Annotated in this window: 39 protein-coding genes; 16 read left to right on the top strand and 23 right to left on the bottom strand. The window is 38.6% G+C overall.

What is annotated here, in order from left to right; translation table 11 throughout:
• Positions 1-156: 156 nt before the first annotated feature.
• Positions 157-327: a helix-turn-helix domain-containing protein gene (locus tag ACVWYN_RS17800; RefSeq protein WP_457290241.1), complete on the top strand. Its 171-nt coding sequence runs from the start codon at positions 157-159 to the stop codon at positions 325-327.
• 347 nt (positions 328-674) lie between these two features.
• On the top strand, positions 675-2,366 hold the full coding sequence (locus tag ACVWYN_RS17795; RefSeq protein WP_457290240.1) for a hypothetical protein: 1,692 nt from the start codon (positions 675-677) through the stop codon (positions 2,364-2,366).
• Positions 2,367-2,442: 76 nt separating this feature from the next.
• Here ACVWYN_RS17795 and ACVWYN_RS17790 read toward each other — a convergent pair whose 3' ends face one another.
• The 10 genes from ACVWYN_RS17790 to ACVWYN_RS17745 all read right to left on the bottom strand — a co-directional run bounded on the left by ACVWYN_RS17790 (position 2,443) and on the right by ACVWYN_RS17745 (position 14,071).
• Positions 2,443-3,993, bottom strand: coding sequence for a glycoside hydrolase family 76 protein (locus tag ACVWYN_RS17790; RefSeq protein ID WP_457290239.1), 1,551 nt, complete (start codon positions 3,991-3,993; stop codon positions 2,443-2,445).
• Between the two features lie 42 nt (positions 3,994-4,035).
• Positions 4,036-5,622 carry a LamG-like jellyroll fold domain-containing protein gene (locus tag ACVWYN_RS17785; protein ID WP_457290238.1) on the bottom strand — a complete coding sequence of 529 codons (1,587 nt, stop codon included), beginning with the start codon at positions 5,620-5,622 and terminating at the stop codon, positions 4,036-4,038.
• 244 nt (positions 5,623-5,866) lie between these two features.
• Positions 5,867-6,631 carry a tetratricopeptide repeat protein gene (locus ACVWYN_RS17780; RefSeq protein WP_457290237.1) on the bottom strand — a complete coding sequence of 255 codons (765 nt, stop codon included), beginning with the start codon at positions 6,629-6,631 and terminating at the stop codon, positions 5,867-5,869.
• On the bottom strand, positions 6,618-8,417 hold the full coding sequence (locus ACVWYN_RS17775; protein ID WP_457290236.1) for a BatD family protein: 1,800 nt from the start codon (positions 8,415-8,417) through the stop codon (positions 6,618-6,620). The genes ACVWYN_RS17780 and ACVWYN_RS17775 overlap by 14 nt, the downstream gene beginning before the upstream one ends.
• An 18-nt stretch (positions 8,418-8,435) precedes the next feature.
• Positions 8,436-9,167 (bottom strand): tetratricopeptide repeat protein, encoded by a 732-nt coding sequence (locus ACVWYN_RS17770; RefSeq protein ID WP_457290235.1) that lies wholly within the window; start codon positions 9,165-9,167, stop codon positions 8,436-8,438.
• A complete protein-coding gene (locus tag ACVWYN_RS17765; RefSeq protein ID WP_457290234.1) occupies positions 9,164-10,207 on the bottom strand; it encodes a vWA domain-containing protein in 1,044 nt (347 codons plus the stop codon). Before ACVWYN_RS17765 ends, ACVWYN_RS17770 begins: the two co-directional genes overlap by 4 nt.
• A gap of 1 nt (position 10,208) precedes the next feature.
• The gene (locus tag ACVWYN_RS17760; protein WP_457290233.1) at positions 10,209-11,210 is read right to left on the bottom strand and encodes a vWA domain-containing protein; all 1,002 of its coding nucleotides are present in this window, start codon (positions 11,208-11,210) and stop codon (positions 10,209-10,211) included.
• Positions 11,197-12,147, bottom strand: a complete 951-nt coding sequence (locus tag ACVWYN_RS17755) for a BatD family protein (RefSeq protein WP_457290232.1) — start codon at positions 12,145-12,147, stop codon at positions 11,197-11,199. The genes ACVWYN_RS17760 and ACVWYN_RS17755 overlap by 14 nt, the downstream gene beginning before the upstream one ends.
• A 16-nt stretch (positions 12,148-12,163) precedes the next feature.
• Positions 12,164-13,039, bottom strand: a complete 876-nt coding sequence (locus tag ACVWYN_RS17750) for a DUF58 domain-containing protein (RefSeq protein ID WP_457290231.1) — start codon at positions 13,037-13,039, stop codon at positions 12,164-12,166.
• Positions 13,040-13,042: 3 nt separating this feature from the next.
• Positions 13,043-14,071 (bottom strand): AAA family ATPase, encoded by a 1,029-nt coding sequence (locus ACVWYN_RS17745; RefSeq protein ID WP_457290230.1) that lies wholly within the window; start codon positions 14,069-14,071, stop codon positions 13,043-13,045.
• 160 nt (positions 14,072-14,231) lie between these two features.
• On the opposite strand from ACVWYN_RS17745, the gene ACVWYN_RS17740 reads away from it, so the two are divergent.
• Positions 14,232-14,627, top strand: coding sequence for a hypothetical protein (locus tag ACVWYN_RS17740; RefSeq protein WP_457290229.1), 396 nt, complete (start codon positions 14,232-14,234; stop codon positions 14,625-14,627).
• 114 nt (positions 14,628-14,741) lie between these two features.
• A complete protein-coding gene (locus tag ACVWYN_RS17735) occupies positions 14,742-15,038 on the top strand; it encodes a Dabb family protein (RefSeq protein WP_457290228.1) in 297 nt (98 codons plus the stop codon).
• Between the two features lie 5 nt (positions 15,039-15,043).
• Here the strand turns inward: ACVWYN_RS17735 and ACVWYN_RS17730 are convergent, their stop codons facing one another.
• Together ACVWYN_RS17730 and ACVWYN_RS17725 are read right to left on the bottom strand one after the other, a co-directional pair.
• The gene (locus ACVWYN_RS17730) at positions 15,044-16,756 is read right to left on the bottom strand and encodes a glycosyltransferase family 39 protein (protein WP_457290227.1); all 1,713 of its coding nucleotides are present in this window, start codon (positions 16,754-16,756) and stop codon (positions 15,044-15,046) included.
• Positions 16,757-17,167, bottom strand: coding sequence for a GtrA family protein (locus ACVWYN_RS17725; protein ID WP_457290226.1), 411 nt, complete (start codon positions 17,165-17,167; stop codon positions 16,757-16,759). It abuts the gene before it with no gap.
• 318 nt (positions 17,168-17,485) lie between these two features.
• On the opposite strand from ACVWYN_RS17725, the gene ACVWYN_RS17720 reads away from it, so the two are divergent.
• On the top strand, positions 17,486-18,568 hold the full coding sequence (locus ACVWYN_RS17720; protein ID WP_457290225.1) for a sensor histidine kinase: 1,083 nt from the start codon (positions 17,486-17,488) through the stop codon (positions 18,566-18,568).
• Here the strand turns inward: ACVWYN_RS17720 and ACVWYN_RS17715 are convergent.
• Positions 18,565-20,004 (bottom strand): ATP-dependent DNA helicase, encoded by a 1,440-nt coding sequence (locus ACVWYN_RS17715; protein WP_457290224.1) that lies wholly within the window; start codon positions 20,002-20,004, stop codon positions 18,565-18,567. The genes ACVWYN_RS17720 and ACVWYN_RS17715 overlap by 4 nt on opposite strands.
• Before the next feature lie 52 nt (positions 20,005-20,056).
• On the opposite strand from ACVWYN_RS17715, the gene ACVWYN_RS17710 reads away from it, so the two are divergent.
• From ACVWYN_RS17710 to coaD, 3 genes are read left to right on the top strand one after another with little or no spacing between them, the layout of a single operon-like run.
• A complete protein-coding gene (locus ACVWYN_RS17710; protein ID WP_457290223.1) occupies positions 20,057-20,887 on the top strand; it encodes a DUF3822 family protein in 831 nt (276 codons plus the stop codon).
• A complete protein-coding gene (locus ACVWYN_RS17705) occupies positions 20,878-21,420 on the top strand; it encodes an RsmD family RNA methyltransferase (RefSeq protein ID WP_457290222.1) in 543 nt (180 codons plus the stop codon). The genes ACVWYN_RS17710 and ACVWYN_RS17705 overlap by 10 nt, the downstream gene beginning before the upstream one ends.
• Positions 21,421-21,476: 56 nt before the next feature.
• Positions 21,477-21,938, top strand: coding sequence for a pantetheine-phosphate adenylyltransferase (coaD, locus tag ACVWYN_RS17700; protein ID WP_457290221.1), 462 nt, complete (start codon positions 21,477-21,479; stop codon positions 21,936-21,938).
• On the opposite strand, the gene ACVWYN_RS17695 is transcribed toward coaD, so the two are convergent.
• Positions 21,933-22,541, bottom strand: coding sequence for an NUDIX hydrolase (locus ACVWYN_RS17695; protein WP_457290220.1), 609 nt, complete (start codon positions 22,539-22,541; stop codon positions 21,933-21,935). The two genes, coaD and ACVWYN_RS17695, sit on opposite strands and share 6 nt — an antisense overlap.
• A 384-nt stretch (positions 22,542-22,925) precedes the next feature.
• Between ACVWYN_RS17695 and pyrE the strand changes: the two genes are divergently transcribed.
• Positions 22,926-23,585, top strand: coding sequence for an orotate phosphoribosyltransferase (gene pyrE, locus ACVWYN_RS17690; protein WP_457290219.1), 660 nt, complete (start codon positions 22,926-22,928; stop codon positions 23,583-23,585).
• A 7-nt stretch (positions 23,586-23,592) separates the two neighbouring features.
• Complete coding sequence (locus ACVWYN_RS17685; protein ID WP_457290218.1) at positions 23,593-23,991, top strand: SRPBCC family protein; 399 nt, start codon at positions 23,593-23,595, stop codon at positions 23,989-23,991.
• Positions 23,992-24,004: 13 nt separating this feature from the next.
• Here ACVWYN_RS17685 and ACVWYN_RS17680 read toward each other — a convergent pair whose 3' ends face one another.
• Positions 24,005-25,219, bottom strand: a complete 1,215-nt coding sequence (locus tag ACVWYN_RS17680; protein ID WP_457290217.1) for an MFS transporter — start codon at positions 25,217-25,219, stop codon at positions 24,005-24,007.
• A 190-nt stretch (positions 25,220-25,409) separates the two neighbouring features.
• On the opposite strand from ACVWYN_RS17680, the gene clpB reads away from it, so the two are divergent.
• Positions 25,410-28,004, top strand: coding sequence for an ATP-dependent chaperone ClpB (gene clpB, locus ACVWYN_RS17675; RefSeq protein ID WP_457290216.1), 2,595 nt, complete (start codon positions 25,410-25,412; stop codon positions 28,002-28,004).
• 46 nt (positions 28,005-28,050) lie between these two features.
• On the opposite strand, the gene ACVWYN_RS17670 is transcribed toward clpB, so the two are convergent.
• Positions 28,051-29,259 carry an MFS transporter gene (locus ACVWYN_RS17670; protein ID WP_457290215.1) on the bottom strand — a complete coding sequence of 403 codons (1,209 nt, stop codon included), beginning with the start codon at positions 29,257-29,259 and terminating at the stop codon, positions 28,051-28,053.
• A 182-nt stretch (positions 29,260-29,441) separates the two neighbouring features.
• Between ACVWYN_RS17670 and ACVWYN_RS17665 the strand changes: the two genes are divergently transcribed.
• Together ACVWYN_RS17665 and ACVWYN_RS17660 are read left to right on the top strand one after the other, a co-directional pair.
• On the top strand, positions 29,442-31,724 hold the full coding sequence (locus ACVWYN_RS17665) for a glycosyltransferase (RefSeq protein WP_457290214.1): 2,283 nt from the start codon (positions 29,442-29,444) through the stop codon (positions 31,722-31,724).
• Positions 31,725-31,730: 6 nt separating this feature from the next.
• Positions 31,731-32,732, top strand: coding sequence for a glycosyltransferase family 4 protein (locus tag ACVWYN_RS17660; RefSeq protein ID WP_457290213.1), 1,002 nt, complete (start codon positions 31,731-31,733; stop codon positions 32,730-32,732).
• Between the two features lie 10 nt (positions 32,733-32,742).
• Here the strand turns inward: ACVWYN_RS17660 and ACVWYN_RS17655 are convergent, their stop codons facing one another.
• Both ACVWYN_RS17655 and ACVWYN_RS17650 read right to left on the bottom strand, forming a co-directional pair.
• Positions 32,743-34,215 (bottom strand): glycoside hydrolase family 130 protein, encoded by a 1,473-nt coding sequence (locus ACVWYN_RS17655; protein WP_457290212.1) that lies wholly within the window; start codon positions 34,213-34,215, stop codon positions 32,743-32,745.
• Positions 34,216-34,262: 47 nt separating this feature from the next.
• Positions 34,263-36,767 (bottom strand): DPP IV N-terminal domain-containing protein, encoded by a 2,505-nt coding sequence (locus ACVWYN_RS17650; RefSeq protein WP_457290211.1) that lies wholly within the window; start codon positions 36,765-36,767, stop codon positions 34,263-34,265.
• Between the two features lie 132 nt (positions 36,768-36,899).
• Here ACVWYN_RS17650 and ACVWYN_RS17645 point away from each other — a divergent pair, with 132 nt between their 5' ends.
• Complete coding sequence (locus ACVWYN_RS17645; RefSeq protein ID WP_457290210.1) at positions 36,900-37,805, top strand: polysaccharide deacetylase family protein; 906 nt, start codon at positions 36,900-36,902, stop codon at positions 37,803-37,805.
• Between the two features lie 9 nt (positions 37,806-37,814).
• Here the strand turns inward: ACVWYN_RS17645 and ACVWYN_RS17640 are convergent, their stop codons facing one another.
• From ACVWYN_RS17640 to ACVWYN_RS17630, 3 genes are all read right to left on the bottom strand, one after another.
• Positions 37,815-38,267: a 3-oxoacyl-ACP synthase gene (locus tag ACVWYN_RS17640; protein ID WP_457290209.1), complete on the bottom strand. Its 453-nt coding sequence runs from the start codon at positions 38,265-38,267 to the stop codon at positions 37,815-37,817.
• 3 nt (positions 38,268-38,270) lie between these two features.
• Positions 38,271-38,849: a nitroreductase family protein gene (locus ACVWYN_RS17635; protein WP_457290208.1), complete on the bottom strand. Its 579-nt coding sequence runs from the start codon at positions 38,847-38,849 to the stop codon at positions 38,271-38,273.
• Positions 38,850-39,053: 204 nt separating this feature from the next.
• Positions 39,054-39,953, bottom strand: coding sequence for an IS982 family transposase (locus tag ACVWYN_RS17630; protein ID WP_457290207.1), 900 nt, complete (start codon positions 39,951-39,953; stop codon positions 39,054-39,056).
• A 286-nt stretch (positions 39,954-40,239) separates the two neighbouring features.
• Here ACVWYN_RS17630 and ACVWYN_RS17625 point away from each other — a divergent pair, with 286 nt between their 5' ends.
• On the top strand, positions 40,240-40,989 hold the full coding sequence (locus tag ACVWYN_RS17625; RefSeq protein ID WP_457290206.1) for an LEM-3-like GIY-YIG domain-containing protein: 750 nt from the start codon (positions 40,240-40,242) through the stop codon (positions 40,987-40,989).
• Between the two features lie 477 nt (positions 40,990-41,466).
• Positions 41,467-43,083 (top strand): ABC-F family ATP-binding cassette domain-containing protein, encoded by a 1,617-nt coding sequence (locus tag ACVWYN_RS17620; RefSeq protein WP_457290205.1) that lies wholly within the window; start codon positions 41,467-41,469, stop codon positions 43,081-43,083.
• Between the two features lie 108 nt (positions 43,084-43,191).
• On the opposite strand, the gene ACVWYN_RS17615 is transcribed toward ACVWYN_RS17620, so the two are convergent.
• Positions 43,192-43,692 carry an FKBP-type peptidyl-prolyl cis-trans isomerase gene (locus tag ACVWYN_RS17615; protein ID WP_457290204.1) on the bottom strand — a complete coding sequence of 167 codons (501 nt, stop codon included), beginning with the start codon at positions 43,690-43,692 and terminating at the stop codon, positions 43,192-43,194.
• A 127-nt stretch (positions 43,693-43,819) separates the two neighbouring features.
• Entirely contained in the window at positions 43,820-46,057 is a 2,238-nt protein-coding gene (locus ACVWYN_RS17610; RefSeq protein WP_457290203.1) for a glycoside hydrolase family 2 protein, read from the bottom strand.
• Positions 46,058-46,392: the final 335 nt, after the last annotated feature.

Here is a 46,392-nt window from a genome sequence, read left to right as displayed (position 1 = left end):
ATAAAATTCTACTGAATATTACCAATTTATCTACTATTTCTTTATCGATATTTACCGTTTTGTTCCGATTTTATTAATCGAACTCAGGTTATTAGTGAAACATTCAAACTGTTTTTTCTACGTATTAAGGCAGAAGAGCTGATCTGCAGGCTATTAATGGAATTAGAGAAGCGAGATGAAAAGCGACTATCAGTTTCAGATGTCGGCTACCGGCTCGGCTTTACCAATCTTAGTCATTTCACAAAAGTATTTGAAAATCATATAGGGATGAAGCCTAAACAGTATAGTGTTAAAAAATATTTAGCCAATGTGACCCAGCCTGATTAATAATTTCCTAGTGGCTTCAAAAGCTTTTTGGTAGCTTTCTACTTTCACCCCCTGTCCACCATGACCCTCTGCCTTCGGCCTGGCTAGTACCTGGCTTCGGCACGGCTTCGTACGTCGGTTATCCATTCTGTATCCGTCGGCTATCGGTTCTGCATCATTGGTATATCCAAAAGGCGAATAAATAATCTTTGATGTGCCTGTAACGAATACAAAATATACGAAGCCAGGCACCACATACACAAAATTCAGCCGATAAAGCCATCTAATAATCACTAGGATAATGGTATATTTGGGCAACAACGACACCAATTTAGTGACCAGGTATCTCCAATAGACATTATATTGCAATGAATTTGACAATTAAAAATTATAAATCAGTTCTCTCTCCAGAATTAATAAAACAATCACAAAAATGCGCAGTAAGGGAATGCGATGAGATTAGTCCTGGTCATTTCGAATCCTATATAGATGTGCTCAATAAAAGCTTCGATGTGAATATTACCTTGGAGAAATCTGCAGTAATTTTCCATAAATGCGACTGTGAAGACCCCAGCCCTTTCTGCCAGCATAAAACAGCACTGTTCTTATTTATAGTGAAAGGCGACAAAAAACAACCTGCAAAAATCACTAAGGCAAAGAAAATAGATCCATTGCAGGAAGCAATTGAATTAGCAGATCCACGATTGCTAACTGAATGGGTATTAAAAATTGCAAAAAAGCATAAAGACATTGGCATCTCCTTCATGAATGAATTTGCCAATAAGTCTTCAGATTATACCCCACAAGAAATCATTGATCAAACTCAAAATTGCTTGAAGGCTGTCATCAACAAAAAGACTAAAGCAGATGCTCTGGAGGTTAAAAAAATTATTGAACTTTGGTCAGATCTTCACCGGAGCATATTAGAAAATTATCGTGCCCAGCCAACTAATGAAGCTTATTTCTTACAGTTTAATGCAATAATAGATGTTTGTAGCTTTTATGAGGATCGCCTTAGTACCACCAGCAAAAGAATTAGTAGCTACATTAAACAGATCATCGAAGAGGTTAGCGCAGTAGTCACAAACATCCGAGAAAACGATTCCTGGAAAAAGAGCTTAACCTATTTTACCAAAGCGTTATTTTTAAATGATTACGGATTCCGCCGACCATATCTGGAGCTTATTGCAACACTTTTTACTTCCAGCGACAAAGAAAGAAAAAGTATAATAGTGGAATTAATGGTACTGATTTACGAGGAAAAAGTATCTGCATCGCAACACGATAGGGATCACTTTCTGCAGCATGTGTTTAGATTAGTGATCCTGAACGATCAGTTTAAAACTTACAAGCACTTATTTCCACCTATAAGGCATGCGTTAAGTTATAATCTTAAGCTCATTGATACATTGATAGAAGAGGAAGATTTTAAATCTGCTGAAGCTTATTGTCTGCTACAAATAAAGGAAAATACGAATAATGACTACGATTTCGAATACTACGAAAGACTTATAGAAATATATAAGATGAGTGGAGATGAAATGAAGCTTTCTGCAGTTCTTAAGCGTCAATTACTCAAAAACCCAGATTTCCTGGATTATCAATTTGTTTCTCTCCATCGTTCTTCTGATAACGATTTTAACCATTGGAAAAATAGAGTTTTAGCAAATGCAAGACAAATGGCCCATTATGATAGCCATGCGGCAGAATTTTCTTTAGCGCTAGTGGAAAGTGAAGGTAATTACCAAAGGATGATTGATTATATCGACGAAAAGATTGACTATGAGGTTATCTTGCAATATGCTCCGGGTTTAATTCTAAATGCACCTCAAAGTTTCTTAAACAAACTGATAAACAGAATAGATTATCAAGGAGATAGGGATTGGAATGAGTATGAACCTGAAACGTTAGATGAATGCCTTGAAAACCTATATTCGCTATTGGCAAAGAATTATTCCGTAGAAGCGTTGGTCCTGAGCGTTAAAAAAGGAAAGAATACTTTTAGAATTTGGTCAAATCTCCTTGTAAAATATCTAGATAAAAAACTACCCGCACTCTAATTCGCGAGTTTATCAAACAAAAAAAAGAGGCTGCATCTTTAACCACGATACAGCCTCTTTTCTTTTTAAGAAATTATTAGAATCCTTCCTGCTCCAACAGAGCCAATCTGGAAATCATTTCCAAACACGCTCCCTGATGGAGTATATCAAAATTTGCTTGTGTAGTGCCTCCTCTAAAGTCCTCATTAATTAAACCTGTAGATTTATTTCGCGCACTGGAAAGCCATGCATTTAACATCGTCTTCTGATAAGCTTTTACATAGGTTTTATTTCCATCAATCTTATACAGTTCAATAAATCCCCTAAACATAATTGCCTGAAACCAAACATGTCCTGGTTCTAGAATCCTAAATGATTCTCCAATGGTATAAGAATTGAATGGGATAAACCATTTCTTGTAGGCCGACTTAGCGATATTCTGAGCATCAGTCAGGTATTGACTGTCACCGGTTATCTTATAAAGCAATGCAGCAGCCTGCATTGGCTGACCAGAATTGTAAGGGTATTTTTCCTTAGCAATTATCAGCGCTGAATTTGGATCGTTACTATTAGAAAGCACTACGTTATCCCAATACAGGTAATCTGATGGGTCCTGAAGGGTCTTCTTGGTCCATGCGTAAAGATCTTTTGCGCTCTTTAAATATGTAGGATCATTAGTCGCAAGATATAACTTAGCTGCAAGAACCGTTGCAGGTGCAGATGAAGCCGTATTTTTGGAGTTCCCATATTCTTTCCAATATACCCCTCCGCCCATCTTATCATCTGTACCTGTTAAAATGAAATTCCAAACCATCTTAGACCTGGTTAAATAGCTTTGTTTTTTAGTTAGCGTAAATAAATCAATCATATCAAGCCCTACCCATATATTATCATCGTAATATCGCTCATCACCCTGACCAGGGTAAACTGCGTAAGCCTCTGCTTTATTGTTCGCAGTATTTCTAAATTGGTCTATTCCAGTAAGTAACCTGTCATCGTATAAGTTAGCAACCTTATTTTTATAGGCAGGAAAAGCTTCTGATGCTTCTTTCAAAGCCACGTATCCAGAAAATGCACCTCCATGTCCCCATATTACTGCAGCACCATCCCAAAACCCTGTTTTGAATGGATAGTTGGAAGTCCAGATATCCCTGGCTTTGCCATCAAGGTACAACTTTACCAATGACGACATTAACGTATCTGCTCGCTTGAGAAAAACAGGTGTTAAGTCCGGTATGCTAACTGAATATGGAGTTGCTTGAACCGAGGTTGCTGCCGACACTGCGCCTGCCCTATTGATCGCCACAACACTGATCACATATTTGGTGATTGTAGGCACCATAATCGATACTTTCTGGCTACTTCCTTTTGTTGCGTTAACAACAATTGGATTTGGTGTAGATTTTACTCCCGCATCTGTTGGTGAATAGGTAATGGACACTTTCATTAAAGCCTCATCATCCGGATTGGTCCAACTCAGCTCCAATTCATTCTCATCGGTTGTCGGCATTGCAACCAATTTGGTAACAGGTGCAATGGATTTGCTAATGGAATCTTCCGGCAAGGCTACTATCTCCGTCTTCTTACAGGATATAACAATTAAGAAGCAGATCAGGCAAAGTATATGTATTTTAGATATTATCTTCATTTCAAAATATATTAGGTATAGAAAATTAAGGATATAATGCTTTTAATTAGGACAGCCTTTGCTCACAAAAACAGTTTTAGGTGCTTTAACCTGTGTATAATCACCTCCAAGCTTTGCATTAGCAAGAATCAGATTGGTCTCATATTTACCACCATTACTATCTTGAATATAGCCTGTTTCAGCCCCTGCAGTGAAATTCCACCTACTCAGCAATCCAGCATTTGTTCCCGGAGCTAAGACGCACATATTGTCCTTAATTTGCTGGGCAGTACGTGCAACTGTCCAAACTCGGGCTTCAGATACAGTGCCCTTCATTGCTCTAAAATCCTGGCCAAAAGCACGACCAATCTCAAACCTATTTCCATCACTACTTGAAGCTAAATTAATAGAGGAATGTGTTTCATCCTGGCGGGCGACTACCAGAACATCTTGAACTCCGTTAATGTATAATTTGTATTTCTCAGTAACATTCTGTTGATCACAGTCCACAACCAAAGCAATGTTCATCCATTCATTTAAATTAAAACTCCTGGTACTTTCAAGAGTAATCTTATCTCCTAAACCAACTATCTGCAAGGGATGGGTTGGACGGTAGTCATCATTTTTGCCTCTTATCAACAACTGACCTTCTAATCCCATAAAAGTCTGAAGACCACGGTAGCCGTCAATTTTACAGGTCATTTCAAAGGTTACTTGCTTAAGTGTTTTTATAAATCCGTCAACAATTGCAATATCATTGAAGTTGGCATAGCCGAAATACTGGTCGCTTAAATTCATTGCGAAAGCTGGTCCGTCAACCTTAACATTAACAGCTGCTTTTTGTCCTTTTTTATCTTCAATAACAACAACAGTTGTTCCATTAATTTTTCCTTTTATGCTAATCACATCTCCCTTAACTAGCGCTTTAGCAACCAGGGGGTTTGCAACCGAAACCTTATAATCACCATTACCTTTAGTTACTGTAATGTCTTCAGTTCCTTGCACAGCGGTTAAAGTGATATCGCTTTTTGAAAGTAACAGCGTAGAAGGTGCAGTAATAGTAAGGGTAAGCAGGGCTTGTTTACCAAGTGCATCTGTCACTTTGATCTTTGCAATGCCTGCAGCAATGGCCTTTATTGTAAACTTGGCATGAGATTCCAGCTTTGTATTATTGATCTCAACAAATTGACTTGAGTTTTCAAGTAGCTCAGTCTTATAACCAGCGTTTCCTGTATTTATATTAATAGTAAGTTCGCCCTTACCTGGAACACCTATTTCCATTGCGGCCTCAGTAGTACTTAAGGTCATCTCAAAAAGTTTGGCAATAACTACATCAATACTTTGCCGCTTAAACATCTTATCTGTCACAACAATTACAGCATTCGCGCGCTCTTGCTTTGTAGTGGCGGTAATCGTAATCACATTGTCAGCGATTCTAGCGGTTGCCACATCATTATTGGATGAAACTGCAGTATAGTCACCATTTCCAGTAGAAATATTAACACTTATACTACCATTAGGTGTCAGGGAAACGGCAGACTTGTCCAGCGTCATCTCGACGACATTGAATGAGGCTTCCTTCTTGGCACAGCTTTGTAAAAGCTGCGAAAGCCCAAACATTAAAACTAAAAAGTAACTTTTTTTGAACATAATAGAGGGAATATTTGGTTAGAAAAATAATGAAAGTAAGAAATAATAGGCACAGTAATGCTAATTATCTAAAAGCACTGCAATAGGTATTAATAGAGAAACTGTAAAATGATTTTGTAAAGGATGTCGAAAATTTAGCGACATGCGGGGAGAGATCGTTCATTGATTTTATACTTGGTTGCTGCTAAATTATAAAAGATTTAAGAATAAGCAAACATAATTTATGGAATGGGACTTAAAATTACTAGATCAATTGCAATGCTCCTGCTTCAACCCAGCCTATATTTCCATTTGGCAACTCTATTTTAAACCAATTATCCTTAAGTTCAATAATTCTAACTTTCGTACCCTCATGAATTATAGTAAGGGTTTTCTGCTTTATGTCTGCTACACTTTTCACATTCACTATCCCATTGAAGATTATAGCTTCTTTGTGCGTCTGTAGATAGCTATCTTCTGAACTGGCAAAACCTATAAAGCAAATACCCAGAAATATCAACAAAAGACCGCTGAAAAATGAAATACGCTTCAATTGATATTCTTGTAAAAACAAATATATTATGACACCAGAGAATCCCGTAAGCAAAGAAAGTACTCCAAAAATCGACCAATTTTGAACAGTTACCAAAGAGAGAAAGGACTTCCACCACCTCATAAAGAACAGCTCTGGCACAACTTCTAATTTGTCTGCAATCTTGGAGTTAGCAAAAGCAAGATTAGCATTAATATCTTTATCATTAGGAGATATGCGATGTGCCCTTTCATAATTTAAAACTGCCGGTGCAAGGCTATTAAGCCTAAAATGTGCATTGCCCAGGTTATAATATACCGCTGCAGTTTTGGCACCAGCATTTAAAACTTGATTGTAGGTATTAACAGCAGCTTCATATTTCTTTTGCGCGTACGCCCTATTTGCTTTTGCAAAAAGGGAATCCGTAGTTCCGCCCGCAATGGTCCAAAACGGTAAAGTGAGCAGTGCAAATAGTAGGGTTAGCTTACGTCTGTGCATTTTCGATGTCTTTAATAATTCGTTTTGCTTTCTCCAGTACCTCTGGTTGAGAAACTCCCGCCATTGGAGCATAGCGCGCCATTTCACATAGGTCTATCGTTTCTTCAACCTCTTTAATAATTGCAGAATCGATTGATTTATTCAACAATGCTTCAACTATAATTTCCTTGCTTAGATCAGCTGCAGAAATATTTAATTTATCGGCAAGATAACCATACAGCCCCTTATAAACAGCCTCATAAAATATTTTTTTGTCCCCAGCATCCAATTGCTTCTGAGCATTGGCCATGTGCCTGGCTGCAATTCTACTTGCCTTACGACCTTTAACCGCTACAGCATCTTTATTATAGGTTCTATACCATGTTCGGTAAGCAAGTGCTAGTAAAAACAATAAAGGTCCTGCAATTATTAAAAAGAAAAATGCCAGTGATCCATAAAACCCATCAGATGGAACTTTTAATTCAGAAGAAGCGGTTTTAATGTCCCTAATATCTTTTTCAAGCTCAGGAATATCCTGCTGACCGCCATTCGCAAATGCAGTAACATTATTAGCTGGATCACCTTTTGCAACAATTAGATCATGCGGCTCCATATTTAGCTCCACATATTTCCTGGAAACAGGATTAAAATAAGAGAACTTGAATGGGGCTAACTTGTACTTCCCACTATGTCTTGGAATTAGTAAATAGGTGTATGATCTGCTTCCAGATACTCCATCCAAACTTTCTGTAAGTTTATCATCAATCTTAGCATCGTATTTTTCGATATCTGCAGCAACGGTGAGTTCCGGTGTTTTAAGTAACTTGAAGTTTCCAGTTCCCGAAATTATAAGATTGTAATTTATGGCTTCGTTAGCACGCACTGAAGATTTATCTATGCTGGAGCTGATTGAAAAATCACCTACCGCACTCTGATAATCAGCAGGCCTACCCGCTTCAGGTAATGGCTTTACGTTGATAGTTACAGATGCACTTTTAACCTGATACTTTACATCTTTAGTTGCACCACCAAAAAACTGTTCCATCGGGTCGTTTGAAGGTACACTTTGCCTTACTATAAATGTCATGGCCAAAGGGTCTAGTGCCAATTTCCCAAAGCGTTCAGGAAATAAAATAACTTTTTTCAGAACAGCTACATTATACCTTGCTCCCTTGTAAATCTCTGTAGCCCACTCCACATTTTGCGTGTTTACTTTTATCTCCTGACTCCAGAAACCATTAAAATCAGGCATTTTGTCCAACGCATTATCAACAATATCGATACTTGTATATAACTTATAAGTTACCGCCAGTTGCTCACCTTGGTATACATTTGTCTTATCTGTTACAGCACGAATGAATATCAATTTGGAAATATCTGTTGAATTTCCTGAAGCTGTAGCACCGCCGCCAGAAGTAGAATTCCCTCTTGTGGCTGCGCTTGCTTTCACTACCCTTATCCGGATTGGGTTAGACCTATATAGCTTACCATCTACCAAAACAGTAGCAGAACCAATAGTATATTCTCCTTCCTGAGCAGCTACTAGATCGTAGCTTAAAGCCATGCTTGTAGAACTGTTTCCATTGATGGAAGTCATGCTGGAAGATTGGTTCGGCCCACCGGCAACTTGCATTCCGCTAAAACTTGGCGGAGTAAAGCGCTGCATAGACCCGTTAACTGTAAAACTAACCTCAAATAGCTCGCCTACTTCAACCTCTGTTTTATTTACTGATGCCGTAAACTGAATATCTGCTGCCAGTAGCGTTCTGGAGCAAAATAGTAACATCAGCAATAGTATATTTCTCATTTTCATTATTAATCAAACCTACCAATCTTTTACAATACGTCCCTTAACGCCTTTGGCTTTTTTATTTTTTAGCTTGTCCTGGGTCTTCTTCTCTTCCTGGTTCAGTGCATCCAACATTCGTTCTGCATCGTCTTTAGAAAGTTTATCAGGCTGTGGTTGTTCCCCTTTGTTTTGATCTTTATTATCCTTGTCCTTCTTATCTTTATCCTGATCCTTCTTCTCTTTATTAGGATCCTGCTTATCCTTACTCGGGTCCTTCTTGTCGTTCTTTTTATCCTTATTCTTATCTTTTTTATCCTTATTATCCTTGTCCTTCTGCTGTTGCTTTTTCAACATCTCCTGGGCATAAGCAAGGTTATACCGGGTTTCATCATCCTTTGGATTGCTAATTAAAGATTTCTTATAGGCATTGATGCTTTCCTCCAATTTCTTAGATTCCAGCAAAGTATTTCCAAGATTATGATAGGCTTTTGCTTTTACCGATTTGTTATTGGAAGAGGTAGCTAACTCTGTAAATTTTTGTGCTGCAACATCAAACTTCTTTTGTTTATAAAGGGCATCACCAAGATTAAAATTTCCTTGTACAGACTGCTGAGATTTGTTAACCGAATTGCGATAACTCGCTTCCGCCTCTGCGTATTTCTTCTGCAAGTATAATTGATTCCCTTTGTGGATATCCCGCTTCTCCTTCTGTGCAAACAGTAAAGTACCCGGTAATACCATTAAAATAACTATTACTATCCTCCTCATATATCCCTTACTTCAAATAAATTTAACGCACTTAACTTCATATTCTTCCTGTTGGAAATAAAGAACTCCACCAATAGCAGTACCAGAGCAATAACTAAAAAGAACTGGAATCTATCTTCATAATTCTTAAAAACTTTACTGTCATAGGTCTTTTTTTGCATTTTATTTACCTGATCCAGCACGATACCTAGTCCGCTATTCGCATTTGATGCACGCACGTACACCCCTTCTCCCGCAGCAGCTATTTCCTTACACATGTCTTCATTCAGTTTACTAACAACCGTTTGTCCACTTTCATCTTTACGGAAACCCACCGGATTGCCATTTCTATAAATAGGCATAGGTGCTCCTTCCGGTGACCCAAGACCAATCACATGAATGGTTACATCTTTAGAGTTTGCTTCCTTTGCCGCTGCTACAGCATCATCTTCATGGTTCTCGCCATCAGTCATGATCACCATTGCTTTGGTAGTTCCATTAACCAGGCTGAACGACTTCATGCCCATCTCAATTGCAGCCCCTATTGCAGTTCCCTGTGTAGGTACAATCTCGGTGTTTATATTGTTCAGAAACAGCTTGGCTGCCGAGTAATCTGTTGTTATAGGCAGCTGCACATAAGCCTCTCCTGCAAATATGATAATACCTACCCTATCGTTGTGCAGGTTATCAATCATTTGAGATATTGCCCTTTTGGCATTTTCCAATCTATTGGGAGCCAAATCACCTGCCAACATACTGTTAGATACATCCAAAAGGATCATCAGGTCTGAGCCGTTTTTTTTACCTTCCTCTACTTTAGTGCCTATCTGTGGATTGGCCACGGCAAATATCATCGCTGCGAAGGCGATAATATACAAAATGAATTTTATACCCGGCCTGCTAAAAGACACCTCAGGAATAACCATTCTTACCGTCTTCTGATCTCCCAATGCTTTTAATGCTTTTCTTTTCCACCTTCTGATTATCAAAAAAACAATAATCATTAACGGAATTAAAGCCAATGCCCAGAGTAATTGTATGTTTTCAAAACGCAACATCATATTAAGTTAAGGCTCCTTTAAATAGTGTATTTCTCAACGCAAATTCCAATAGCAGCAATCCAAGCGCTATTAATGCCAATGGTAAAAAGCGTTCTGTTTTCTTATGGTATTGTGTTACCGCAATCTTCGCTTTTTCAAGCTTATCAATTTGCTGATAAATGTCTTTAAGCTTCTCGTTGTTGGTTGCTCTAAAGTATTTACCCCCTGTTATTTTTGCGATGTTGGCTAGCGTTGGCTCGTCAATGGTTACCGGTACCTGCTGATACTGAATTCCCTGAGGGGTCTTTACCGGATATGGCGCGTAACCCTTTGTTCCAACACCTACGGTATAGACGCGTACATTCATTTTTTTGGCGATCTCCGCAGCTGTTATTGGTGGTATGGAACCGGTAGTATTTGATCCGTCAGTAAGCAGAATCACTACTTTGCTTTTAGCCTCACTTTCCTTTAACCTGTTTACTGCTGTGGCAAGTCCCATTCCAATCGCTGTACCATCATCTATCATTCCATTGTTCACATCTTTGAACAGGTTAATGAGCACATCGTGATCAATGGTTAAAGGACACTGCGTAAAGCTTTCACCACTAAAAACCACTAAACCTATCCTGTCATCGGGACGATCTTTAATGAAATCCATAGCAATATTCTTCCCGGCTTCCAGCCTGTTGGGCTTCAAATCTTCAGAAAGCATACTTCCGGAAATATCTGTAGCAATTACAATATCTATTCCTTCTGTTGTGGTGTTCTCCCAGCTTAATGCCGATTGTGGTCGGGCCAATGCTGTAATAATAAAGATCAAAGCCAGCGACCGCAAAACGATGCCGTAATGCCGCAATATCGCATAACTCGATTTCACCCTGATGAAACCAGCAATGGTCGACATTCTCATCGTTCCCTGCAGCACCCTGTTTTTCCAGATATACCAGCCAATCGTAATCGGCAGTAACAATAACAACCAAAAAAAGCCAGGGTTAGCAAATTCTATTCCTTCAATTAAGTTCATCGTCCTGTTGTATTTTATTTTCAGGTGGATTTACAATTCTAGATGCACTAACAAATGCCAGGGCGTTCTCTATACTTTGCTCATTATCTTCTGCTTGTGGTTTTTGCTTGGCAAACTTTACCAAATCACTCAGCAATAGTATTTCCCTAAGTATTTCCTTATTCTGAGGTGTTATATCCCGATCTTTTATACTCCCAAATATTTCTTCAGATGTTTGTTCCATAGCAGGTATATTAAAGCGCTGCTCCAAGTATTCTCTCAGAATATCTGTAAGCTCACTATGGTATTGCTTTACTTCTTCCTGCTGCCATAATTTCTTATCCCTAAGTGCATGCAACTTATTTATTGCAGTCAGATCTGCCGGTATTGCCGGTTTAACTTCCACAATTACTGGTTTTACTTTTTTATGCTTTCTATAATACAGCCAGATGCCTATTAGAACAATTGGCAACAGTGTTTCAGCTAAAAGCAATCCCCAATTGTCCTTTAGCCAATCCATAAATCCGTATTTAACGGTCATGGGTTGCTTAATATCAAATACACCCTTTGTGGTATCCACTTTTACTTCCTGCACCTGCAATGGTATTGGATCAGTTAACAGCTGTCCATCCGGACCAATAAATTTAAACGCAGGTATGGTTTGTACTCCTGCATCAAATGCAGTAATGGTGTAGGCCCTGCTAATTACCCAGCGGCCTGATGCATCTTTTACAGTATCAAGTTTCCCAATATCCACAATCTGCACTTTAGCAGAAATGGTATCAGAAAGTATCGGAAATTCTATCTTACCATTGGCCGGCAAACTTACGCTTAACCGCAATGTAGTTTGATCACCAAGTAAGATACTTGATTTATCAAGCCTGGCACCAGCAGTTGTGTTTTGCGAATATCCATTTAAACTGAACACACATAGCATTCCGAAAAAACACCAATTCATTAATTGTCTCATAACGCTATCGCTTTGCTCCCCTTTTTTTAAACAATGTCATCAATGGCTTAATGTACGACTGGTGTGTACCAATCTTGGTAAAATCAACTCCTGAACGCTTAAATAAATCATCTAATCTGCCATTACGTTCCAGTGCCGCCTTTTTAAATTGAAAGCGTACTTCCTTATCACCTGTATTTACCCAAGCAAGCTGGCCTGTTTCTTCATCCTTAACAGGAATTAGCCCCAAATCAGGAAATTCCTCCTCATGAAGATCAAATATTCTCAATGCGACTAAATCATGCTTCCTATTGGCAATTTTAAGTTCATTCTCAAAAGAGCTGCTCATAAAATCTGAGATCAGGAAAGAGGTACACCTTTTTTTGATTGCACTGGTAAAATAACGGAGTGCTTCGGCAACATTGGTTCCTTTATGCTGGGGTTTAAAATCAATGAGCTCCCTAATAATCATTAGAATGTGGCTCCTGCCCTTCTTTGGAGGTATAAATTTCTCTACTTGATCACTAAAAAACAGCACACCCACTTTATCGTTATTCTGTATAGCAGAAAATGCGATAACTGCACAGATTTCTGTTGCAAGCTCCTGTTTTTGCTGAGTCTGCGTCCCGAAATTCTTTGAGCCACTTACATCTACCAATAGCATCACGGTCATTTCCCGCTCCTCATCAAATACTTTAACGTAAGGATGATTGAACCTGGCGGTAACGTTCCAGTCTATTGTTCTAATCTCATCGCCAACCTGGTACTCCCGCACTTCACTAAACGCCATACCACGACCTTTAAACGCCGATTGGTATTCGCCCGAAAAGATCTGGTTGCTTAAACCGCGACTCTTGATCTCGATCTTTCTAACCTTTTTTAAGAGATCCTTAGTATCCATAGCTTATGGTACTTCAACCGCGTTCAATATTCCGGTAATAATGTTTTCAGAAGTTATGTTTTCAGCCTCAGCCTCATAGGTAAGTCCAATACGATGTCTTAAAACATCATGACAAATTGCACGTACATCTTCTGGAATCACGTAACCTCTTCTCTTAATAAATGCATAAGCCTTAGCTGCCAAAGCTAGATTAATACTTGCGCGGGGCGAAGCACCAAAGCTGATCAGGTTTTTATAATCTGCCAGTTTGTATTGCTCAGGAAAACGTGTAGCAAATACTATGTCAATAATATACTGCTCAATTTTCTCATCCATATACACCTCTCTCACTACTTTTCTTGCCCTTATAATATCATCCGGATGAAGAATCTTTGTTGGCTTAGGCATACCCTGAGGAGCAATATTTGCCCGCATGATCATTTTCTCGTCCTCCTTTTTTGGATAGCCAATAACCACTTTTAACATAAAACGATCCACCTGTGCCTCTGGTAACGGATAAGTTCCTTCTTGCTCAATCGGGTTTTGTGTAGCCAATACTAAAAATGGTGTTGGTAAAGGAAACGTATTGTCTCCAATAGTCACCTGCCGCTCCTGCATGGCTTCCAACAGGGCACTTTGTACTTTAGCAGGTGCACGGTTAATCTCATCTGCAAGGATAAAATTAGAGAACAATGGGCCCTTCCTAACTATAAATTCTTCCTTTTTCTGGTTATAGATCATGGTTCCCAGTAAATCTGCCGGCAATAGATCTGGTGTAAACTGTATGCGACTGAAGCCAGCATCAATACATTTAGATAACGTATTAATAGCCAGTGTTTTTGCTAGCCCTGGAACTCCCTCCAGCAAGATATGTCCATCAGCAAGTAAACCAATCATTAAGCGCTCTACCATGTAACGCTGCCCAATAATAACCTTGTCCATCTCTATAAAAAGGAGATCAATAAACGCACTCTCCTTTTGTATCATTTCATTCAACGCACGGATATCAGTTCCGTAAGATGAACTCCCTGTATTTGTATTTAAATCTTCCATTTAGACCGAATTTTTTCGCTGCGAAAATTAGACAAACTCTACACTTCCTGCAAGTACTATCTGATATCATTTATGTTAAAAATTGTTAAATGACAGGAGGTAATATTAAACCTTTGAACCCTTTTACGCTCTATTCATTAAAAACGAACAAAAAACGATCATGAGAAAATTAATCTTAACAGCCGCAGTATTTATTGGAATGGGCACTATGGCATTTGCACAAAAAGCAGAAAAGCAACACAAAACTCCAGAAGAAAAAGCACAACATGCAACTGATGTGCTTGACAAGAAGTTATCGCTAACGGCAGATCAGAAATCTAAAGTTTACGCACTTAACCTGGCTGAGATAAAAAAAATTAAGGCAACGCATGTTAAAGGAGAGAAAAAAGATCCGGCTGTAATGAAAGCTGCTTTCGATGAGCGCGATAGCAAAATTAATTCGATCCTTAACGATAAACAACGTGTAACTTATAAAGCGTTTAGAGACAAGAAGCAACAAGAAAAAAAAGCACATAAAGGCAACCATAAAAAAGGCGAAATGCCAAGTAAGGCATAATTAAAAAGAATTAGTGAGGAAGATTGGTTTAGGGGGGCAGGTATTAACTTGTCGCCCTATTTTTTTACGTCTGATAGTAAAACACAATTGCTATATTTGCCCAAAACCCCTATTATGCTTGCACATCACGTTTTATTCTGGCTTAAAGCCGATACTACAGCTCAACAAAAAAATGATTTTAAAGGAGGATTAGAATCTTTACAAGGTATTGAGACTATCAAAACTTTTCATATTGGTACACCAGCGGCTATTGATCGTGCAGTAGTAGATACCACCTATACCTTTTCTTTAACTGTGTTTTTTGAAGATATGGCTGGTCATGACGTATACCAGGTTCACCCATTACACCTTGCTTTCCTTGATCAGTTTAAGGTTTTGTTTGAGAAAGTGGTGATCTACGATGCAGACTAACTGACTTAAGGAACTACAACAATTCCAATGTGGCTGCTATTCCTGCTTCCATAAAATGGCTCCGTGCGTATAGAGAAGATCATTTTATAGTTACCTGGAAGTTTAGGTGCCTTGATTACAAAATCAAGATTAACCGCTTCTTTTGCGGGTATCTTAATTTCTCCGGCAGGCAAAGAAACCGATTCAAGCGCCGCTATAAGTTTGCCTTGCTGTTTATATCCATATTCAATGTAGCATTTGTACTGTTGGCCGGTATTATTTAAGGAAATGGCTTCATCATATGGATTGCTAATCTTCACCTTAACTGTTTTAGTACTACCGGCAACCCATTTTGATTCCATGCTCAGCGGACTTATATCTACTTTTTGGTAGAGTCGTACATGGTCCAGCCAGCGACCATAAAACACACCTTTATCCGTATAGATAGTATCCTGATCATTATGGCCCTCACTGTGCTGAAGAACATAATAAACCTTTTTGTTTCTCAGGCTATCTTCTAAAGACCAGATGTCATATTGATTTTTACGGTAATTGCGAGAATCATAGCCAAAACCCTTGGTCGTGTTGTTATAAAAATTGTATTTAGAGGGCAATTGAAAGGAATCAACGAAAACCACAGGGGCATCTCCTGCTTTTGCATGGATTGCCATGGCCCAATTCTGTGTTCCAAAGTAATCGCCAATTAAATTAATCCTTTCTAAAAATGGAACAGGTATAATTAGCACTAGTCTAACCACTACAATCAGTATAATATTGGCAATAAATAACCTGTCCAGCCATTTGGGCATTGCTTTACCTGCTAAATTCAAGTAAGCCAAAGCAATCATACAAATCATTCCGGGCAATGGCCAGTGCGCTTCTACTCTACCTTTAAAAGTGGTGATAAAGAAGAATATGAAAATACCAAAGAAATTAAAGACCAATGCTCTGGTAAATAGATTATTTGATTTGTATGCTGCTGCAGCGCTATAAAGGTACCAGCCGACTAGCGGACCAGCCAATGCCAGCTGCGCCAATAGATATTGGTAGGTAAACTCAAACTGGTAAGCATCTGCAGAGCGGTCAATAATATGGTAATAAAAAGAAGGATAGTGATTTTGAACCTGCCACCAAACATGTGGTAAAAATGCAATAAAAGCAATTGCAATAACCAGCCAAAAAGAGGGTCTCCTGAACAACCTAAAATTAGAAATAACGGTAAAGAAGACAATCAGGATGGCATGGTACTTACTATAAAATAAGCAGGCTATAATCACAGCTAATATAACTGCCCATTTATAACTATCTAGTTCTGCATATTTTTTATACGCGTAAAAGAAAAGCACAGTAAATAAAAGCAGCGGCGCGTCTGGCGTGGTAATAAATCCATACATGTGGAATACCACCAGAGATGAAGTCAGCAAAATAAATAACCTGATATCCCTTATTTCTTCACTTAGCAATTTCCAAAGCACATATAAGGCTAAAGCCGTGGAAATTACCGTGGTAAAGCGCAAACTTAATGCATTATGCGCAAGGCTATCGCCAATTTTAATAAAGAGTGCCACCATAGGTGGATGGTCAAAGTAACCCCAATCTAAAAACCGGGAATACATCCAGTAATAAGCTTCATCAGCATGAAGATCCATAAAGGTGGCCTGCACCAAGTTCATCAATACCCAAATAGCCAAAAAAATGATCAGTATCCGATCCCTGTTATGCGTCTGTTGTTGCACCATCTATCCTGTAAATGTATACAGATAATTGGCAAAGAAGTTCCACAAAGACACCAGCACTATTGCACAAGCCTTTGCGACGTAGAAATTCCACTTTAACCTGTCATTAAGGATGTAAATTAACCCATTGCTTAATGCCAGTCCAAATAGTGACACTATAAAAAACTTGCCAAACTGAACCGCAGCATTGGGATCATGATTATTGAAAGTCCATAAACGGTTTAATGTATAATTTGTTGCGGTAGCCACCACAAAGCCAAAGGAACTGGAAACATACTTATGGATTTTCAACTTCTCCTTAAAAAAGTAAGTAATACCGAAATCAACAATTAAACCTGAAAAACCGACCAGTCCGAACTTTAAAAACTTAAGAAAGAACGTTTTATTAAACTCAATGGCGGCTAATTGAAGCATAGAATAACTTTTTAGCAAAAATAACACATTAATAACACAACTTCGTTTCCTTTCGCTATTTTTGCTTTTAAAATAACCAAATTGCTTAATCTTTTACGATATAAAACGCCCTCAAAATATATCTCTGATTTCAGGGTGTCCTATAGCTATGCTAATATTAAGCAGATAAAAATCTTAAGCACAGCATTTTTTATTTTTTCAGCCTCAATTCGAATTTTTGCTCATTTAAATTATCAAGAGATCCTAAAGATTCCAAACATCACAGAATATAATTTAAGTAATATATTCCAGTTAAGTGGTTCTGCGCTATTCATTATTTTGAGTTCCGTATTCTTAAATGGCAAATGGGCGAGGCCGGCTTCCAGAAACTTGCTTACCCTGGCATTTACTATCTTTCTTTTAAGCAGTACATTTTATGTAAGCTACATCTATTCCCTGCACAATGTTAAAAACACGCTAATGGTGTTCTTATTAGGGGTTTTTATAGTGAGTACCTTTTTTGCGCTTGAGCTGAAATACATTTTAATCTTAGTAGGATATGTTATTTTTCTTTTCTTTATAGGAATAATTGTACCTGTGCTTACACCTGCACAGCAGCTTTTTAATTTTATAGCTTCCGTAGTATTGTCGCTCGTATTATTCCTTTCAGCCAGATATAGTTACTTTTATAAATCGCAACACTTTGTGCGAATTAAGCAGCTCAAAGAAAAGAATGAAGAAGTGCAGGAACTCAACCGACAAAAAAGTGAAATACTTGGTTTTGTAGCGCACGACTTACGGAACCCTTTAAACAATATTGAAGCGCTAAGCAGAATCTTGTTGGAAGATAATGAAGGCAATGATAATACAGAGATCAAATTGATCTTAAGCTCTTCAAAGCAGGCCAAGGATATTATTAACGATCTAATTGAGGTGATACAGGTAAAAAAAGTAGCCTTTGAATTGCAGGATATTGATCTGGTAAACTACATTAACAACATCTGCTTAAATTGGCAGACCAATGCCGCAGCAAACAGGAAAATCAATTTTATTACAAACGAATCTGAATTGTTAACTCCATTAAATGCTTCCAAGTTTGGCCGGGTAATGGACAACCTGATTGGTAATGGCCTGAAATTCTCTGATAATAGCACCCCTATTGATATTGAGTTATCTAAAAACAACACGGGGTGCCAAATTAAAGTAAAGGATTACGGAATAGGTATTCCTGAACACCTGAAGAATATGTTGTTCGACCAGTTCTCCAAGGCCGGAAGATCTGGTTTAAATGGCGAAAAGTCGCTCGGACTTGGATTGCATATTTCTAAAGACATTGTGGAGCAGCATGGTGGTACGCTTACCATTGAAACCGAGGAAAACAAAGGCTCTACGTTTATTATTTCCATGCCTTTGGCCAGTTAAAACTCCTCAACTGCAGCAGTTGCAAATAAATTTGCAGCAAAATTTACCAGAAATAATTCCTTCTTAGCACGGGTAACCCCTGTATATAACCAGCGAAGAAAATCAAGATCTATCATCTCATCCGTTAAATAACCCTGGTCTACAAATACCGCATCCCACTGCCCACCTTGGGCTTTGTGACAAGTAACTGCATAAGAAAATTTGATTTGCAAGGCATTATAATATGGATCGTCTTTTATTGCAGCAAATCGCTCCTTCTTATTACCAATGTGCTCATAATCTATATTTAGTTGCTCAAAAAGCTTATTGCTATCTTCAAAAGAGAGACTAGGTGTTTCACCGGTAAGTGTATCCAGCATTACTTTACAGGTAATGTTTCCTGCTTCCGGGAAATCAATAAACTCCAGATTTACCTCGCAAAAACGAAAACCATAACGCTCTTCCGTATTTCTAACCCGCGTAATCTTAGCCATATCGCCATTGGCAATAAACGCAGCCGATTCATTTTCAGGTAACCAAAAGTAGTTGTTCTTTACCACCATGATCTGATCTCCTCCTGTCAGCTCCTCCTCTCTATAAAGCAGCCTTGCCCTAATCTGCTGGTTGTAAACATTTGCAGATTTATTGGATCGGCATACCACCAGCGTATTTTCAATCTCAAATTTACGATAAGCATATTCTAGTCCCTCCACCAACTTTAGTCCGGTCATCCTAAAAATATCCTTATAAGAGGTGGTTAAGAACTTTGGCAATGGCAAATCATCTTCTTCCAGTTGGTGGTTGTTGATAATCTCCCTAAGCATGGTGGCATTGGCCAGTATCCCAGATTCCTTTTCTTGTCGCACTACCTGCGTCAGTTCAACCTCAGTAACCTTCAACCCAAATTTATCCGATATGAGCTTACCATTAAGCGCCGGACTATCCACACTACCTACAGGTGGCAATTGGGCGGTATCTCCTACAAAGATAATCCCACAGTTTTTACCATTATAAGCAAACTCCATCAGATCTTTTAGAAAAGAAGAGCCAGATTTTGTATTCCATTCATCGGCTATCATGGAGGCTTCATCCACTATAAAAAGGGTATACTCTGCCAGGTTTGGTGCCAGAAGGAAGGACATCTCTGTTGATACGGCCGTTTTTTTTCTATAAATCTTTTTATGGATGGTAAGTGCCTTCCTGCCAGTATAATTGCTCATTACTTTAGCTGCTCGTCCTGTTGGAGCCAGTAAAATACTGCTGTAACCAAATTTTGGGAGTGCCTTAACCAACGCGCCAACCGATGTTGTTTTCCCCGTTCCCGCATAACCACGCAAAATGAAGCACTGCTTGTCTAACGGTCGAGAAAGGAACAAGGCCATTTCCTTACAAAAGCTTAATTGCTCTGATGTGGGATTAAATTGATAGGATTGTGCAATTAAAGAGGCTTTGTCCATTTATCAAATATGCGATGCTGTGGTTATAGAAAAAAGGATTATTTTTGTGAATATGAATAGCAAAAATAGCATATTATTAGTTGATACTGAGTTTGACCCCGCAACGGCCACCAGCTGTACGCTTTTAATAAAGGTTACGGCAGACAGCTATTCTTATGCGATCATAGATAGATCTGCCGGAAAACTAAAAGCATTATACGATCAACAGGAAAGCGCCGATCCGATCCAAGATTTTGCCGGGCGACTAAAAACCGACAACTATCTCGCTTTGCCATTTCAGGAGGTAAAGGCTGCTATTTATACGCCAAACACCATCGCAGTTCCTGCAGAATTTGTAGATGAGCAGAACCTTGATCAGTATGCCAAATTCTTTAGTACAGGTCAATCTGACAAGTTGCATGCACAAAAATCGGACAGTTTTAACTTTACTTCCATTTTTAACATAGACAGCAACGCTGAAAAAATATTAAACGAATCTTTTGCAGACTGCAAGATAGTTGATCAATCTGCCCCTTTGTTGTGTTTAAATAAGCAACCAGAACAAAATGCATTATTAGTGGATTTTACAGCAGGTTCATTCCAAATTAATTATACCGGTGGCAACAACCTTCTATTTCAGCATACCTATGAGATCAGCAACGATGATGAATTTAACTATTACTTGTTGCTGATGATCAAACAGTTGGATATAGAGACTAAAGCTGTAGGTGTATTGGTTAGTGGCATTATCCAAAATGACGACAACCGCTTTAAAATATTAGGTAAATACTTCAATAACATTGAATTTAACGTGCTGCATCGGGAAGATTTAAACATCGATCTATTAAAAGACATGCCAAACCATTATTATAGCACCATACTTGCGGTAGACCTATGCGGATAATTGGCGGTAGATTAAAAGGCATTCGCTTTAATGCACCGGCTAGCCTGCCGGTTAGGCCAACTACGGATATGGCTAAAGAAGCATTATTCAATATCCTTTACAACACGTACGACTTTGACAATTGTGCGGTGCTCGACTTATTTTGCGGCACTGGCAACATTAGCTTTGAATTTGCTTCAAGAGGGATCAAGGAAGTTACCGCGGTAGACAAACATTCGGGATGTATTTACTGGGTAAAATCAGTGATTGAGAAATATAAGCTCAATGAAATTGAGGTAGAAAAGGCTGATGTTTTTAAGTTCCTGCTAAAGCCCGAGCAACAATATCAGATCATTTTTGCTGATCCTCCATACGATTTACCAACCATTTCGCTTATCCCGCAATTGGTGATAAACAATAACTTTCTTGCCGACAATGGTGTATTGATTGTAGAGCACCCTTCTCTGCTAAAATTGAATGCACAACCTGGTTTTAAAGAAACCCGCAGGTATGGGAATTCCTCCTTTAGCTTTTTTGAGCCTGTAAAACTATAATAGTCAATACCAGTAAGAAATTGAAGGCACAGTAAACAATTTAGTATCTTTCCAATATGAAAATCGCACTTTTCCCAGGCTCATTTGATCCGATAACAATTGCACATGTTGATATTCTTAAACGTGCGCTGCCCTTGTTTGATCAGATCATTGTAGGCATTGGACTAAACAGCGCGAAACAAAGTTTTTTAAGTGCTGAGCAACGCAAAAACATTGTTACCGCGGTATTTGCAGAACACGAAAACGTTCATATTGAATTGTATGAGGGCCTTACAGTGGACTTTTGCAGAAAAATAGGCGCACAATTTATGGTACGAGGTGTGCGCTCTGTAGGAGATTTTGAATATGAGAAAGCAATTGCTCAAATCAACCAAACCCTAATGCCAGAAATGGAAACCATCATATTATTGAGCAAACCAGAGTATTCTGCCATAAGCTCTACCATTGTTAGAGATATATTGAGGTATGGAGGAGACGTAAGCCCATTTCTACCTACTCAGGCACTTCCTTTTCTATAACAATTTTCCCGCTTCCAGCACTTGCACAATTGATGGAAATGTGTTTTTCAAAACGGGTTTCAACTCATCTGAAGATAGCCAAAGTGCTTTTGTAATGCCCTCTTCCTTTTGAGGGATCAGTTTAGGTTCTCCCTTAACCGCCATCTTATACCAGTTTGTTTTCTTAAGCACAAGTTTGTTTCCCAGCACATAAACATGATAGGTTTTACAAAGCTTTTTGCCGTTAACAGCTATTTTAACGCCGCACTCTTCCTCTACCTCACGCAAACCGGCTTCTTTCATCTTCTCCCCTTTTTCTACCTTGCCTTTAGGCAAATCCCATTTTTTGTTCCTGAAGATAAAGAGGTAATCTCCTTTTGCATTTTCCACTAAGCCACCTGCAGCCTTAATCAGCTCACAACTTTTCTTTATTTTTTTAAAAAGTAGTTCAGGATCTGAATCTACCAGGATGTAATCGGTAGGTGTACCCTTAACCAGATTTTTATAGAATGAAGGCAAATTAAAATCTTTCTTTTCCAGTTGCTGAATGTTTTTTAACTGTTTCGGAACACTATCCGATATAAAAAGGGTATTCTCGTTGATGTAGATCCTGTAGTTTTTCATAATATTTACACCCAAATATATCTATTTTCTATTACGGAGAACAACAGGGTATAAAAAAATATTGCGGCATGAGCAGTACGGTTTAAGCAAGCAACTGATTCGGATCAGGTTTGGGTCTTGTTCTTGGGTAAGTTGGGCTTTAATAAGGCTTTGGTTGGGCTTTGGTTGGGAAAAGGTACCTTTTACCCAACCAAACCTAAGCAAGACCCAACCAAAACCTAAACAAGGGTAGAACCAGGTCCCTATGATAGCCGAATCAGGCACGAATTAGAACGAAACTAAAATAACTGGCTTTCAGCTATTTGAAACAAACCAGTACAATACGCATACAATTCAGTGATAAACAACGCATGGTCATTAACATAAATTCTGTATTTTTGGAGCATGTACAATAAAAGTGATATTGAATTAAAGGTTGCTGAATTTTTATTACAAATTAAAGCAATAAAATTACAGCCAAATAACCCCTTTACATGGGCATCTGGATGGAAATCCCCTATTTATTGTGACAATAGAGTCACGCTTTCTCACCCATCTGTTAGAACTTACATCAGACAGAAATTAACGCAATTGATTCAGGAAGAATACGGCTCAGTAGATTTAATTGCAGGCGTAGCTACAGCAGGAATCCCTCAGGGCGCATTGGTAGCCCAGGAACTGGGATTACCTTTTGCATATGTTAGGGCAAAAGCTAAAGAACACGGCACAGGAAGTCTTATTGAAGGTGAAATTCATGAAGGACAGCGTGTAGTTGTTATTGAAGATTTAATCTCTACCGGAAAAAGTAGCCTACAGGCAGTTGATGCTTTAAGAAATGCAGGTCTGTCGGTTGCCGGACTTGTAGCCATCTTTACTTATGGATTTGACCAGGCCGATGAGAATTTCAAAGCTGCAAAGTGCAGGTATACTACACTATCCAATTACAACACCTTAATTGAGTACGCAGCAGAACATAGTTTTATTGCACAAAATGATGTTGATCTGCTAACAAAATGGCGTAGTAACCCATCTGAATGGGGACAAGAATTAGAACATTTAACCTAAAGACCCGATGACAGTTATAGAAAGCACTACGGAAATTAATAAGCCGGTAGAAGATGTTTATGCATTTTTAGCAGACCTGAATAACCACCAGCAATTGATGCCGGAAAATATTTATAACTGGTCTTCTACTACGGATGAGGCGAGTTTTACCATTCAGAACATGGCTAAGCTTGCGATAAAGATTTCTGAAAGAATAGAAAATAAAGAGCTTATTGCTATACCTACAGAAAAACCACCTTTCGATATTGAATTAAAATGGAATGTGGAGGCCAATGGAGATCATGCTACTACCGCTAAGCTGACCATCTCTGCAGATTTAAATATGATGATGAAAATGCTTGCTGTTAAGCCTTTGCAAGGTTTAGCGGATCATCAAACAGAAAAACTTAAGGAGGTATTGTCGTAATACCTCTTTCTTTTTAACGAGTAAGCTTCATCCTTTTCATCACAATAAGGAAACCTATTGCGGTCAATAACAATACACCCACAGTACCCCACCAAAGGGTATTAAATCCAAAATCTGCAGCTACTCTGGTACCGATATATGGTGAAAATATGAGGGCTATAGAGAAAGAAAGTGCATTTATTGCCATATAGGCACCTCTTTTCTTAACGGATGACCGTTGTAAAGACACGGTTGCCATAAAGGGCATCACCAGTATCTCTGCAATACAAAGCACAAACATCGATAAATAAAGCACCAGAGTACCCGTCCACAGGTTGAGCATAAGAAAGGATATGGCACACAAAACTGTTCCTGTAACAATGACGGCCCTGGAACTGAATCTTTTCTCTGCAATGTGTACAACCAGCATCTCCAAAGAAAAAACCACTACGCCGCTGAAAGCCATGATGATACCTATTTCCTGCTCTGGCATCTTGTAAACCGTGCGGTAATATAAGGGAACGGTATTGAGCAATTGAAAAAAACAGATGGCAAATACACTGCACAACAGGCTAAACAGTATAAAGTAAAAATCTTTAAATGGGGAAGTACTGGGTATCGTGTCTTCTTCCAACTCCCTTTCCTCCCTTTGCGTGATATTTCCTTTCCTGTTTCTAAAATATAGGAAAAATACAATTGCAGATAAAAAGGCAGCCACTGCATTTCCATAAAATAAAAAAGCATAGGAAATGGCAGCGAGAAAACCACCTAAAGCTGGTCCGATGGAGAAACCCAGGTTCATCGCCATCCTGTTTAAAGAAAAAGCTCTGATCACATTATCTTTACGGGAATAAAATGCTACAGAAACTGAATTTGCGGGTCTAAATGTTTCTGAGATAATACTCAACAGGAATACACCAATGGCAAGTGAAGGAACGGTATTTAATTGGGGCAACACTATAAACATGGGAACAATGAGCAGCAGACTAAAGAGCTGAACCTTGAAATGACCTATCTTATCGGTAAGCGTTCCCCCTAAAAATGACCCACAAACTGCACCAATACCAAAACAGCTCAATACCATACCTGTATCCCGCAAATTAAAATGCAGGTAATTGGCCATATATACACCAAGAAAAGGGATAACCATGGCTCCACTCCTGTTAATCAGCATCACAAGCGCAAGCATCCAGGATGGGGCAGACAAACCTTTGTAGGATTCCAGGTATAGCTTAAAAAACTGTTTCATGAGCATATGGATGTACTGCAAAAGACGGAAAATTTAACCATAGGTAAAGAAAGGGAATAGAAAACAGACAAAATTTCAGTTTAAACTACTATTTATCAGTCATTTAAGCAGTAAGAAAACAGGCGACAAGACATTATTTCCGATCTTTCAAAAAATGAAGGCATGGCACTCGCTTTGTTGTTCTTTTAGTATGAATTTTAACAATTTTACCATCAAAGCCCAGGAAGCAATTCAGCAGGCTTCCGCAATAGCCGAGGGCAACCAACAACAGGCTGTTGAAACGGCACACCTGCTCAAAGGATTGCTTACTGTTGATGAAAATGTAGTTTCTTATGTATTAAAGAAATTGAATGTTAATCTCAATATTCTTAATACAAACCTGGATGCACAAATAGCGAAGTTTCCAAAGGTATCTGGAAGCAGCCCTTACTTAACATCCGGTAGCAATTCAGCTTTGCAAAAAGCCCAGTCTTATTTAAAGGAGTTCAAAGACGAATTTGTATCTGTTGAACATTTATTGTTGGGTATTTTATCTGTCAATGATGCAACAGCCAATTTGCTAAAAGATCAGGGTGTAAATGAAAAAGATTTGAAGACCGCCATTGTATCGCTTCGTGGCGATAGCAGGGTTACTGATCAAAATGCAGAAGCAACCTACAATGCCTTAAATAAATATGCCCGTAATTTAAACGAATATGCAGAATCTGGTAAACTGGACCCGGTAATTGGTCGCGATGATGAGATTAGGCGGGTGATCCAAATCCTTTCCAGAAGAACCAAGAACAACCCGATACTTATTGGTGAACCTGGTGTAGGTAAAACAGCTATTGCTGAAGGAATTGCCTTTAGGATCATCAAAGGTGATGTACCAAATAGCCTCAAATCAAAGACCGTTTATTCTTTGGATATGGGTGCACTGATTGCTGGTGCAAAATATAAGGGTGAGTTTGAAGAACGCTTAAAGGCTGTAGTGAAAGAAGTAACACAGAGCGATGGGGACATCATCTTATTTATTGATGAGATCCATACCCTGGTTGGTGCAGGTGGTGGCGATGGTGCTATGGATGCAGCAAATATCTTAAAGCCTGCATTGGCGCGTGGTGAGTTGCGTGCAATTGGTGCGACCACGCTGGATGAGTACCAAAAATACCTGGAAAAAGATAAAGCACTGGAACGTCGTTTCCAAAAGGTAATGGTCAATGAGCCTGATACACAGGATGCAATTTCTATTTTGAGGGGACTAAAAGAAAGATATGAAACCCATCATAAAGTAAGAATTAAAGATGAAGCCATTATAGCAGCTGTCGAGTTGTCGCAACGGTATATTGCAGATCGGTTCTTGCCGGATAAGGCAATCGACTTAATGGATGAAGCGGCATCTAAACTGCGACTGGAGATGGATTCTGTACCCGAAAAGGTGGATGAGCTGAATCGTAAGATTATGCAGCTAGAGATTGAGCGGGAAGCAATTAAACGCGAAAACGATACCAAGAAGGTAAAATCGCTAGGGGAAGATATCGCTAACCTCTCTGCAGAACGTGATGAGATCAAAGCAAAATGGCAGGGTGAAAAAGACCTGGTAGACAACATCAACAACGAGCTGGAACAGGTTGAAAACTATAAGCTTGAAGCCGAACAGGCAGAGCGTGCGGGTGATTATGGAAGGGTAGCAGAAATCCGTTATGGAAAGATCAAAGAGGCACAGGATAAGGCAGAAAAACTAAAAGCAGAACTGGCTAACCAGCAAAGCGAAAGCAGGATGCTTAAGGAAGAGGTCACTGCAGATGACATTGCAGGTGTTGTTGCGCGCTGGACAGGCATTCCTGTGACTAAACTGATATCCAGTGAGCGGGAGAAATTGCTGAATCTGGAAGCTGAATTACACAAACGTGTTGCCGGACAGGATGAAGCCATTGAAGCCATTTCTGATGCCATTAGGCGTTCAAGAGCGGGATTGCAGGATAAACGTAAGCCGATTGGTTCCTTCATTTTTCTGGGAACTACAGGTGTTGGTAAAACAGAATTGGCAAAAGCATTAGCAGAGTTTCTATTTAACGATGAAAATGCAATGACCAGGATAGATATGAGCGAATATCAGGAAAGGCATGCCGTATCCAGGTTGATTGGTGCGCCTCCGGGTTATGTGGGTTACGATGAAGGTGGGCAGCTTACGGAAGCAGTTCGGCGCAAACCTTATTCTGTGGTTTTATTGGATGAGATTGAAAAGGCACACCCAGATGTATTCAATATTTTATTGCAGGTATTGGATGATGGTCGACTAACCGACAATAAAGGCAGGTTGGTTAATTTCAAGAATACCATCATCATCATGACTTCTAATATCGGCTCTCATTTGATACAGGATAACTTTAAAGGTTTGACCGACGAAAACCGCGATGAGGTAATTGCAAAGACTAAGTCTGAATTGTTTGAACTGTTAAAGCAAACGATAAGGCCTGAGTTTTTAAACAGGATTGATGAGCTGATTATGTTTACTCCGCTGAACAGAAGTGAGATTAGGAACATAGTTGACCTGCAGTTTAAACATGTACAGGATACATTGGCAGAAATGGGTGTAGAAATAGAAGCTTCTGTTGAAGCGCTGGACTGGCTAGCAGAATTGGGTTATGATCCGCAGTTTGGAGCAAGACCGTTAAAACGAGTGATCCAGAAGAAAATACTCAATGAGTTGTCTAAACAGATCCTGGCAGGAACGGTTGATAAAGAAAGCAAAATCAAACTGGACATGTTCGACCATCAGTTTGTGTTTTTAAACAACAAATAAGAGGAGTTAAAATAGAAAGTTAAGAGGCGCTGTACAGCGCCTTTTTTTATTTCCTTTTACTTTCAATATTGGGCAAAAATGCAGTAAGAATACCTATCAAAGGCAGAAAAGAGCAGATATGGAATACGTACTCAATACTTGTGGTATCTGCCACTTTACCCAATATCGCGGAGCCTATTCCACCCATACCAAAGGCAAAGCCAAAGAACAGGCCTGATACTAAACCAACTTTACCAGGTATGAGTTCTTGCGCATAAACTAGAATTGCAGAAAAAGCAGAAGCCAGGATCATCCCAATGGGAACAACAAGAACGCCAGTCCAGAACAGGTTGGCATACGGCAATAATAAAGCAAATGGTGCAGTACCAAGAATAGAAAACCAGATTACATATTTCCTACCGAAACGATCGCCGATCGGTCCGCCGATTAACGTACCTGCAGCTACAGAAACGAGAAATACAAAGAGGTAAATTTGCGAAGATTGTACCGACACATGGAATTTATCAATGACATAGAATGTAAAATAGCTGGTTAAACTGGCCATATAGAAATACTTAGAAAACACGAGTATCAAGAGAATAACCACTGAGAATATAACTTTTTTTCTTGGAATATTGTTCTCAGCAATCTGTCCTTTAATGCCTTTCCCGGCTTTTAAAATTACTAAATGACTCTTGTACCAGTTGCCTACCCTGCTTAGTATAAAAATAGCCAACAAAGCGATAGCAGAAAACCAGATGATACTAACCTGTCCGTTTGGAACAATGATCCAGGCAGCCAGCAAAGGTCCGATGGAACTTCCGGCATTACCACCCAACTGGAAGATAGATTGCGCCAATCCTCTTTTTCCGCCAGAGGCGGCACTCGCCATGCGTGAGGCCTCAGGATGAAATACCGACGATCCTGTACCAACAAGGGCTACTGAACCCAGCATCATATAAAAACCGGTTGATAAGGATAAAAGAATTAAACCTACAAGGGTAAAGCCCATCCCAACCGCCAAAGAATAGGGCTGTGGCTTTTTATCGGTATATAGACCAACAAATGGCTGGAAAAGCGAAGCTGCCATTTGAAAGGAAAGGGTAATCAGCCCGATTTGAGCAAAAGTGAGATGGTAAGTTTCTTTAACTATTGGATAAATAGCGGGTATAAGCGATTGAATGGTATCATTTAACAAATGCGAAAAGCTAAGCGCAAAAAGTATAGGAAAAACTGTTTTTTCTACCAGGTTTGAACTGGGTAATGTTGTATTCATGAGCCAATTTAATGAGCAACAAAGTTAGCAAATACCATTATTAATGGTATGTCACTATTTAAACACAATTGATCTACTCGGTTAATTTTGTTTAACCTTATCGTAATTTAACGTAAATTTACATGCTTCAGACAGAACATTTAGCCAGTTATTTTGTTCTATATCCAAGACACTAATTTTTTATGAAAATCGCTTACATATCCTCTTATCCCCCACGCGAATGTGGTATTGCTACTTTTAATCATAACCTATTAAGAGCCATAGGCTTTGATAAAAACGCGGTTTCGGAGGACAGCTATGTTGTTGCCATGAATGACGCGGAGAACGTTGACGAATACGAATATCCTAAAGAAGTAAAACGTGTGATACGCCAGGAGAATCAGACAGATTATATCAAAGCGGCAGATTATATCAATACCAGCTTGGCAGATGCCTGCATTCTGGAACATGAATATGGAATTTATGGGGGAGAAAGTGGCGTATATATTCTTCCGCTAATTGCCAGGTTACAAAAACCATTGATAACCATCTTTCATACTATTTTGAAAGACCCCAACCACATGCAATTAACAGTGTTGCGTGAGATTGCGAAATACTCTTCCAGAATTGTGGTGATGAGTCACCGTGCTGTTAATTTTTTAACCAGCATCTACGGCATCCCCTATCATAAAATACAGTTAATTGAGCATGGTGTGCCTGATTTGGAACCCAAAGCAGATAACCCGGTAAAAAATTCACTGGCCTTTAAAGGAAAAAAGGTACTCTTTACTTTTGGATTGATCAGCAGAAATAAAGGTTTGGAAACTGTTATTGAAGCCCTACCTAAAATAGTGGAAAAGAATCCTGATGTGATGTATGTGATATTGGGAACCACTCACCCTGGGGTAATTCGTAACTCCGGAGAAGAATATAGAGACAGCTTAAAGAGACGTGCAAAAGTACTCAACGTAGAGAATAACTTAACCTTTATAAATAAGTTCGTATCTGAAGAAGAATTGCATGATTATCTTACGGCCTGCGACATGTACATTACGCCTTACTTAAATGAGGCGCAAATTACAAGTGGAACCCTGTCTTATGCTGTTGGTGCTGGTGCAGCGGTCATATCTACTCCGTATTGGCATGCACAGGAATTATTGGCTGATAACCGTGGTAAGTTATTCGATTTTAAAGATGCTGATGCTTTAGCAGAGATTGTGAATGATTTGTTTGAAGATCCTGATAAATTGAAACAATTAAAAGAAAATGCTTTTGAGTATGGCTTGCACCTTCGCTGGCCAACTACAGGTGAGGTTTTTGTTGATGTGCTGAATGAGGCGGTAGATAAATACCTTTCTGAGAAGGAAACGGGTGGAAAACCAATCATTGATCCAGATATTATGCCTGCATTTAACCTGGCACACATCAGAAGGTTAACAGATGATACCGGTATTGTACAGCATGCTAAATATGGTATTCCTAATTTAAAAGAGGGTTATTGTGTAGATGATAATGCGCGTGCCTTGATTTTAACTATTCTGGCTTATCAGCAAAATAAGAGTAAAGTGGCCTTGGAGTTATTGCCTATCTACCTGAGCTACATCCAATACATGCAATGCGATAATGGCAACTTCCGTAATTTCTTAAGTTTTAGAAGAGAATACCTGGATGAAATAGGAACAGAGGATTCATTTGGCCGTACCATCTGGTCGCTGGGTTACCTGATCAATAACGCACCAAACAATTCCTACCGCGAGTTTGCTAAAGAGTTGTTTTTAAAATCAGTACCTCATTTTAAGGACCTTAAACACCTTAGGGGACTAGGAAACACGATAATAGGTTTAACACACTATATTAAAGCAAATCCTGGAGATGAGTATATTAAAGAACAACTAGATAAATTAGCAGAGCCACTTAAAGCTGCTTACCGGAAAAATAAGATTGGTCACTGGCATTGGTTTGAAGAGAAGATGACCTATGACAATGCCATTTTACCACTGGCGTTAATGAGTTATTATGAGATCAGTAAGGATCAGGAATCCTACGACATTGCTTTTGAAAGCATGCAGTACCTTACGCAGAAAACGCTTATTAACGGCTACCTTAATCCTGTAGGCAATGATGGATGGTTGTTTAGAGATGGCCCTGAAATGGCCATATACGATCAGCAAGCTATAGAAACTATGGCCATGGTGTTGATGTATTTTAAGGCATACGAGATCACGCACGATAAGCTTTACATTAAACAGATGTATGTATCCTATCAGTGGTTCCTTGGAGAAAATATACTGCGGATACCACTGTTTGATCATGAAACCAAAGGATGTGCAGACGGACTACAAACCTATGGTTTAAATAGAAACCAGGGTGCAGAAAGTACACTGGCCTATTGGATATCTCATCTTGCGGTATTAAAAGCCATGGAGTTTGAATATGAGTTTATACAAGGCAATGATTTGATTGCAGTTCAAAAAGAGACCGTTTAAGATTTTATGAAGATTGCTGTACTTGCTCCGGTAGCCTGGAGAACGCCGCCAAGGCACTATGGCCCTTGGGAGCAAATGGCATCCAACTTAACCGAGGGACTGGTAGCAAAGGGCATTGAAGTGACGCTCTTTGCTACCAGTGATTCCATTACGACTGCCAAACTTGATGCAGTTATTGCGCAAGGATATGAGGAAGACAAAACTGCCGATGCAAAAGTGGTAGAATGTCTCCACATCAGCAACCTGATGGAAAAGGCATCGAGTTTTGATTTGATCCATAACCACTACGATTTTCTTCCATTAAGTTATTCTAAATTGATCCCCACACCGGTGATCACTACGATACATGGTTTCTCTTCTGAGAAAATATTGAGGGTCTATCAAAAGTACAATGAGATCGGTAATTTTGTTTCCATTAGCAATTCCAACAGGCATCCATCCTTAAATTACCTGGCAACAGTATATAATGGATTGCAAACTAAGGAGTTTACCTATAATGCCGAGCCAGATGATTATCTGTTATTCTTTGGAAGGATCCATCCCGATAAAGGCACCGCTGAAGCAGTTCAAATCGCGAAAAAGGCAAACAGGAAGTTGATCATTGCCGGTATTGTACAGCACTCCGAGTATTTTAGAGAAAAGGTTGAACCCTTCTTAAATGATGATATTGTTTTTATCGGGTCTGCAGGGCCAGAAAAAAGAAACGAGTTGTTGCGTAATGCGGCTGCCCTTTTGCATCCAATTAGTTTTGAAGAACCTTTTGGTTTAAGCGTAGCCGAGTCTATGCTATGTGGCACCCCAGTCATTGCATTTAACTTGGGTTCTATGCCGGAGTTAATTAAAGATGGGGAAACCGGCTTCCTCGTAAATGATGTTGAAGGTGCAGTAGCAGCGGTAAATAAACTTTCAGCAATAGAACGAATCAATTGCAGAGAATGGGCAATGGCCAGTTTCTCTCAACAAAAAATGGTAGAGGACTATATTAGCCTCTACCATCGAATATTATAAGCGATATCCTTTATATAATACTGTCTGATGTCTTTAGCTTTTCTAACAAGATATCAATACTGACGCCAGCAAAAGAAGAACAATAGTCAGAGAGTCCATACGGAATAATCAGCTCACCATTGTGTATAATTGATCCGCAAGAATAAAGGACATTGGGCACATATCCTTCCCGCTCATCATTGTTGGGTATTAACAGCGGTTCTGATAACCTTCCGATCTCAATAGTTGGATCTTCCAAATCGAAAAGACTTGCACCAAGGCAATATCTCCTCATCGGACCAACGCCGTGTGTAATCATCAGCCAGCCATCTTTGGTTTCAATTGGAGAGCCGCAATTACCTATCTGAATAAATTCCCATGGGTATCTTGGTGTTTGTAATTTTACCGGATTGTCCCACACCGTTAACTTATCTGAATACATCAGGTAATTATTGCAGCCATCAATACGAGACATCATTGCGTATTTGCCCTTTATCTTTCTTGGAAATAATGCAAGGTTTTTGTTTTGCGCACCTACGCCGTGTAGCGGACTGATCTTAAAATCATAGAAATCTGTAGTTTGCAGCAACTTAGGCATAATCATCGCCCCATCAAAAGCCGTATAAGTGGCGTAATAAACGATTGATCCATCGTCTTTAACAAACTTTACAAAGCGGGCATCCTCTATCCCTTTACGCTCAAATTCTGATATCGGGAAAATTACGCGGTCTGAAATATCTGTATCCCTGGAAAAACTGATTTCATGATAAGTATCAGACAGCCAAAGGATCTTATCATACTCCAGTTTCCTAAGATCGTCTTTTTGCAGGCTTTTAGAATCCAGAATGATTTTTCTTAAGGTAGAATAATCAAACTTATCTTCTAATCTTACCCCTACTTCATCCAATACTACGAGATCAATTTTAGAATCAGCACCTTTCTTTAGAAATAGCTTCTTATTATAAACAGCATTCTTAATTACCTCAGCTTCATCTATATAATTTCCCGCTGGAATAACGGTAATGTCGTTGTTCCTGTCAATAAGGGCTCTTCTAAATACCACAGACGAAATATGCCCCTCGCCTACGGCTCGGAAACTAATGATAACACGTTTTTCACCTTCTACCAAGTCCGACTGATCGGGATCTTCTACTATAGAAGGGTTAAAAAAAGCAGCTGATTCAATGGAATATTCATGTGTAAAATAGGAACCGATTAATAAGCGGTGGTATTTTTCAAGGTCGTCATAATCAAAACCAGCATCTTTTATACTTACTGTAACCTTCTTACAATGACGGGTAAGGATCTTGGTAATGTTTCTATGTCTTTTTGAATACTCTTGAAGTAAGGGGGATATAATACCAAATACTTCAAGATCGGTAAGGCTCATTACATGCTTTATCACATCAATGGCCCGTTCTGCTCCATTAAAAAAAAATCGGGCTATTACCCTTTTTGGATCGGGATATACTTTAACTGGTTTGCGCTCTATTAATAATCTCATGCTTAGTTAACGTTTAATGGGAGTAGAAAGATTTACTAATTTAATTATTATTTCTTCCTTTCCAATTCTCTGTCCATTTCAACCATATCTACCTGATCCGGAGTATCGTAATCGCCTATCAAATATTTGTTAAAATGGTCTGCCAGTTTCCAAAAAGCATATTCGGTAAGGTCACCAAAGCTATGACGTTGTCCGGGTAATATCACAAATTCAAACCTTTTACCCTCTTTCATCAGTGCATTTGCCAATCGGATGGTGTTAGCCGGGTGCACATTATTATCTATATCACCGGTCATGATCATTAAATGGCCCTTTAAATTTTTTGCAATCTGCGGGTTTTTATCAATATCATAGGTAAAGGTGGTATCTCCTTTAGCAGAAATAATTTCTTTAACACCGTGATGCTTCTCGCTCCACCACCTGTTATAAATGCTATTGTCGTGATTACCGGCTTTGGAAACTGCTACTTTAAAGAAATCAGGATAGACCAGCATAGCAGCGGTAGACATGAATCCACCACCTGAGTGGCCTGTTATACCAACTTTGTTGATATCTATAAACTTAAATCGATCGGCCAGTTGTTCAATAGCTGCCTTTTTATCTGCAAGGCCATAATCACGAAGGTTTCCATAACCAAAAGTATGGTACCATTTAGACCTGGCCGGATTACCACCCCTGTTCCCAACAGAAATCACTATGTAGCCCAATTGCGCAAGGCGATCTGTATTGTCCATACTTTTGGTAAACGACTTGTTTACAGCCTCTGTTTGCGGACCAGGGTACACATATTCAATAATTGGATATTTCTTATTTGGATCAAAATCGAAAGGCTTGTACATTACGCCATAAACATCAGTTATCCCGTCATCTGCTTTAACTTTAAAAGGTTCCGGAAACTTATAACCAGCAGCTAAAAGCAAGGTAAGATCAGTTGTTTCCAGGTTCATAACTACCCTTCCGTTGTTGTCTTTTAGTACAGATTTTGGCGCAGCATTAACTCTGGAATAGTTATCTACAAAGAACTTAGCCTCGTCGTTCATGTTTACCGCATGATCAAAATCGCCAGCATTGAGTAATTTCAAACCTGTACCATCAAACTTGATGCTGTACAGGTGGTAATAATATGGATCTTCCTTATCTTCTCGGCCGTTTGCTGTAAAATACAATACCCTATTCTTTTGATCGATATTTACAATGTTTTCGGTATGAAAAGGGCCTTTAGTAATTTGGTTCTTTAATTTCCCCTTGTTATCGAAAAGATAAAAATGACCCCAACCATCTCTTTCAGACCAGTGGATGATTTCATTTCCATCATTAACTAAGCCTGGGCGGTTAATCTCTACGTAAGTGTTAAAACGCTCGTCTATCAGCGGGGTAACTTTCTCTGTATTAATGTCAATGGTACATACATCAATCCTTTTTAAATCTCTGCTGGTGCGTGAAAAGTAAAACTTGCTGTTGTTACCCAACCATAAAGATGGACTGAATTCATTATCGCGGTCCTTATTTAAAGAAGGTGCAGACCAGATAGAAACAGACTGATCTTTAAATGCAGATACATCCAGCTTTTTGAAGGTCTTAGCTGCAAAATTAAACAGTAAGATTTCATCAATAGGCGATTCCTTTTCGCCTGGCATCTGGTATTTATAGGTTTCCAGCGTTGGCCTGCCAGCAGCAGTGTTATTAATTACCCATAGATCCTTTACCTTCCGGGAATCCGTTCTATCCAGCACAAAGTACTTGGCGTTAGGAGACCACATCACATAAGCTCCACGCCTCTTTTTATTATTTTTAATTTCATCCTCATTAGATTCTCCATCGCCATCACTTCCATAAGCGTAAAACTTAACACCATCTTTCGTTAACTGGTGCTCTACAATGGTGCTGTCCTCTTCATTCTTTACCGCCTTTCTGTAATTTTCTTTGTCCATCCAATAGAGATTGTAATTTCTGCTAAATATGATGGCAGAAGAATCAGGAGCAACCGACCCCCAGGATGGCTTAGCTTTAGGCTTTGTGAAATTTGGAAGCTCAGTTAACTTCTGAGTGGCAATGGTAAAAGTGAAATTATACACCTTCTTCTGCATAGAATCTGCAGCCTTTTTATCCTTGCGGTCTTTTTTCAATTCATCAACAGTACTGTTTACTTCAAAAGTTAAGCTCTTTTCATCTGCTGCAAACTTTAAGTTAAGCAATGGTAAATGCTGAGCATCAAAGGGATCACGTATAATGGTTGTAATGTCTGCAGCAAGCTTTGCATTGTCAAAGATCTTGTTCTTGCTTTTAGCTAAAGGATCAACAATATACCATTGCTTTCCATTAGGAGTTTCATACTCATACCAAAAACGATTGCTCAGTTTTAACCAATGTGGATCAACTGCTGTAGAGTAAACCATCTTTTTAACTTTTGAAGGAGAAAACCTGGAAGCCAACTGATAGTTTGCCTTAGGTGGGGAAGTCACAGCCTCTGTCAGGGTGAAGGTTTTAACCTGAGAAAAGCCCCCAAAATCAACGCAAAAAAGTATTAAAAATAGAAAGTAAAGTTTCTTCATAATGATATGTTAATTAAATCGCTAAAATATCGATAAAATATAATGCAGACTTGAATTTAATTGTAATAAAAGTGATAGTTCTAGCAAAGAATACTGAGTTGATTTTATAGTTTTGCATTAAACATTCTATAAATGAAACGACACCTTTTAACACTAATGGCTGCGGCAGTAATTTTGGCTACCGCCTGCCAGTCAAAGTCAGAAACTAAAAACGGTTCTGCAAATTCCAACGACTCTACATCTGTAAATGGCGAAACAGCCAACGGTGAGAATCAAGGTCAGGTTACCCCATCTGGCAAGATTGACATCAATAAAATAAAGGTGGCAGATGCTAAGACTATATTAGCCCGAAAACAGGTGCCTATCCTTTGCTATCATCAGATCAGGAATTGGAAACCTGCAGATGGTAAAGTTGGTAAAGATTACATTGTTGAGATTCAAAATTTTAAAGATCAGGTTAAAATGCTGGCAGATAGTGGCTACCACTCTATCCTACCAAATCAATTGTATGCTTACCTGAATACAGAAGCAGCACTACCAAGCAAACCTATCATGTTCACATTTGATGATACAGACATGGATCAGTTTACTGTAGCTGCGCCTACGTTAAAAAAATATGGCTTTAAAGCTGTTTATTTTATCATGACCGTATCAATTGGCAGAAAAGGCAAGTTTGTAGATTACATGAGTAAGGAACAGATAAAAGCACTTTCTGAAGCAGGAAACGTAATAGCCAGTCACACCTACGACCATAAAAACTTTAAAAAGTACGCAGGAAAGGATTGGGAAGAGCAGTTAGATAAACCAACTAAGAAACTGGAAGAAATTACTGGCAAAACGATGACCGAGTTTGCTTATCCTTTTGGTTTATGGAATGCGGAAGGCATCCCACAACTAAAGAAAAGAGGTTTCAAAATGGCTTTTCAATTGTCTACCAAGCGTGATGAAAGAGACCCTTTATTTACCATCAGAAGAATTATAGCAAGCGGTTACTGGACTCCTAAAACCCTAAGCAATAGCATTAAGAACAGCTTTTAATAGCTGTTCTTAAACTATATCCTGTATTTTATATTTTTTACCGTTAAAATCAAAACCATCACCTTTTGACTTTTCCAAGAGTAGTTTTCCTATTGGTGAAGCCGGTGATATCGCAAAGATCGGTTTGCCATCTACATGCAACTGTCCTGCGCTAACGCTGATATAAAATGAGCCCTGATTGGTGATCACAAGACTACCATGAGTCACTTTAGCAGATTGCAGTGATATATCCACTGATTTTAAAACCCTTAAATTATCCTGGGCATCAATCAGCAAACGTTTGTTCCTATCTATATCCTGCTGCATCATTTCCCTGCTCGTTTCATATTTGTCGCCGGCACTACTTTTAGTGTCATCGTTACTAGCCTCTCTGGCTTGGTTTAATGCGGTTTCTGCAGTTTGAACGCGCTGCTCTATAAAGCTCAGGCATAGCTGATAAAGCGTTTCTTTAATTTTTTGCATACTCTAAAATTCTATCCATTTAGTTTTACTTTCAATAGAGGTGCGGACTTCGCTCCGTGGTTCTTCATTGTGGTATCCCATGTAAAATAAACCAAAGCACTTCTCTTGTTCCTCTAAGTTAAGATAATCCTTCATATCTGCAATCATTCCTGGAGAACTCCAATAACAACCAACATTTAATGCCTCGGAAGTAAGGGCCATATTTTGCACCGCACATGCCAATGCTGCTACCTCTTCCCATTCAGGGAGCTTATCTGGATTTAATTTGGCATTCAACACGATGATGCAATTGGCCTGAGCAGTCTTTTCAGTTATACTATCGTATTTCTTTTGCAGATAATGCTGTGTTGGTGTAGTTTCTTTATATAATCTTGCCAGTTCAATACCCAACTTTTCTTTGCCCTCATTTCTAAATACCATAAAGCGCCAGGGCTGGGTAAGTTTGTGTGTTGGTGCATAGTTGGCGCTTTCAAGAATTTGCTTTATTACGGCTACAGGCACTTCTTCTGTAGTATAACTGTTAGGAAAAATGCTCCTTCTTCGTTTTATAATGGTACTTAAAACTTCTATTTCCTGTTTCATAAATAATGGTAGTGTATTGCAGCAAAAATCGCGCAAAAATCTCACATATTCAATTTGTATATGAATCAATGTAATCTAATGACGAGTCTTTTAAAAATGGATATTTATTATTTCTATTAAAATAACATCTATCCTAGAAAATTTGCTGCACTATTTTTTAATTGATACGACGTGATTTGCAAATACTTATTAACCTGAACTCGATTATAAAAACAGACTAACTTGGGCCGTTTTTTCCACTTGAAATTTGATTGCGGGCTTTTTAGGGAAGAAGCTGTATGCAATTAGTCCAGAGATCATATTTGTAATGAAATTAGCAAAAGATCTGTGTCTTGAATGTTCGACCTGGCACATGTTCTTCAATTCGTCATTAATGGTTTCAATTATAGATCTTTTTCTAAGCAAGATCTTGTCCTTCAATTCCATCAGACAGTTTTTCATATTGTTTCTGATATTGGTGATCAGATGAAGTCCATCGACAAAAAGCATGTTTGTCAGCTCTTTGGATAGATAACCCTTATCTCCATAGAGCTTACCTTTGATAGATTGAACAAATCTCTCATTTTTAAGTGGTTGTCGATCATCAACATTGCCCTGGGTAATCACAAAGTTGAGTATTTCACCTTTATCATTAACGATTAAATGAAGTTTAAAACCAAAAAAATAACCCATAGTTGATTTGCCAACAGTGGCTATATCTTTAAATACTTTATTTCGCTTTACGCGCTTGTTTTTGCAGACCCTGATTGGGGTGGAATCAATAAATGAGATTCCTGTACATTCACCCATGCAACATGTTTTTAGAAACAAAGTCATCGGTAACAGGCTATTTTGCATTAGTTCTGTAAAACGACTATAAGAAACTGTCCTGGGAAATTCAGACTGCAAATGTTTCTGGACATAGTGCTGATAGAAGTGTTTCATATTCCTAAAACCACCTGAATGGAAAAGGGTCATTAAGGTGATAACTTCACTCTCAGACATGATGGGCTTCCGTTTAGGTGCGTTTCCAATCATATGGGCGCTTATAATAGTCTTGAATTCATTACAAAACTCATCGGTTAAATAGAAAATTTCAGTAACTTTATCAGTGGTAATATTCATGTTTGTTTAATCTAAATATTTGATCTTAAGACACTTAAATATAAGAAAACACACTGAATATTACCGCTTTTTCTTAATGTTTTTTGAGAAAATATCCATAGATAAAGCACAGTGATTAATCGAGCTCAGGTTATTACATTACACATGGATATAAAACATATAAAACGAAATAAATCTATAAGGATTTCCTTGAGAAGCTTTCCTGTCGTTGATTTCGTATAAACAATTTTTGAATGTCGTTATAACCTTTAATATTGATTAAATCTGATAAAAACTCCATAATCATATGAATAATTTTAAAATAACAGAATTTCCATCTGAAGTAATAAAAGAGTTAAACAATTACGTGTATAGATTAATTGACCCAAGAAATGGAGAAACATTTTATGTTGGTAAAGGTCAAGGAAATAGAATTTTCCAACATTTAAAATGTTCTGTGTCTGATGACGATGAAGAAGAAAGTTTCGACCTAAAATACCAACGAATTAGAGATATTTTGAAAAGCGGATTAGATGTAATTCATATTATTCATAGACACGGTTTAGAAAGCGCAACTGCATTTCATGTTGAAGCATCTCTGATAGATGCTTTTCCAGGCACGACAAATAAAGTTGGTGGACATAATAGTACTGAAATTGGACCAATGAATGCTTATGAAATTTTAACTAGATACAAGGCAGAGACAGCAAAACTAAATCATAAAATGATACTTATAAACATAAATAGAACTGTTAATGATAGAGATGTTTATGATGCTGTAAGATATGCTTGGAAGCTTGATGTCGAAAGAGCACAAAAAGCCGAATATGTTCTAGCTTTAGAAAAAGGAATTATTGTTGGCGTGTACAAACCTTTAAAATGGCATTTGGCTAGAAAACAATATTTTCCTGAGTTTGAAAACCATAATAACAAACGATATGGATTTATAGGCGAAAATGCAGAAGATGATCTACAAAATATGTATTTAAGGAAGAGAATTCCTGAAGAATACAGAAAAAAAGGAGCTTCTAATCCTATAAAATACACATATAAATAACAACCATAACTAACAGCAAATTCAAAAATAGCTGGCTGTGGTTCAAATCAGGTTTTCTTCAATTATTTAGGATCGTGGGATACGAAAATGGTTATGCAACTAACGCCGTTTATGCAAAAAATTTTAAAACGTTAACAGTAAATATAAGTACAACACAAACCTCAAAGACATTATTACCTAGAGAAAACAAAAAACTAGAACTTATTGCGGACTAGGATTTAAGTGAATGGAGTATTCCCGCTCAAACGACAATTGTAAAAAAAAACGTTATTTTGATAATTTTGACTTTCCATTTTACTGACACAGCCACTGGTCTACTAATCCTGATAAAGAATTCACATAAAAAAGTATGATCAATGCATACATCCTTCCTACTTCCCAATACAATCTAGGAAGTACCCAAGCCTTCGGCAAAGTAAATTTACTTACAACATTCAATTTATAAATAATACTTACCTTTGCGGCTTATTCAAAAATATGATTTCAGTATCTAATCTATCCCTCCGTTACGGAAAACGCACCTTATTTGAAGATGTAAACTTAAAATTTAACCAGGGCAACTGCTATGGAGTAATTGGTGCAAATGGTGCCGGCAAGTCTACCTTTTTAAAGATATTATCTGGTGAAGTTAATCAGACCACCGGAAGTGTAGCCTTTACTCCTGGAGAGCGCATGGCTGTTCTAAAGCAGAACCATTATGAATTCGATGATTTCACCGTGATTGAAACCGTTATGATGGGTCATAAAGAGCTATACGACATCATGAAAGAAAAGGATGCCATCTATTTAAAAGAAGACTTTACAGATAAAGATGGTGAGCGCGCCGGAGAGCTGGAGAACCGATTTGCAGAAATGGATGGCTGGAATATGGAAAGTAATGCGGCTACTATGTTAAGCAATCTTGGCATCAAAGAAGAGCATCACTACAAGCAACTTAAAGAGCTTGATGGTAACCAGAAGGTACGTGTACTATTGGCGCAAGCGCTTTTTGGTAACCCAGATATATTGCTTCTGGATGAGCCTACCAACGATTTGGACATTGATACAATTGCATGGCTGGAGAACTTTCTGGCCGATTATCAAAGTATTGTATTGGTAGTATCTCACGATAGGCACTTCCTGGATGCAGTTTGCACCCACATTGTAGATATTGATTTTTCAAAGATGAATATCTATTCTGGCAACTATACTTTCTGGTACGAATCAAGCCAGCTTGCACTTAAACAACGTGGCGATCAAAACAAGAAACTGGAAGAAAAGGTTAAAGAGCTTCAGGAATTTATCCAGCGCTTTAGCGCGAATGCTTCAAAATCAAAACAGGCAACCTCACGTAAAAAGGCACTTGATAAAATTGACATCTCTGAGATTAAGGCTTCCAGCAGAAAATACCCTGCCATATTATTTAACAATTTAGGCAGAGAAGCAGGAGATCAGATCTTGCAGGTAGAAAACTTGTCGTACTCGCTTAACGGCGAAGTATTGTTTAAGAATGTAAGTTTCATGGTAAACAAAGGCGATAAGATCTCCGTATTGTCGCCAAATAGCTTAGCCACTACCGCTTTTTACAACATCTTGTCGGGCAGAGAAAAGAACTATACCGGGGAGTTCAAATTTGGTGTTACCATTAACATCGCCGATATACCAAATGATAACTCTCAATACTTTGAGGGAAAAGATGAAAATCTGGTAGACTGGTTGCGCGAGTATTCAGGTACAGAAATGGATGAACAGTTTGTTAGGAGCTTTTTAGGTAGAATGTTATTCTCTGGCGAAGAAGTACTGAAAAATGTAAAGGTTCTTTCAGGGGGTGAAAAGATGAGGTGTATGTTCTCTCAAATGATGCTTAAACATGCCAATTTGTTATTGCTGGATGAACCAACCAATCACCTTGATCTGGAATCCATCACTGCTTTAAACAACGGATTAAAAGACTTTAAGGGTACATCCTTATTTACCTCACGAGATCATGCACTAACAGAATCTGTAGCCACACGTGTTATAGAATTAACCGCAAATGGTGCCATTGATAAAATGATGACTTACGATGAGTACATCAAGACTGAAGATTTTGCCAGACTTAGAAGCGGTAAATAAACTTTAGCACTTATAAATTTCCTATTAAATGGAAAAGCCAGTTTTATTTCGATAAGGATCTTAATAAATCCCTGAAAACAAAACTGGCTTTTTTTAATTAATGATCAACTAGTGTTCAGCATGACCATCTGCTCCATGAGCATGGCCGTGGCTTAATTCGTCTTCCGTAGCTTCGCGTACAGCAAGTATCTCACCAGCAAATATTAAGTTTTTACCTGCCATCGGATGATTCAAATCTACAGAAACTGTCTCTTCACCAACTGCAGTAACACCAGCTCTGAAATGGTTGCCCTGATTATCCTGTAAAGGAATTACATCACCTACAGCCGGAAGATCTACTTCTTTAAACATGTCTTTAGGCAAGTCAGCATAAGCACCTGGATCCAGCTCTCCGTAACCATCTGCTGCAGATAATTCGAAGTCATAAAAATCACCTACCTGTAATCCTACCAAATGTTCTTCAAATTTAGGCAACATCATTCCTGTGCCATACAAAAATACCAATGCATTTTCCTTATCGGCCTTCTCTACAAAAACTTGTTGTCCTTCTAAATTAGTCGTATGCAATTCGTAAGTTAATGATACTACTGTATTGGGTTTAATACTCATTATTGTGTTATTTAGTTATCAACTGTAATGCTTCATTAACCGTACTAACGGGTAACTGGCATGCTTTATTTCGGCAAATATATCAAGATTTTAATAAACACGCTCTTGTATAGAACTTATAATCAGTTTACATCTTGGTTTTGCTTATTAAAGATAGCCCTGCATCAATATATTGACCCCCCACTGTTTGTTTACAATGGATAGCTATTATATTTTTTCCATTAGTTTTAATTGCGCTTTTACCTTCGGCATTGATAGGCACTACCGTGTAGTCAGAAGAAAATCCACTGATAGTGGCGGCTTTAACACCATTGATATAAACCTCGCAATTATCATCATGATGAATGTACAATACAAGTTTGTCTTTTTCTTCTGCTGATAAATTACCTAATGCAAATTCCTGGCGCATCCAGATATTATTGGTATTCCAAATGGTTTTTATAATACTACCCGGCGTTCCTATGGTCCCAAAACCAGCCTGTCCGGTTTTCCAGGAAGCATCGTTAAATGTGGCATGGAACCATTCGCCCTGAGGTTCGTCTGTAGTGTATTTCCATTCTCTGGCTTGTTTTTGTGATGAAGGTAAAACTTCCCTGATGTATACATTATCGTGGATCGCCTTATAATTTGACGCGTAGATCTTATCTATGCCACCTTTAATAACTTCACGATCATAGGTCATTAAACCGTTTAGCTCAACTTCAACATCGGTAATTTCTGTATAAACTGCCGCACTTAAACCCATATTAGTTTTGTAAAGCGTTAGGTCATCCGCAAATTTATCATACAAGTTGGTATAATCGTTTTTATTATCGATCATGATATAGGTGTCACCAACTTTCCAGGTATGTTTAGGAATGATAAAACCAATACCACCGTACTCGCCGCAAGCCAATACCTGTGTAGTACTAAATGGTACAGCAGGCGGTGGATAACTGTGAATATCCAGAAAATCACCCACACCATAATGGTTACCACCGCTGGCCTGGTTAATTAAACGTGACGGGTCAAGTTTGTGCACCATACTCACTAAACCAGCTGTATTGTGCTGTGCTTGTGCCTCATTGAATATCACCCAGGTAACAATACTTGGCGAGTTCCAGTGGGTTTTGATCAAGCGGGTTAATTCAGATCTGAACTCGACTGTATCAACAGGAGGAACATGTTCTGTATAAGAATTTGGTGATGGCATATCTTGCCAAACCAACACACCTAACTTATCTGCCCAATAGTACCAGCGATATGGTTCATATTTAATATGCTTACGCACCATGTTGAAACCAAACTTTTTGATCATTTCCAGATCGTATTTTAAAGCAGCATCTGTTGGCGCGGTGTAACCACCATCTGGCCAGAAACCCTGATCAAGCGGACCTAACTGGAATAAGAATTTATTATTTAAGTATAGCTTTTTAAATCCACCTTCATTTTCAACCGATATCTTACGCATACCAAAGTAGCTTGATACAGCATCGGTATTTGCACCACCTTTACGCAGCGCGATGTCCAAGTTATACAGGAATGGGCTATCAGGCGACCAAAGTTTAGGGTTAGCAACTTTAATACTGGTTTCAACATTAGGCTTTATTGATACAGTTCTAACTACGTTATTACCATCCTTTACTTTAACAGAAACTGAGGTGCCTTTGGAATTACCGGTAGTACTTACTGTCAATTTAACTGCTGACGCATCAAGATCAGGAACGATCTTAATCTCACTGATGCTGGTTTTGGCAACAGGCTCCACCCAAACGGTTTGCCAGATTCCTGTAACCGAGGTATACATAATACCTTGTGGGTTTAAACTTTGTTTACCACGTGGGTATCCACCATTGTCAGTAGGATCAAAAACACGTACAGTAAGCTCTTGCTTACCGGAGCCTTTTAAAGCAGTCGTTACATCGTAAGAAAATGGGTCATAACCACCTTTGTGCACACCCATGCTTTTGCCATTTAAAAATACTTCTGATTCAAAATCGACCGCACCAAAATGTAATATTACATGTTTGCCTTTCCATGCTGTGGGCACGGTGAAACTGCGGCGATACCATAACCGTTCATGGTGTTCAGCTACCCCTGATAGGGCAGACTCAACAGGAAAAGGCACAAGGATGGTTTTAGCTAATTTACCTGATGGCAACACATCTCCAGTTGCTCCGGGTTGATATTCCCATATACCATTAAGGTTAAGCCATTCTTTACGTACCAATTGCGGGCGAGGATATTCTGGCAGAACATTTTTGGGGTTTACATCTTTAGCAAATTTACTCATTAACGGGGCGGTTTTAGCCTCCCAGGTTTGAGCAAACAATGTGGACGAAAAGCCCATATACATTAATAGGACAAGTAGTTTTTTACAATTCATAATTAAAAATAGGTATTTATCAGGTTGAACAATTTGCTAAAGTAAATAAACTTTTTTATCAATTGCTGGATTTTTAGGGAAGAAGCTATAAGCGATTAATCAACTGCAATGCTTTATTAACCGTACTTACGGGTAACTGACAGGCTTTATTTCGGCAAATAAAGATTTTTGTTTCTAACTAATTATAATACGATAACGGACTGATCTGCCACTACCTTCCAATGCCAATACACCAATTTCTGTCTATAACGGTGATACTGGGCCAGCGAAAACGGATGATAGCGGGCCAGTCATTACGGTAATCAACGGGCCACTTTTCATGTACAATTATAAGT

It is taken from the genome of Pedobacter sp. UYP24, from assembly GCF_054057295.1.
This window is presented reverse-complemented; position numbering and strand designations above follow the sequence as displayed.

Coding starts and splice junctions, on each gene's coding strand:
- ACVWYN_RS17800 (WP_457290241.1), top strand. CDS start 157: ATGGAATTAGAGAAGCGAGATGAAAAGCGACTATCAGTTTCAGATGTC.
- ACVWYN_RS17795 (WP_457290240.1), top strand. CDS start 675: ATGAATTTGACAATTAAAAATTATAAATCAGTTCTCTCTCCAGAATTA.
- ACVWYN_RS17790 (WP_457290239.1), bottom strand. CDS start 3,993: ATGAAGATAATATCTAAAATACATATACTTTGCCTGATCTGCTTCTTA.
- ACVWYN_RS17785 (WP_457290238.1), bottom strand. CDS start 5,622: ATGTTCAAAAAAAGTTACTTTTTAGTTTTAATGTTTGGGCTTTCGCAG.
- ACVWYN_RS17780 (WP_457290237.1), bottom strand. CDS start 6,631: ATGCACAGACGTAAGCTAACCCTACTATTTGCACTGCTCACTTTACCG.
- ACVWYN_RS17775 (WP_457290236.1), bottom strand. CDS start 8,417: ATGAGAAATATACTATTGCTGATGTTACTATTTTGCTCCAGAACGCTA.
- ACVWYN_RS17770 (WP_457290235.1), bottom strand. CDS start 9,167: ATGAGGAGGATAGTAATAGTTATTTTAATGGTATTACCGGGTACTTTA.
- ACVWYN_RS17765 (WP_457290234.1), bottom strand. CDS start 10,207: ATGATGTTGCGTTTTGAAAACATACAATTACTCTGGGCATTGGCTTTA.
- ACVWYN_RS17760 (WP_457290233.1), bottom strand. CDS start 11,210: ATGAACTTAATTGAAGGAATAGAATTTGCTAACCCTGGCTTTTTTTGG.
- ACVWYN_RS17755 (WP_457290232.1), bottom strand. CDS start 12,147: ATGAATTGGTGTTTTTTCGGAATGCTATGTGTGTTCAGTTTAAATGGA.
- ACVWYN_RS17750 (WP_457290231.1), bottom strand. CDS start 13,039: ATGGATACTAAGGATCTCTTAAAAAAGGTTAGAAAGATCGAGATCAAG.
- ACVWYN_RS17745 (WP_457290230.1), bottom strand. CDS start 14,071: ATGGAAGATTTAAATACAAATACAGGGAGTTCATCTTACGGAACTGAT.
- ACVWYN_RS17740 (WP_457290229.1), top strand. CDS start 14,232: ATGAGAAAATTAATCTTAACAGCCGCAGTATTTATTGGAATGGGCACT.
- ACVWYN_RS17735 (WP_457290228.1), top strand. CDS start 14,742: ATGCTTGCACATCACGTTTTATTCTGGCTTAAAGCCGATACTACAGCT.
- ACVWYN_RS17730 (WP_457290227.1), bottom strand. CDS start 16,756: ATGGTGCAACAACAGACGCATAACAGGGATCGGATACTGATCATTTTT.
- ACVWYN_RS17725 (WP_457290226.1), bottom strand. CDS start 17,167: ATGCTTCAATTAGCCGCCATTGAGTTTAATAAAACGTTCTTTCTTAAG.
- ACVWYN_RS17715 (WP_457290224.1), bottom strand. CDS start 20,004: ATGGACAAAGCCTCTTTAATTGCACAATCCTATCAATTTAATCCCACA.
- ACVWYN_RS17710 (WP_457290223.1), top strand. CDS start 20,057: ATGAATAGCAAAAATAGCATATTATTAGTTGATACTGAGTTTGACCCC.
- ACVWYN_RS17705 (WP_457290222.1), top strand. CDS start 20,878: ATGCGGATAATTGGCGGTAGATTAAAAGGCATTCGCTTTAATGCACCG.
- coaD (WP_457290221.1), top strand. CDS start 21,477: ATGAAAATCGCACTTTTCCCAGGCTCATTTGATCCGATAACAATTGCA.
- ACVWYN_RS17695 (WP_457290220.1), bottom strand. CDS start 22,541: ATGAAAAACTACAGGATCTACATCAACGAGAATACCCTTTTTATATCG.
- pyrE (WP_457290219.1), top strand. CDS start 22,926: ATGTACAATAAAAGTGATATTGAATTAAAGGTTGCTGAATTTTTATTA.
- ACVWYN_RS17685 (WP_457290218.1), top strand. CDS start 23,593: ATGACAGTTATAGAAAGCACTACGGAAATTAATAAGCCGGTAGAAGAT.
- ACVWYN_RS17680 (WP_457290217.1), bottom strand. CDS start 25,219: ATGAAACAGTTTTTTAAGCTATACCTGGAATCCTACAAAGGTTTGTCT.
- clpB (WP_457290216.1), top strand. CDS start 25,410: ATGAATTTTAACAATTTTACCATCAAAGCCCAGGAAGCAATTCAGCAG.
- ACVWYN_RS17670 (WP_457290215.1), bottom strand. CDS start 29,259: ATGAATACAACATTACCCAGTTCAAACCTGGTAGAAAAAACAGTTTTT.
- ACVWYN_RS17665 (WP_457290214.1), top strand. CDS start 29,442: ATGAAAATCGCTTACATATCCTCTTATCCCCCACGCGAATGTGGTATT.
- ACVWYN_RS17660 (WP_457290213.1), top strand. CDS start 31,731: ATGAAGATTGCTGTACTTGCTCCGGTAGCCTGGAGAACGCCGCCAAGG.
- ACVWYN_RS17655 (WP_457290212.1), bottom strand. CDS start 34,215: ATGAGATTATTAATAGAGCGCAAACCAGTTAAAGTATATCCCGATCCA.
- ACVWYN_RS17650 (WP_457290211.1), bottom strand. CDS start 36,767: ATGAAGAAACTTTACTTTCTATTTTTAATACTTTTTTGCGTTGATTTT.
- ACVWYN_RS17645 (WP_457290210.1), top strand. CDS start 36,900: ATGAAACGACACCTTTTAACACTAATGGCTGCGGCAGTAATTTTGGCT.
- ACVWYN_RS17640 (WP_457290209.1), bottom strand. CDS start 38,267: ATGCAAAAAATTAAAGAAACGCTTTATCAGCTATGCCTGAGCTTTATA.
- ACVWYN_RS17635 (WP_457290208.1), bottom strand. CDS start 38,849: ATGAAACAGGAAATAGAAGTTTTAAGTACCATTATAAAACGAAGAAGG.
- ACVWYN_RS17630 (WP_457290207.1), bottom strand. CDS start 39,953: ATGAATATTACCACTGATAAAGTTACTGAAATTTTCTATTTAACCGAT.
- ACVWYN_RS17625 (WP_457290206.1), top strand. CDS start 40,240: ATGAATAATTTTAAAATAACAGAATTTCCATCTGAAGTAATAAAAGAG.
- ACVWYN_RS17620 (WP_457290205.1), top strand. CDS start 41,467: ATGATTTCAGTATCTAATCTATCCCTCCGTTACGGAAAACGCACCTTA.
- ACVWYN_RS17615 (WP_457290204.1), bottom strand. CDS start 43,692: ATGAGTATTAAACCCAATACAGTAGTATCATTAACTTACGAATTGCAT.
- ACVWYN_RS17610 (WP_457290203.1), bottom strand. CDS start 46,057: ATGAATTGTAAAAAACTACTTGTCCTATTAATGTATATGGGCTTTTCG.